Origin of the sequence: Stenotrophomonas sp. CASM101 (genome assembly GCF_049384845.1) — a bacterium.
GTDB classification, from domain to species: Bacteria; Pseudomonadota; Gammaproteobacteria; order Xanthomonadales; family Xanthomonadaceae; genus Stenotrophomonas; species Stenotrophomonas hibiscicola.
Genome location: NZ_JBMRFR010000002.1, coordinates 1 through 56,337, shown reverse-complemented (window position 1 = coordinate 56,337; position 56,337 = coordinate 1). Strand labels below are relative to the sequence as shown.

54 protein-coding genes and 2 pseudogenes (1 of these 56 only partly in view) are annotated in these 56,337 nt (G+C 66.4%); 29 read left to right on the top strand and 27 right to left on the bottom strand.

The genetic code is table 11. The features are described from left to right. The 10 genes from VG543_RS04190 to VG543_RS04145 all read left to right on the top strand — a co-directional run. Positions 1 to 792: the 3' portion of an acyl-CoA desaturase gene (locus tag VG543_RS04190; protein WP_010485789.1), read on the top strand. Its footprint begins 159 nt before the window's first position; 792 of the gene's 951 nt are visible here — the last part of the coding sequence; its start codon lies off the left edge, out of view; the stop codon is at positions 790 to 792. 1 nt (position 793) lies between these two features. Continuing rightward, positions 794 to 2,071 (top strand): NAD(P)/FAD-dependent oxidoreductase, encoded by a 1,278-nt coding sequence (locus VG543_RS04185; protein ID WP_423177841.1) that lies wholly within the window; start codon positions 794 to 796, stop codon positions 2,069 to 2,071. Next, entirely contained in the window at positions 2,068 to 2,835 is a 768-nt protein-coding gene (locus VG543_RS04180; protein ID WP_010485792.1) for a DUF1365 domain-containing protein, read from the top strand. Before VG543_RS04185 ends, VG543_RS04180 begins: the two co-directional genes overlap by 4 nt. Next, entirely contained in the window at positions 2,832 to 4,091 is a 1,260-nt protein-coding gene (locus VG543_RS04175; RefSeq protein ID WP_058981679.1) for an SAM-dependent methyltransferase, read from the top strand. Before VG543_RS04180 ends, VG543_RS04175 begins: the two co-directional genes overlap by 4 nt. 1 nt (position 4,092) lies before the next feature. Next, on the top strand, positions 4,093 to 4,638 hold the full coding sequence (locus tag VG543_RS04170; protein ID WP_019659667.1) for a DUF2878 domain-containing protein: 546 nt from the start codon (positions 4,093 to 4,095) through the stop codon (positions 4,636 to 4,638). Further along, complete coding sequence (locus VG543_RS04165; RefSeq protein ID WP_312544903.1) at positions 4,635 to 5,420, top strand: DUF1295 domain-containing protein; 786 nt, start codon at positions 4,635 to 4,637, stop codon at positions 5,418 to 5,420. Before VG543_RS04170 ends, VG543_RS04165 begins: the two co-directional genes overlap by 4 nt. Further along, entirely contained in the window at positions 5,417 to 6,490 is a 1,074-nt protein-coding gene (locus VG543_RS04160) for an SAM-dependent methyltransferase (protein ID WP_423177839.1), read from the top strand. Before VG543_RS04165 ends, VG543_RS04160 begins: the two co-directional genes overlap by 4 nt. An 8-nt stretch (positions 6,491 to 6,498) precedes the next feature. After that, on the top strand, positions 6,499 to 7,032 hold the full coding sequence (locus VG543_RS04155) for a lipocalin family protein (RefSeq protein ID WP_019659664.1): 534 nt from the start codon (positions 6,499 to 6,501) through the stop codon (positions 7,030 to 7,032). Between the two features lie 180 nt (positions 7,033 to 7,212). After that, entirely contained in the window at positions 7,213 to 7,881 is a 669-nt protein-coding gene (locus tag VG543_RS04150) for a response regulator transcription factor (protein ID WP_227844946.1), read from the top strand. Then, positions 7,878 to 10,202 carry an ATP-binding protein gene (locus VG543_RS04145; protein ID WP_423177837.1) on the top strand — a complete coding sequence of 775 codons (2,325 nt, stop codon included), beginning with the start codon at positions 7,878 to 7,880 and terminating at the stop codon, positions 10,200 to 10,202. Before VG543_RS04150 ends, VG543_RS04145 begins: the two co-directional genes overlap by 4 nt. On the opposite strand, the gene VG543_RS04140 is transcribed toward VG543_RS04145, so the two are convergent. The 12 genes and pseudogenes from VG543_RS04140 to VG543_RS04085 form a co-directional block, all read right to left on the bottom strand. Continuing rightward, positions 10,203 to 10,958, bottom strand: a complete 756-nt coding sequence (locus VG543_RS04140) for a SapC family protein (RefSeq protein ID WP_312544908.1) — start codon at positions 10,956 to 10,958, stop codon at positions 10,203 to 10,205. It abuts the gene before it with no gap. Between the two features lie 110 nt (positions 10,959 to 11,068). After that, positions 11,069 to 11,341: a hypothetical protein gene (locus VG543_RS04135; RefSeq protein WP_005409616.1), complete on the bottom strand. Its 273-nt coding sequence runs from the start codon at positions 11,339 to 11,341 to the stop codon at positions 11,069 to 11,071. Positions 11,342 to 11,591: 250 nt separating this feature from the next. After that, a complete protein-coding gene (gene fusA, locus VG543_RS04130; RefSeq protein ID WP_423177835.1) occupies positions 11,592 to 13,625 on the bottom strand; it encodes an elongation factor G in 2,034 nt (677 codons plus the stop codon). A gap of 457 nt (positions 13,626 to 14,082) precedes the next feature. Continuing rightward, positions 14,083 to 14,832 carry a hypothetical protein gene (locus VG543_RS04125; protein ID WP_329847746.1) on the bottom strand — a complete coding sequence of 250 codons (750 nt, stop codon included), beginning with the start codon at positions 14,830 to 14,832 and terminating at the stop codon, positions 14,083 to 14,085. A gap of 74 nt (positions 14,833 to 14,906) precedes the next feature. Continuing rightward, positions 14,907 to 15,458, bottom strand: a complete 552-nt coding sequence (locus tag VG543_RS04120) for a hypothetical protein (RefSeq protein ID WP_423177833.1) — start codon at positions 15,456 to 15,458, stop codon at positions 14,907 to 14,909. A gap of 196 nt (positions 15,459 to 15,654) precedes the next feature. Next, a pseudogene (locus VG543_RS04115) lies at positions 15,655 to 15,816 on the bottom strand (hemin ABC transporter ATP-binding protein); the annotation flags it as partial. 279 nt (positions 15,817 to 16,095) lie between these two features. Then, positions 16,096 to 16,272, bottom strand: a complete 177-nt coding sequence (locus VG543_RS04110; RefSeq protein WP_312544914.1) for a hypothetical protein — start codon at positions 16,270 to 16,272, stop codon at positions 16,096 to 16,098. Between the two features lie 222 nt (positions 16,273 to 16,494). Beyond that, positions 16,495 to 17,256: a heme ABC transporter ATP-binding protein gene (locus tag VG543_RS04105; RefSeq protein WP_423177830.1), complete on the bottom strand. Its 762-nt coding sequence runs from the start codon at positions 17,254 to 17,256 to the stop codon at positions 16,495 to 16,497. Continuing rightward, complete coding sequence (locus tag VG543_RS04100) at positions 17,253 to 18,296, bottom strand: FecCD family ABC transporter permease (RefSeq protein WP_329847752.1); 1,044 nt, start codon at positions 18,294 to 18,296, stop codon at positions 17,253 to 17,255. Before VG543_RS04100 ends, VG543_RS04105 begins: the two co-directional genes overlap by 4 nt. After that, a complete protein-coding gene (locus VG543_RS04095; RefSeq protein WP_423177828.1) occupies positions 18,293 to 19,342 on the bottom strand; it encodes a heme/hemin ABC transporter substrate-binding protein in 1,050 nt (349 codons plus the stop codon). The genes VG543_RS04100 and VG543_RS04095 overlap by 4 nt, the downstream gene beginning before the upstream one ends. A gap of 51 nt (positions 19,343 to 19,393) precedes the next feature. After that, complete coding sequence (locus VG543_RS04090; protein ID WP_423177826.1) at positions 19,394 to 20,770, bottom strand: YncE family protein; 1,377 nt, start codon at positions 20,768 to 20,770, stop codon at positions 19,394 to 19,396. Positions 20,771 to 20,892: 122 nt separating this feature from the next. Beyond that, positions 20,893 to 21,921 carry an alpha/beta hydrolase gene (locus VG543_RS04085; protein ID WP_423177824.1) on the bottom strand — a complete coding sequence of 343 codons (1,029 nt, stop codon included), beginning with the start codon at positions 21,919 to 21,921 and terminating at the stop codon, positions 20,893 to 20,895. A gap of 321 nt (positions 21,922 to 22,242) precedes the next feature. On the opposite strand from VG543_RS04085, the gene VG543_RS04080 reads away from it, so the two are divergent. Further along, positions 22,243 to 22,617: a hypothetical protein gene (locus VG543_RS04080; RefSeq protein ID WP_180877454.1), complete on the top strand. Its 375-nt coding sequence runs from the start codon at positions 22,243 to 22,245 to the stop codon at positions 22,615 to 22,617. Positions 22,618 to 22,690: 73 nt separating this feature from the next. On the opposite strand, the pseudogene VG543_RS04075 reads toward VG543_RS04080, so the two are convergent. Then, positions 22,691 to 22,838 (bottom strand): annotated as a pseudogene (locus VG543_RS04075) (DUF805 domain-containing protein); the annotation flags it as partial. 125 nt (positions 22,839 to 22,963) lie between these two features. On the opposite strand from VG543_RS04075, the gene VG543_RS04070 reads away from it, so the two are divergent. After that, complete coding sequence (locus tag VG543_RS04070) at positions 22,964 to 23,248, top strand: hypothetical protein (protein ID WP_134968258.1); 285 nt, start codon at positions 22,964 to 22,966, stop codon at positions 23,246 to 23,248. 22 nt (positions 23,249 to 23,270) lie between these two features. Here the strand turns inward: VG543_RS04070 and VG543_RS04065 are convergent, their stop codons facing one another. The 4 genes from VG543_RS04065 to VG543_RS04050 form a co-directional block, all read right to left on the bottom strand. Beyond that, on the bottom strand, positions 23,271 to 24,548 hold the full coding sequence (locus VG543_RS04065) for a replication-associated recombination protein A (RefSeq protein WP_423177822.1): 1,278 nt from the start codon (positions 24,546 to 24,548) through the stop codon (positions 23,271 to 23,273). A 230-nt stretch (positions 24,549 to 24,778) separates the two neighbouring features. Then, a complete protein-coding gene (gene lolA / locus VG543_RS04060) occupies positions 24,779 to 25,417 on the bottom strand; it encodes an outer membrane lipoprotein chaperone LolA (RefSeq protein WP_423177820.1) in 639 nt (212 codons plus the stop codon). A gap of 111 nt (positions 25,418 to 25,528) precedes the next feature. Beyond that, positions 25,529 to 27,472 (bottom strand): DUF3857 domain-containing protein, encoded by a 1,944-nt coding sequence (locus VG543_RS04055; protein ID WP_423177818.1) that lies wholly within the window; start codon positions 27,470 to 27,472, stop codon positions 25,529 to 25,531. 39 nt (positions 27,473 to 27,511) lie between these two features. Beyond that, entirely contained in the window at positions 27,512 to 29,872 is a 2,361-nt protein-coding gene (locus tag VG543_RS04050; protein WP_134731928.1) for a DNA translocase FtsK, read from the bottom strand. A 233-nt stretch (positions 29,873 to 30,105) separates the two neighbouring features. Here VG543_RS04050 and trxB point away from each other — a divergent pair, with 233 nt between their 5' ends. Both trxB and VG543_RS04040 read left to right on the top strand, forming a co-directional pair. Further along, positions 30,106 to 31,077 carry a thioredoxin-disulfide reductase gene (gene trxB / locus VG543_RS04045; protein ID WP_019659647.1) on the top strand — a complete coding sequence of 324 codons (972 nt, stop codon included), beginning with the start codon at positions 30,106 to 30,108 and terminating at the stop codon, positions 31,075 to 31,077. A gap of 102 nt (positions 31,078 to 31,179) precedes the next feature. After that, entirely contained in the window at positions 31,180 to 32,304 is a 1,125-nt protein-coding gene (locus tag VG543_RS04040; protein ID WP_262212177.1) for a GNAT family N-acetyltransferase, read from the top strand. A 123-nt stretch (positions 32,305 to 32,427) separates the two neighbouring features. On the opposite strand, the gene VG543_RS04035 is transcribed toward VG543_RS04040, so the two are convergent. Continuing rightward, positions 32,428 to 33,696 carry a hypothetical protein gene (locus VG543_RS04035; RefSeq protein ID WP_423177815.1) on the bottom strand — a complete coding sequence of 423 codons (1,269 nt, stop codon included), beginning with the start codon at positions 33,694 to 33,696 and terminating at the stop codon, positions 32,428 to 32,430. 72 nt (positions 33,697 to 33,768) lie between these two features. On the opposite strand from VG543_RS04035, the gene aat reads away from it, so the two are divergent. The 4 genes from aat to VG543_RS04015 all read left to right on the top strand — a co-directional run bounded on the left by aat (position 33,769) and on the right by VG543_RS04015 (position 35,764). Further along, a complete protein-coding gene (gene aat, locus VG543_RS04030) occupies positions 33,769 to 34,509 on the top strand; it encodes a leucyl/phenylalanyl-tRNA--protein transferase (protein WP_423178096.1) in 741 nt (246 codons plus the stop codon). An 86-nt stretch (positions 34,510 to 34,595) separates the two neighbouring features. Beyond that, positions 34,596 to 34,814, top strand: coding sequence for a translation initiation factor IF-1 (gene infA / locus VG543_RS04025; RefSeq protein ID WP_005409596.1), 219 nt, complete (start codon positions 34,596 to 34,598; stop codon positions 34,812 to 34,814). A 171-nt stretch (positions 34,815 to 34,985) separates the two neighbouring features. Further along, a complete protein-coding gene (locus VG543_RS04020) occupies positions 34,986 to 35,258 on the top strand; it encodes a hypothetical protein (protein WP_058980068.1) in 273 nt (90 codons plus the stop codon). 128 nt (positions 35,259 to 35,386) lie between these two features. After that, positions 35,387 to 35,764: a hypothetical protein gene (locus VG543_RS04015; RefSeq protein WP_423177813.1), complete on the top strand. Its 378-nt coding sequence runs from the start codon at positions 35,387 to 35,389 to the stop codon at positions 35,762 to 35,764. 48 nt (positions 35,765 to 35,812) lie between these two features. On the opposite strand, the gene VG543_RS04010 is transcribed toward VG543_RS04015, so the two are convergent. From VG543_RS04010 to clpA, 3 genes are all read right to left on the bottom strand, one after another. After that, a complete protein-coding gene (locus tag VG543_RS04010) occupies positions 35,813 to 36,100 on the bottom strand; it encodes a HigA family addiction module antitoxin (RefSeq protein WP_019659640.1) in 288 nt (95 codons plus the stop codon). Positions 36,101 to 36,108: 8 nt separating this feature from the next. Beyond that, positions 36,109 to 36,387, bottom strand: a complete 279-nt coding sequence (locus tag VG543_RS04005) for a type II toxin-antitoxin system RelE/ParE family toxin (protein ID WP_019659639.1) — start codon at positions 36,385 to 36,387, stop codon at positions 36,109 to 36,111. 177 nt (positions 36,388 to 36,564) lie between these two features. Further along, complete coding sequence (clpA, locus tag VG543_RS04000; protein WP_088610783.1) at positions 36,565 to 38,850, bottom strand: ATP-dependent Clp protease ATP-binding subunit ClpA; 2,286 nt, start codon at positions 38,848 to 38,850, stop codon at positions 36,565 to 36,567. A gap of 138 nt (positions 38,851 to 38,988) precedes the next feature. Here clpA and VG543_RS03995 point away from each other — a divergent pair, with 138 nt between their 5' ends. Continuing rightward, entirely contained in the window at positions 38,989 to 39,801 is an 813-nt protein-coding gene (locus VG543_RS03995; protein WP_423177810.1) for an APH(6) family putative aminoglycoside O-phosphotransferase, read from the top strand. Positions 39,802 to 39,901: 100 nt separating this feature from the next. Here the strand turns inward: VG543_RS03995 and clpS are convergent, their stop codons facing one another. After that, positions 39,902 to 40,228, bottom strand: coding sequence for an ATP-dependent Clp protease adapter ClpS (clpS, locus tag VG543_RS03990; RefSeq protein WP_019659637.1), 327 nt, complete (start codon positions 40,226 to 40,228; stop codon positions 39,902 to 39,904). A gap of 112 nt (positions 40,229 to 40,340) precedes the next feature. On the opposite strand from clpS, the gene VG543_RS03985 reads away from it, so the two are divergent. From VG543_RS03985 to VG543_RS03955, 7 genes are all read left to right on the top strand, one after another. Beyond that, the gene (locus tag VG543_RS03985) at positions 40,341 to 40,814 is read left to right on the top strand and encodes a hypothetical protein (RefSeq protein ID WP_021201774.1); all 474 of its coding nucleotides are present in this window, start codon (positions 40,341 to 40,343) and stop codon (positions 40,812 to 40,814) included. A 1-nt stretch (position 40,815) separates the two neighbouring features. Continuing rightward, a complete protein-coding gene (locus tag VG543_RS03980; protein WP_019659635.1) occupies positions 40,816 to 41,277 on the top strand; it encodes an NUDIX hydrolase in 462 nt (153 codons plus the stop codon). Further along, positions 41,274 to 42,416 (top strand): tRNA 2-thiouridine(34) synthase MnmA, encoded by a 1,143-nt coding sequence (gene mnmA, locus VG543_RS03975; protein ID WP_423177809.1) that lies wholly within the window; start codon positions 41,274 to 41,276, stop codon positions 42,414 to 42,416. The genes VG543_RS03980 and mnmA overlap by 4 nt, the downstream gene beginning before the upstream one ends. After that, on the top strand, positions 42,413 to 43,027 hold the full coding sequence (hflD, locus tag VG543_RS03970; RefSeq protein ID WP_021201771.1) for a high frequency lysogenization protein HflD: 615 nt from the start codon (positions 42,413 to 42,415) through the stop codon (positions 43,025 to 43,027). Before mnmA ends, hflD begins: the two co-directional genes overlap by 4 nt. 163 nt (positions 43,028 to 43,190) lie before the next feature. Further along, positions 43,191 to 44,381 carry a methyl-accepting chemotaxis protein gene (locus VG543_RS03965; protein WP_057496336.1) on the top strand — a complete coding sequence of 397 codons (1,191 nt, stop codon included), beginning with the start codon at positions 43,191 to 43,193 and terminating at the stop codon, positions 44,379 to 44,381. A gap of 98 nt (positions 44,382 to 44,479) precedes the next feature. Then, positions 44,480 to 44,695, top strand: a complete 216-nt coding sequence (locus VG543_RS03960; protein ID WP_329847776.1) for a hypothetical protein — start codon at positions 44,480 to 44,482, stop codon at positions 44,693 to 44,695. Positions 44,696 to 44,762: 67 nt separating this feature from the next. Next, complete coding sequence (locus VG543_RS03955) at positions 44,763 to 45,269, top strand: hypothetical protein (RefSeq protein ID WP_423177807.1); 507 nt, start codon at positions 44,763 to 44,765, stop codon at positions 45,267 to 45,269. A 142-nt stretch (positions 45,270 to 45,411) separates the two neighbouring features. On the opposite strand, the gene VG543_RS03950 is transcribed toward VG543_RS03955, so the two are convergent. Continuing rightward, the gene (locus VG543_RS03950; RefSeq protein WP_329847780.1) at positions 45,412 to 48,171 is read right to left on the bottom strand and encodes a bifunctional diguanylate cyclase/phosphodiesterase; all 2,760 of its coding nucleotides are present in this window, start codon (positions 48,169 to 48,171) and stop codon (positions 45,412 to 45,414) included. Between the two features lie 130 nt (positions 48,172 to 48,301). On the opposite strand from VG543_RS03950, the gene VG543_RS03945 reads away from it, so the two are divergent. Together VG543_RS03945 and VG543_RS03940 are read left to right on the top strand one after the other, a co-directional pair. Then, the gene (locus VG543_RS03945) at positions 48,302 to 50,404 is read left to right on the top strand and encodes a PAS domain S-box protein (protein WP_423177805.1); all 2,103 of its coding nucleotides are present in this window, start codon (positions 48,302 to 48,304) and stop codon (positions 50,402 to 50,404) included. Between the two features lie 4 nt (positions 50,405 to 50,408). Further along, positions 50,409 to 52,181 carry an EAL domain-containing protein gene (locus tag VG543_RS03940; protein WP_019659626.1) on the top strand — a complete coding sequence of 591 codons (1,773 nt, stop codon included), beginning with the start codon at positions 50,409 to 50,411 and terminating at the stop codon, positions 52,179 to 52,181. Between the two features lie 195 nt (positions 52,182 to 52,376). Here VG543_RS03940 and VG543_RS03935 read toward each other — a convergent pair whose 3' ends face one another. From VG543_RS03935 to flgA, 4 genes are all read right to left on the bottom strand, one after another. Further along, a complete protein-coding gene (locus VG543_RS03935; protein WP_019659625.1) occupies positions 52,377 to 53,597 on the bottom strand; it encodes an ATP-binding protein in 1,221 nt (406 codons plus the stop codon). Positions 53,598 to 53,686: 89 nt separating this feature from the next. Then, a complete protein-coding gene (locus tag VG543_RS03930; RefSeq protein ID WP_423177803.1) occupies positions 53,687 to 54,025 on the bottom strand; it encodes a flagellar protein FlgN in 339 nt (112 codons plus the stop codon). Further along, positions 54,022 to 54,327: a flagellar biosynthesis anti-sigma factor FlgM gene (gene flgM / locus VG543_RS03925; RefSeq protein ID WP_019337421.1), complete on the bottom strand. Its 306-nt coding sequence runs from the start codon at positions 54,325 to 54,327 to the stop codon at positions 54,022 to 54,024. Before flgM ends, VG543_RS03930 begins: the two co-directional genes overlap by 4 nt. A 75-nt stretch (positions 54,328 to 54,402) precedes the next feature. Beyond that, positions 54,403 to 55,059, bottom strand: coding sequence for a flagellar basal body P-ring formation chaperone FlgA (gene flgA, locus VG543_RS03920; RefSeq protein ID WP_329843018.1), 657 nt, complete (start codon positions 55,057 to 55,059; stop codon positions 54,403 to 54,405). A gap of 260 nt (positions 55,060 to 55,319) precedes the next feature. Between flgA and VG543_RS03915 the strand changes: the two genes are divergently transcribed. Next, positions 55,320 to 56,264, top strand: a complete 945-nt coding sequence (locus tag VG543_RS03915) for a chemotaxis protein (RefSeq protein ID WP_019659622.1) — start codon at positions 55,320 to 55,322, stop codon at positions 56,262 to 56,264. The last annotated feature ends 73 nt before the right edge of the window (positions 56,265 to 56,337 follow it).

Sequence of the window (56,337 nt, the reverse complement as noted above, 5' to 3'; positions counted from 1 at the left end):
ATCGCGGTGATCTGGGTAGGTATCTCGTGGACCGCCGTGATCGTCGCCGCAGCCCTCTACGCAGTGCGCATGTTTGCGATCACCGCCTTTTACCACCGCTACTTCTCGCACCGGACGTTCCAGGCATCGCGAACGGTGCAGTTCGTGTTCGCGGTGATCGGCGCGTCCAGCGTGCAACGTGGGCCGCTGTGGTGGGCGGCCCACCATCGCCATCACCATCGGCATGCCGACCAACCGCTGGACCCGCACTCGCCGCGCGAAGGCGGCTTCTGGCGCAGCCACATGGGCTGGTTCCTGACCCGTGAGGCATTCGCCACGGATCTATCGCGCGTGCCTGACCTGGCGCGCTTCCCCGAGCTGCGCTGGCTGGACCGCTTTGATACGGCGGTACCGGTACTGCTGGCTGCTGCGCTGTACGCACTCGGCGCCGGCCTGGAGCGCTGGGCGCCCGGGCTGCACACCTCTGGCCCGCAGTTGCTGGTGTGGGGCTTCTTCATTTCCACCGTGGTGTTGTTCCACGCCACCGTCACCATCAACTCACTGGCCCATCGTTTTGGCCGGCGGCGCTTCGAGACCCGTGACGACAGCCGCAACAACCTCTGGCTGGCGCTGCTTACCTTCGGCGAAGGCTGGCACAACAACCACCATTTCTTTCCCGGCACCGTCCGCCAGGGGTTCCGCTGGTGGGAGATCGACCTGACCTGGTACGGGCTGCGCGCAATGGCGGCCTTCGGCCTGGTGAGGGGGCTCAAGCCCATCCCCGAGTGGGTACTGGCCAAGGCGAGGTACTGACATGCGCATCGCGATCATCGGCTCCGGCATCGCTGGCCTGGCCAGCGCCTGGTGGCTGGACGGCGAACACGAAGTGACGCTGTTCGAGGCCAACGATTACCTGGGCGGGCATACCCACACCCATGACGTGCAGGTGGACGGCACGCGCATGGCGGTGGATACCGGTTTCATCGTCTTCAACCCCCTGCACTACCCGCTGCTGACGGCACTGTTTGAAGAACTGGGCGTGGCCTCGCAGCCGACCACCATGAGCTTCTCAATGCACAGCGAGCGCAGTGGCGTCGAGTACAACGCCACGTCGCTGGATGGCCTGTTCTGCCAGCGTCGCAACCTGGTTTCGCCACGCTTCTGGGGAATGCTGGCCGACCTGCGCCGGTTCTACCGGGATGCACCGCTGCTGCTTGCCGAAGGCGAAGGCCCGACACTGGGCCAGTACCTGCACAGCCAGCGCTACGGTGCTGCGTTCATCGACGAGCACCTGCTGCCGATGGCTTCAGCGCTGTGGTCGTCACCGACCGACATGGTCATGCAGTTCCCGGCCCGCTACCTGGCCCAGTTCATGGCCAACCACCAGATGCTGCAGATGACCGGGCGCGCACCTTGGCGGGTAGTCAGCGGTGGCTCGGCACGCTATGTCGATGCCCTGCGTGCCCGCTGGCGGGTACGCGAGCGGCTGGAATGTCCGGTCCATTCGGTCGAGCGCATGCCGTGGGGCGCGCGCGTGCACAGCGCGGCCGGCGTGGAGGGCTTTGACGAGGTCATCCTGGCGTGCCACAGCGACCAGGCGCTGGCCCTGCTGCGTGACGCCGATCCGGTCGAACGCGACGTGCTCGGCGCCATCCGCTACCAGGCCAACGAAGCAGTACTGCATACCGACGCATCGCTGCTGCCGCGCAACCGCAAGGCATGGGCCGCATGGAATGCACACGTTCCAAAGGAGCCAGGCGCGCCCTGTACGGTCAGCTATTGCATGAACCTTCTGCAGGGCCTGCCCGGTGACACCCCGCTGGTCGTGACCCTCAACCGCAGCGAGGCGATCGATCCGGCCAAGGTGCTGCGCAGGCTGCACTATGCCCATCCGGTCCACGACCACGCAGCGGTACGCGCGCAACAGCGCTGGGCTGAGCTGCAGGGCCGCCGCCGCACCTGGTTCGCGGGCGCGTACTGGGGCTGGGGTTTCCACGAAGACGGCATCCGCAGCGCCCGCCGCGTGGTGGACGCGATGCGCGAGTGCACCCCGCACCGCGACACCATCGCACCCGGCGAGGTGGCAGCGTGAGTGCCAGCGCACTCTACTTCGGGCAGGTGATGCACCGACGGCATCATCCGCAGCCCCACGCGTTCCGCTATCCGATCGCGCAGCTGCTGCTCGATCTGGACGAGCTGGAGACCGTGTTCGCCGGGCGCTGGCTGTGGTCGGTCAATCGCCGCAACCTGGCCGAGTTCCGCCGCAGTGACTACTTCGGCAACCCTGCGCAACCACTGGCCGATGCGGTGCGCGACCATGCCGCGGCTACCCTGGGTTATCGGCCCACCGGCCCGGTGCGCCTGCTCACCCATCTTCGCTTCGCCGGGCACGTATTCAATCCGGTCAGCTTCTACTACTGCTACCGGGCCGATGGCAACACCTTGGACTGCATCGTCGCCGAGATCACCAATACCCCGTGGAAGGAGCGGCACGCCTATGTGCTGCCGGTAGCTGCGGCCACCGGCGACGGGGCATCACTGCGCTGGACATTCGACAAATCCTTTCACGTCTCACCCTTCATGCCGATGGACTGCCGCTACGACTGGCGGTTTAACGCACCTGGTGATGATCTTCGCGTGCACATGCAGGTCTGGCGCGACGGCGTTCGGCAGTTCGACGCCACCCAGTCCATGCAGCGAAGGGTGCTGGACGGCCCTGGGCTGGCCCGGGTACTGGCCTGCTACCCCCTGATGACCACGCAGGTGGTGGCCGCCATCCACTGGCACGCGCTGCGGCTGTGGCTGAAGCGCAACCCCGTGCACGACCACCCTGCTCTTGCCGAGAAACCACGATGAATTCGATGACTCCCCTGGTCGCCTTGCCACGTCCCGGCGCCCTGGATGCATTCCTGCGCCGCCGCCTGCTGGCCCAGCTTGCCCCCATGCGCGACGGCCGCCTGTGCGTGCGTGATGCACTCGGCGAAGTCTGGCTGGGCGATGCGCATGGCGAACTGCATGTCACCGTCACCATCGATGACCCGGCGTTCTACCGCAAGGTTGCAGCGCAAGGCAGTGTGGGTGCAGGTGAAAGCTACATACAGGGCGAATGGCACTGCGATGACTTGGTGGCGCTGATTCGGCTGCTGGTACGCAATCGCGACCTGCTCGACGGCATGGAGCGTGGCCCGGCCCGCCTGGGCGGCTGGCTGTTGCGCGGCTGGAACCGCCTGCGCCGCAACAGCCGCGAGGGCAGTCGCCGCAACATAGCCGCGCACTATGACCTGGGCAACGACTTCTTTGCCCTGTTCCTGTCGCCGGACCTGATGTATTCCTCAGCCCTGTTCGACAAAGAAGACGAGTCGCTGGAATCCGCCTCCCGGCGCAAGCTGGACCGCATCTGCCAGCAGCTGAAGCTCAAACCGGGCGACCGCGTGGTGGAGATCGGCACCGGCTGGGGTGGTTTTGCGCTGCACGCCGCGCAGCACTACGGCTGCCACGTCACCACCACCACCATCTCCGCAGAACAGCATGCGCTGGCGGCAGAGCGCGTGCGCGCCGCAGGCCTGCAAGGCCAGGTCACGCTGCTGATGCAGGACTACCGCGACCTGCAGGGCCAGTTCGACAAGCTGGTGTCGATCGAGATGATCGAGGCCATCGGCGCCGAATACCTGGACACCTACATGGCGACGTTGCAGCGCCTGTTGAAGCCTGATGGCGTTGCCCTGCTGCAGGCCATCACCATCGAGGACCATCGCTACGAGCAGGCCCGGCGCAGCGTCGACTACATCAAGCGCTACGTGTTCCCCGGCAGCTTCATTCCGTCGATCAACGCGATCATGGCCGCCAAAACGCGGTCCAGCGACCTGCAGCTGATCGCCCAGCAGGACTTCGGCCACTCCTACGCGCTGACCCTGCGCGCCTGGCGCCAGCGCTTCCTCGTCCGGTTGCCCGACGTGCAGGCGCAGGGCTTCGATACGCGCTTCTGCCGCCTGTGGGAGTTCTACCTGGCCTATTGCGAGGGCGGCTTCCTGGAGCGCTCGATCGGGGTCTCCCATCTGCTGATGGCGCGCCCGGGGCATCGCCCGGGCGCCTCATCGGGCCAGGGCAGTTGAGATGCGCCGGTTCTGGGCCAATCTGCTTGGCAACCAGCTGGTCTGGCTGTGCGCCGTGGCCGGCGCCGGGCGCGGCTGGCAGTGGCCGGCGTTGCTGGCAGCCTCTCTGTACATCGGCAGCCAGCTGCTGACGTCGCCGCAACCACGGCTGGACCTTCGGTTGATGGTGCTGGCGCTGGCCTGCGCCTGGCTGGTCGATGCCAGCGCCGCTGCGACCGGCACCGTTCGTTACGCCGCCGCCCCGCTCGCCTGGGCGCCTCCGCCGTGGATCATGGCGCTGTGGGCCGCGTTCGCGATGACGCTGACGACCTCGATGCGCTTCCTGCTGCGCCACCGTGCCCTGCCGGCGCTGTTCGGCCTGCTGCTGGCACCCCTGGCCTATCTGTCCGCGGCACGTGGCTTTGATGCAGTGCGGTTCGCTGTGCCGGCATGGCAGGGCCTGCTGGTACTGGGTGCGGGCTGGTGCATCGCGCTTTCACTGCTGTGCCACTGCGCCCGTCGCGGCTCACGAGCCAGCTCGCCGCCCCTGGCTGGAGTTCCTTCATGAACCATCTCCTGTGGGTCCTGCTGTACACCTTGCTGATGATGAGTTGGGGCTGGGCCTGGCAGCGCCGCCACCAGAACATCGGCGTGGTCGATGTGCTCTGGGCCAAGGGCGTAGGTGCATCGGCCCTGTTGCTGGCGCTGCTCGGCGATGGCGCGACGATGCCGCGGATCGCGCTGGGCGTGCTCGGCGGCCTCTGGGGCAGCCGATTGGCCCTGCACCTCTGGCACCGGGTCCGTAGCGAACCGGAAGACGGGCGCTACCGCTATCTGCGCGAACACTGGCAGGGCCACCAGGGCAAGATCTTTGGCTTCTTCATGGCGCAGGCATTGCTGGTGCTGCTGTTTGCCCTGCCCTTTGTCGCAGTGGCTGCCAACCCGAGCAGCCGCATGACGTGGTGGGCCGTGGCCGCCGCGCTGGTGTGGCTGCTGAGCGTCGGCGGCGAAGCACTGGCCGACCGGCAGCTGGCCCGGTTCCGCGCCGACCGGGCAAACAAGGGCCGCACCTGCCGCGAAGGGCTCTGGCGCTATTCCCGCCACCCCAACTACTTCTTCGAATGGCTGCACTGGTTCACTTATGTGCTGCTCGCGGTCGGTTCGCCACTGTGGTGGCTGGCGTGGGCCGGCCCATTGCTGATGTACGTGTTCCTGCGCTACCTCAGCGGCATCCCATTCACCGAGAAACAGGCGCTGCGCAGCCGCGGCGACGACTATCGCGCCTACCAGCGCAGCACACCGATGTTCTTTCCCTGGTTCCCCCGTTCTTCCAAGGAGCATTCCGCATGAACGCGATCCCGTCACTGAATCCTGCCGAAGACGCGGAAACCGGGCTGATCGCCTGGGCTGAACGCGGGCTGGTCCCCGATGCGGCGCTGCGTGCGGGCATCCGCCGCTTGTGCGCACAACGCCTGCATGAGGAAAGCGAAGGTGGCATCGAAGGCCAGTCGGCGCGCTTCAGCCGGCGCATCGCCGAGCTGGCCGACAGCCCACTCGCATTGCACACCGACGCAGCCAACCGACAGCACTATGAAGTGCCAGCTGCCTTTTTCCAGGCCTGCCTGGGCAAGCGACTGAAGTACAGCAGCTGCTACTACCCCACCGGGCGCGAAACGCTGGACCAGGCCGAGGACGCGATGCTGGAACTGTACGGCCAGCGCGCAGGCCTGGCCGATGGCCAGCAGATTCTCGAACTGGGATGCGGCTGGGGCTCACTGACCCTGTGGATGGCAGAACGCTACCCGCAGGCCAGCATCACCGCCGTTTCCAATTCGCACAGCCAACGCCAGCACATCATGGCGCAGTGTGAAGCCAGGGGGCTGCGCAACGTCGAGGTGATCACCCGCGATGTCAACCAGCTTGAGCTGCCCACGGCACGCTTCGACCGCTGCGTGTCGGTGGAGATGTTCGAACACGTGCGCAACTACGAGCGCCTGCTGGCGGGCATCGCTCGGTGGTTGAAGCCGGACGGCGCGCTGTTCGTGCACATCTTCGCCCATCGCACATTGATGTATCCGTTCGAGACAGACGGCGGCGACAACTGGATGGGGCGGCACTTCTTCACCGGCGGGCTGATGCCGGCAGCTGACACCCTGCTGCATTTCCAGCGCGACCTGCGGCTCGACCAGCGCTGGCTGCTGGACGGCACCCACTACCAGCGCACCGCCGACCACTGGCTGGCCAACCAGGATGCGGCCCGCCAGCAGGTGATGCCGGTGTTGATCGCAACCTATGGCCAGGCTGCAGCGAAGGTCTGGTGGCAGCGCTGGCGGATGTTCTGGATGGCCTGTGCCGAGTTGTTTGGCTATGACGACGGCCAGCAGTGGCTGGTGGCCCACTATCTGTTCCGACCCCGCTGAGGTGCAACATGCGCATGTTCTCGCTGCTTCCCCTGATCGCGGTCGGCCTGTTCGGTTCCGGCTGCAGTTCCAGCGACACCCGCCCGCTGCCGCGCCCGCCATCCGTGGATGTGCCGCGCTTCATGGGCGATTGGTATGTGATCGCGCATATCCCGTCGCGCCCCGAACGCGAGGCCTTCGACGCGGTGGAGAGTTACGCACTTCGTCCCGACGGGCGCATCCAGACCACCTTCACCTACCGCAAGGGCAGCTTCGATGCGCCGCAGAAGTCGATGCATCCCATCGGTCGTGTGGAGAAGGAAGGCAATGGCGCGATCTGGGGCATGCAGTTCATCTGGCCAATCCAGGCCGAGTACGTGATTGCCTGGCTCGACGAGAGCTACCGCCAGACCATCGTGGCGCGCAGCAAGCGCGACTACGTCTGGTACATGGCCCGCACACCACAGGTGTCCGAGCATGACTATGAGCAGGCGGTCGCACGGATTGCGGCCATGGGTTATGACACCCGCAAGCTCAGACGCGTGCCGCAGTCGGTCCGATGACACGCCACGACCCTTTGCGCTGGGCGGCATCGCCCGCCAACTTCTGAAGGGCCTGGATTCGGGCGTGGCGATCCATTACATCAATTAACACCCCTGGATTGATGGTTCGCGCACATTGACTCTTAGGAATAATCGCAAAAATCCAGCAAATTCGGTGCCCGGCGCGGCAGCAGCGCCAGAATGGTCGCCACGCCCTCCCGGGCGCCGATCACCTCCCAGCGCATGAATGGATACCCTGCACCGCGCCGTCTGCGGCTCGCACTGCTAGACGATCACGAAGTCGTCCGCCGCGGCACCGCCTTGCACCTGTGCCGCGACGTCCGCTTCAACATTGTCGCCAGCCACACCCACAGCGACGCGTTCATCGGCTGCCTGCGCAAGCTGGCAGTGGATGTCGCCATCATCGATCTCACCCTGGCGCCTGGCGACCGCAGCAGTGATGAGCTGGTTCCCCTGCTGCGGGAGCGCTTTCCTCATGTGCCCCTGCTGGCCTTCGCCACGCTGACGCCAACAACCCGCGTGGACCACCTTCTGGCGGCCGGCATCAGCGGCATTGTCAGCAAATCCGAGCCGCTGGAGATGCTGTCCGAGGCCATCGTGCGTGTATCGCAGGGATTGTGCCGCCTGCCGGCCGATTGCCTGGTCCCGGCCTGCCGCGACGAACTCAGTCGCAATGAACGCGAAGTGCTGGACCTGCTCCTGTCCGGCCTGACCGTGTCGGAGATCGCATTGCGCCGCCACCGCAGCGTCAAGACGGTCAGCACCCAGAAGGTGGCCGCCCTGCGCAAGCTCGGGCTGCGCAATGACGTGGAGATCTATGCACTGCGAGAGCAGCGGAACCTCCGATGAGGCGCCGTGTTCGCCTCCGGTTGCATACCTTTGTCACCTCGTTGATGGTCCTGATCCTGCTGCCAGCAGCCTCGGCCGAGGATGCACATCTGCAGGCGTGGCCGGCGGGTCGCGAAGTGCGGGTCGCCACCGCGCCATCATTGCGCCCGCTGCCTGCACCACTGGCGGACTCGATCCCGCTCCCGACCCTCGCCCACGGCTATGCGCAGCTCGCGGCTGACCATTCCGGACTGCGCTTCCGTGACATCGCCTACACCAGCACGAGGGCAGCGGTCACTGCCGTCTGCCGGCACGAGGCCGATCTGGTGCTGGTGATGGGCGGCCCGGCGCATCGCCCACGGCCCTGCCCCGGCCTGATGGCATCCGGCGCCTTCGATGGCGGCAAGACGGTCCTGGCCGTGCGTAAAGGCGAGCACGCGCCACGTGACGTCGGCAGCGTGAAGGCGCAGGTGCTGGCCGTGATTCGCGGCGGCCCTTATGCCAGCTGGCTGGCAACCCACCATCCGCAGGTCCGCCTGCTGCACTTGCCCGATCGGCATGCAGCCCTGGCCGCCGTGGACAACGGCATCGCCGATGCTGCGATCGGCCTGGAAGCTACACTGCACGCGATGATCCGGCGGCACTTCGCGGGCAAACTGCAGCTTCATCCGTTCGAGAGCGACTTCTCCACCGATCTGCACCTGCTCGTGCGCCGCGAGGACCAGCAGCTGCTGACGCGCATCGACCAGGCACTGCACGACATCACGCTCGAAGAGCACGCGGGCCTGCTGGCATTGTGGGCGCAGCAGATGCTGCCCGCCCCCGTCGAGAACGCGCTTGACCGGGTGCGCGCCCTGCACCCGCCCTGGCTGCTGTATGTGGCCGCAATACTCATCGGCCTGACCATGTTCTGGCAGGCACTACGTTGGCGAATCGGTCGCAAGGAACAACGCCTTGGGCGCGCGGCAGGAATGATCAGCCACGAAGTGCGCAATTCCGCGCAGACGATACTGGCTTCGATCGACCTGCTGAGCCAGTCGCGCCTGTCCAGGAGAGAGCACGACCTGCTCGCGGCCGCGCGTGCCGCCGGCCACGCGCTGCGCAGGCTGCTCGACCGCTCGCTCGCGTTCTCGCGTCTGGCCAGCGGCAGCTTCAGGCCCCACGTCGTACCTTGCGACGTCGGCCAGCTCTGTGCCCATGCACTGGACGCGATCCGGCCGGAAGCACTGCGCAGGGGATTGTCCCTCAAGCTTGATTGCACGCCCGACCCCGCACCGACGGTCGCACTCGATGCTGACGGGCTGCGCCAGATTGTCGACAACCTGCTGGGCAACGCGTTGAAGTTCACTGATGCCGGTGGCATCGAAGTGCGCCTGCAGCTGTCACCCATCCCGTCTGCCAGGGAGCTGTTGCTGGATGTGATCGACAGCGGCATCGGTATCGCCCCCGCGCAACTGCCGCTACTGTTCCGCCCGTTCCAGCAGGGAGAGGATGGCCAGAAGCGCGGCGGCACTGGCCTGGGCCTGACGATTGCGCGCGAGCTGGCCATTGCCATGGGCGGCAACCTGGCCGCGTACAGCGTACATGGGCGCGGCAGTCGCTTCACCCTGCGACTGCCGGTCCGCGCTGTCCCTCGCGATCCGCCCACCATCGAGCGCCCGCAGCAGGCGCCGTTGACGGGCACAGAGCTGCTCCTGGTCGAGGACCATGCACTCAGCCGGCGCGTCGTGGCAGAGCAACTGCGTCGGCTGGGTGCCGATGTGTGCGCGGTTGCCGATGCGGAAACCGCGTTGGCCGAACAGGCGCTGCGACCGCGCTGCACGGTGGTGCTGGATATCGGGCTCCACGGCCGGGACGGCTACGGCTTGGCACAGCAGCTGCGCGCGCGGGCAAAGGCGCCCCTGCGAGTGATTGCCCTGTCCGCCCGCATGGGGCGCCGGCACGTGGCGCGCTGTCGCCGGGCCGGATTCGACGCCGTCCTGGTCAAGCCGCTGCAGGTGGCAGACTTGCTGCAGGCGCTGGGCCTTCCGCCTTCGGCGCACGCTGCCGCGCCTTGTAGCGCGCGGGGCGCCGACCCGGATTTCGCTGCGGATATCGCCCATGAGCTGGCCGGGATCGAACAGTCCCTGCAGGACGCCGATGCCGCGACATTGCGCCATCATGCGCACCGCCTGCAGGGCACGTTGCAGATGTTCCGGGCAATCGACCAGGCCGGCACCGCGGCCGCCCTGTGGGAGTTGGGGCAGCAGGCCGCGCCCGACTGGGTCGAGGCATGGCGACTGCTGCAGGGATTGCAGCAGTGGCACGGCTCCCGCAAGGCGGAAGCCGTGCCTTCAAGCTGATCAGGCCGCCAGGCGCTCGACCTGGCGACGGGTCAGGTCGTTGAATCGCCCCAGCGACATCAGGTGCTGATGGATCAGCGCCAACCAGCCGCTGCGGTGCCACTCGATCACGGTCGCTTCCGGCAACGCCACGAACTTCTCAACGTCCACCACCAGGAAGCCATTGAGGTTGAACTCGCGGCCATCCGGAGTGCGCACGGTGGCGTTGCGCTCGACCAGCAGGCCGTTGTCGATCAGGGCCTTGGAGAAGGCCTGGGTCTGTTCGTGCTCGCGGGTGTACTGGCCGCAGAACTCCAGCGCCTGCTGCACCATGTCGGTGGCCTTGCCGTCCACGAACAGCGGCTGGCCTTCGTCACCCCCCTTGACCACGCGCGAGCTCTCTTCGTCGATGCCCAGCAGGAAGTCGTTGTCCGCACCGGTGTCGATGAAAATGAAGGGGTGGCGACGCAGGTAGGCCGGAATGTAGGCCTCGTCTTCCCACAGGCCGTCCTTGATGAACAGGTTCTGGTCGGACACACCGACGGCCGCCATCGGCACGGCGGTCGGGCCAGCGAACAGAATCGGGAAGTGGTGCAGGGCCAGCGAGAACTCGCCCAGCACCAGCGGAATGGCGTTGTTGCCGGCCGCAAACTCGAGCCTGCCCGGCAGGATGCGCAGATCGGCGTGCACATCGGCCTGCAGCGGCACCGGACGGGTATAGAACAGGGGAGCGCCGCTCGGCGCCGCTTCGGTGGTGGTGTCGCTGGTGGTGGTCATCTTGGGAACCGTTCAATCATGGGCGCCTGCCATCCCGGGCGCGCCAGCGGGAACAACCTGAATCCCGCATTATCAACAAGCTCGATGACAACGGCCACCCCACCGACGGCCTATTTCAGCTGCAAGGGGTAGCGCTGCCAGAGCACGTGCACCAGGAACCCGGCCAGCTCGGTGTCGCGCGCGCTCACCGCGGCACGGATCTTGTCCAGCAGCACCATATCGCTGCAGGAACGCACGTCGGCATGGTTGGCCTGCCCTGCCCGGCGCGCGCGATAACGCGCGGCGCGCTGCGCATCGCTCATCGCGTACCCGAACTTGGGCGGACGGCCGCGCTTGCGCGGCAGGGTCAGCTCCAGGGTTCCGGGGTCTTTGTCATCACGCATGAGAGGGGTGCGGGCGGCGGCGAGCAACGGGGGGCGCAATTTATCGTGAGGCATCACTTTAATCCAGCTTTTTCTGCACTTTTGTTGCGATGCAGCGCCAATGTTGCCGTGTCGGTGCGGATCCATCCACGCATGGCGTGGATCTACTGCAGAGCTCGCGACCCGGTAACCCGCTAGATCCACGCCATGCGTGGATGCGGAAACCCGAACAAAAAAGTGGGAGCCCGCGAACGGGCTCCCCTCGCCTTCCTCATGCAGCGCGTACCGGTTCATAGCCGTGCAGGTGCGCTTCGCTGCTGGCCCGTCCCTGGCTGAGCGACCGCAGCGCAGTGGTGTACCCCACCAGCTGCGCGAGCGGCGCAAAGCCACTGACCTCGGCCCGACCGTCCTGGTCGTCGATGCGGGCGATGCGGCCATGGCGCCGGTTGAGGTCGCCCACCACGTCACCCACCGATGTCGACGGCGAATGCACCGTCACCGCCATCACCGGCTCCAGCAGCTGCGTGCCACCCTCGGCCAGCGCCGCCTTGATCGCCTCGGCGCCTGCGCGATGGAACGCCATCTCCGACGAGTCCTTGGCATGGGTCTGGCCATCGACAAGACTGACCTCGATACCGACCACCGGATGACCCTGCGGCCCTTCCGACAGTGCGGCACGCACGCCCTTCTCCACCGCCGCGATGAAGCTGCGCGGCACCACGCCACCGACGATGCGGTCGTTGAACACCACCTGGTCGTCCTCACGCGGCTCCACGTCCAGCACCACGTGCGCGAACTGGCCCTGGCCACCGGTCTGCTTGACCAGCCGCCCAACGACACCCGTCATCGCGCGCATCGGCGTCTCCTGGTAGGCCACGCGCGGCGCACCTACGCCCACGTCGACGTTCCACTCGCTGCGCAGGCGCTCGACCATCACTTCCAGGTGCAGCTCGCCCATACCCCAGACCAGGGTCTCCGCCGTATCGCGATCGGTTTCAACGCGGAACGACGGATCCTCCTGGGCCAGGCTCGCCAGTCCCTGCGCCATCCGGATCAGGTCGGCCGCACGCGCCGGTTCCAACCGCCAGGCCAGCACCGGCGCCTGTGCCTGTATGTTCTCCAGGCGCAACGGCAGCGCACGGCCGCTCAGCGTTTCACCGCTGACCGCATCCTTCCAGCCCAGCACCGCGACGATGTCACCGGCCACGGCCTGTTCAATGTCGTGGGTCTGGTCGGACTGCACCCGCACCAGCCGACTGACCCGCCGTCCCTGCGGATGCTGCGAACTGGCCACCGCGTCGCCCACCTTCAAGGTGCCCGAGTACAGCCGTACGAAGCTGAGTGCACCGTGCTGCTGGTGGGTAATCTTGAACAGCAGCCCCGCCAGCGGGCCATCAGGATCCGGCGGCAAGACCACCTCGCCCTCATCGCTTTCGGCGCTGACGGCAGGGCGATCCAGCGGCGACGGCAGGTAATCGACCACGGCATCCAGCAGCGTCTCGATACCCTTGTCCTTGAACGCAGCACCGGCCAGCACGGGCACGCCCGCACCCGCCAGCGTCGCCCGGCGGATCGCCGCGCGCAGCGCCCCGGCATCGATCACCCGACCTTCCAGCCAGGCATCGGCCAGTTCTTCGTCATGATCGGCCACGGCTTCGACCAGAGCATCGCGCTGGGCTCGCCACTGGATACGTGCCGCGTCGTCCCACGGGCTGATGGTCGTCGCACCGTCGCGCCACTGCAGCACGCGCTCATCGACCAGGTCGACCCAGCCGTTGAAGTCGCTCTCGCTGCCCAACGGCACGCCCAGCGCCCACGGCCGCGCCTGAAGCTTGTCCTGAAGCTGCTCCAGTACGCGCTCGAACGACGCGCCGACGCGGTCCATCTTGTTGACGAAGGCGATCAGCGGCACGCGATGACGGCGCGCCTGGCGCCACACCGTCTCGGACTGCGGCTGCACGCCATCCACGGCCGAGAACACGGCCACGGCGCCGTCGAGCACGCGCAGCGAACGTTCGACTTCGATGGCGAAGTCGATGTGGCCAGGGGTATCGATCAGGGTCAGCCGATGCGGCGGCAGGTCACGCGGTGCCCACTGCGCCTGCACGGCGGCCGCGCCGATGGTGATGCCCCGTTCGCGCTCGATTGCAGAGAAATCGGTGGTCGCATTGCCGTCGTGCACTTCGCCGACGCGATGGATTTCGCCGCTTTTCCACAGCAGGCGTTCGGTCAACGTGGTTTTGCCGGCGTCGATGTGGGCAATGATGCCAAGGTTGCGACGGCGGGAAAGGACTTGGGTGTTCATGGGAAAGGTTCCTGCAAAGCCAACTTCGTGGGCCGCGCACCCCGGTTGGCGACAGGGTGCGCGGCTAGCGTTCGGTCTCGGCGATCTGGTGCATGGCACGTTCTCCTTTGCAGTACTGGGTAGCGTCGAGTACGTAGAGTCGACTGGGTAGAGTCGACTGTTAGTCGACTCACAAAAAACAAAAAACGAAAAGAGCGCCCCGAAGGGCGCTCTGTCGAAGGTCCAGCGATGGCCGTCTCAACGGCCTCGTGGGGCTCCAGGCAGACACGCCCGTTCCGCGCTTGCGCGGGTCAGGGTGAAAAACTTCAGGAGCGGCATCCGGTTCATGGGGCGCATTCTAGACCTGCCAATCTGGCGCGCAAGTGAATATTGAGCACATAAATGGAACGATGAGGCCGGCAACGATAGGGGTCAGATCCCTTTGCCCCTGGCAAAGGAATCTGACCCCTGGCGGCATTTACTTGCAGCCGTGCAGCTTACGCGCCTCGGCCACCGTCGCAGCCCGGTCATCGCCCATCGAGATCCAGCCCTGCAGCGACATCGCCGGATCCACATGCGGCTGCCGTGCGCCACCGTGGACCACCACTTCGGTCCAGCTGCCCACCGGCGCCAGTTCGGACAAGCGCGCCGCCTGGTCGTCCTCGGTGCTGAACATGTCGTCCGGACCCGCCGGAGGCGTGGCATTCACGGTTTCCGTCTTGCGGGTCCGGACCCGAAGTGCACCGTCCGGCAGCCGCTGGGTGATCACTTCGTATCGCTCAACACCATATGCCCAGCTATTTTCGCCAACGCTGCGGGTCTCGCTGCCGTCATCCGCCACGGTCACCACCTCGCCTGCCGGCCCGACAACGCCCGCGACAGCCCCCAAGCCGGACATCAGTGCCTGATAGACGATCATCTGCCGCTGCTCGGTAGTCAGCGCTCCGGCCTTGAGCTTGGCGGCAGGAATCTGCAGGTACGCCGCTTCACTGCACAGCACCAGCACCTGCTGGTCGTCCCAGCTCACGGACATTTCCTCGTTGGCGAAGTACTGCGTCCGGATGGTCGCAACAGGGGAACCCGCGCCAGCGGAATGCCGGATCTCGATCAGCGAGGCATTCTCCGCTGCATCGGTCAGCGAAACCGGCGAGGTGGAAGCCGCAGTCGCAGCGCCTGCGAAGCCAACCAACACGGCCAGCAGAGTGCCGCGCGAAATGCTACAGATCATTGCATCAGTCCATTGAGAAATTCAGATGCACCATGATATGTCGAGCGAGGCACGATGCGCCCGTGCGGCCCTGATCAACTCATTTCCCCGTAGGTGCAGCCTACCGTCACCCATCCCGGTGAATAGGAAAGATCAACAATCATCCGCACATGTCGATCACCAGGAAGCGTTTTGTACAGATTGAGTCCTTTCCAGCCATACACTCTTTCCATAGCCTCGGCATCCCAGCGCGATGACATACCCCCGATATGGTTTGCAATGGATCTCCCTCGCACCATCTCTTCTCCGACGGGCACCGGAATGGCAAGAAGCATCTCCTGAACACCCGAAACATGCACAAGTGTCGAGGATTCCCCCCACGCCATGACAGGAGTCCGAGCCTCCCAGAGCATCAGTGACGCGCCATTACGCTCCTTGCTCTGACTGAAATCCGTCAGGTCGCCCGCTGCAATCCGATCAGTGAAGTTGTCCAACTCCTGGTGAGTCAGCTGGCACTGTAATAAGCGGGACAGGGTCGGCGATACGTCCTGTTGCGCTTGAGCCGGACATGAGAGCCCCATTGCCACGCAGAGTACCGCCGCCTGCGCGCCCCACACTTCGTTAAACATCACAGCCACACTCAGCACCCCTCTCGAACCTTCGGCGAAGGCCAATCAATGAGGCGGGGCATCCAAGAAGTAAAGCCGATGTGCGGCCCGCCGGAGCATCGCCCATCGGGCGCAATCTAGCTGCCAAAGCAGCAAGCCACTAACGCCGGTCCATATGCGTCAAAAATGAGAGGCGCGACTACCTGCGCCCTCCACCTTCGCAGGCGGACCCGGGCTAGGTCACCACCACCAGCGGCATCCCACGCCTTGGGTGCTCCGGCACCACCACGTCCCGCTGGTAGACGCGCTGCAGGTCGTCTTCGGTCAGCACCTGCAATGGCGTGCCATCGGCCGCCCCCCTACCCTGCTCCAGCACCACGATGCGGTCGGCATAGCCTCAGCCACATAGGGGCTATGAATTCCCTCCGTACTTTTCCGGGTGCTGCAGGTAGTCCCAGTTTCCCTGCGCCTGCTCCCTGACGCGGCGGCTCCTATCCTTTGCGAGTGTCGGATACAACTTCGTGGCAAGCCCCTCTGAGATCCAAAGCATGTGGCACGCCACTCGGAATCTGACTTTGGCCATCGGGTGGGATGCCAGTTCAAACCAGACACTCTCTGTAGCTGCATACGCATCATTCAGCTTGCAAAGCCAACTGCCAGATGTCTCCCATGTTCCCTAGGCGCCGTCCACAAGACCCTTGCGAATCGCATTCAGTGCGCTCTCGATAGGAACGATGCCATCCTTGAAATCGTGAATGGCATTGATGATGGCAAGCACTATCTGGAGTTCATCTTCCTTGCGGTGTCTGCGAATCGCGCATTTGATTTCATGCTCGCGGCCGAAGGTGAACATATGGGCTTCCTCCCTCTGGAACGCCCAATGGTCAGTCAGCCCGAAACATCAAAGCAATAATCAACTTCCACCGCACATACCTGAAGGAGGGGCTCAGCCAGCGCAACTCCTGCGACCTCAAGGCCCAACATCCCAGCTTCGCCTGTGGCAGGGGCGGAGAATCACCCGAAAGCCGCTCAGGACGACGTGAAAGACGCGGCTATTTACGACACCACCCTGGAATCAGGTGACCACCACCAGCGGCACCCCGCGCCGCGGATGCTCCAGCACCACCACATCCTGCTGGTAGACACGCTGCAGGTTGTCTTCGGTGAGCACCTGCAGCGGCGTACCATCGGCCGCCACGCTGCCCTGTTCCAGCAGCACGACGCGATCGGCGTAGCCAGCCGCCAGGTTCAGATCGTGCAGCACCACGATCACGCACGCACCGGCCTCGGCGCAGGCACGCACGCTACGCAATGTGCGCTCCTGGTGACGCAGGTCCAGCGCGGCGGTCGGCTCATCGAGCAGCAGCAGCGGCGTATCCTGCGCCAGCACGCGCGCGAACGTGGTCCGGGCGGACTCGCCACCGGAGAGCTGCTGCACCTCGCGCAGGCGCAGCGCCTGCAGTTCGGCGGCATCGATGGCCGCTTCCACCCGGGCATCGTCCGTGACCGGGTCCGGCGGATGCGGCAACCGTCCCATCGCCACCACTTCTTCCACGCTGAAGGCAAAGCGCACGCCATGCTCCTGCGGCATTACCGCGCGCTCGCGCGCCAGCGGCCCGGCCTTGTAGCTGGCCAGCGGTTTGCCCAACAGGCTCACCTCGCCCGCATCGGCGCGCAGGTCGCCGGCCGCTACCGCCAGCAACGTGGACTTGCCTGCGCCGTTCGGGCCAACCAGCGCGGTCACCGTACCCGGCTCGAACGCCAGCGAGATGCCATGCAGGATCTCGCGCTGCTGGCGACGCACCACCACCTCGTGCAGCTTCAGCAACGCGCTCATGGGGCCGCCTTGCGGCGCTGCTGCAGCACCAGCCAGAGGAAGAACGGCGCGCCCAGCGCGGCCGAGAACAAGCCCAGCGGAATCTCCGCCGGCGGATCGAGCGTGCGGGCCGCGGTGTCGGCCACCACGATCAGCAGCGCACCGAGCAGGCCGGACAACGGCAGCAGCCAGCGATGCCCGGGACCGACCAACAGGCGCGCCACGTGCGGCACTACCAGGCCAACGAAGCTGATCGAGCCGGCAAAGGCCACCGCCGCGCCCACCAGCAGCGCACTGAACGCCACCAGGCGACGTCGCGTGCGGGTGACATCCAGCCCGAGGTGCTGTGCCTGGCGTTCGCCCAGCGCCAGCATGTCCAGCGGCGTGGCCAACCGCTGCAACGCGAACGCGCCGATGGCAAACAGGGGCACCACCGCCGCCACATCGGCCCAGTTGGCACGCGCCAGCGAGCCCATCTGCCAGAACACCAGCGACTGCAGTTCGCTTTCGCTGGCGATGTACGTGAGGAAACCGATCAGCGCGGAGCAGAACGCGGCCATCGCGATGCCGACCAGCAGCAGCGTGGCGTTGCCACTGCCTTTACCGGGTCGCGCCAGCGCATACGTCAGGCCGATCGCCAGCGCACCGCCGACGAACGCGGCCACAGGCACCAGCCAGCCCGCCGCACCGGCGGCGCCCAGCACGATGGCGGCCACCGCACCCAGTGCAGCACCCTGGCTGACACCGACGATGCCGGGGTCGGCCAGCGGATTGCCGAACAGGCCCTGCAGGCTGGCACCGGCCATCGCCAGCGATGCACCCACCATCGCGCCCAGCAAGGCACGCGGAATGCGCAGCTGCCAGACCACGGCGAGGTCGCGGCTACTGACCGCCTGCGGATCGAGCAGACCCAGCTTCACCGCCAACGCCTGCATCACCTCCAGCGGTGGCAGCCGCAGCGGGCCCACAGCGAACGAGGCCAGCACCGCACCCAGCAGTGCCAGCAACGCCACCAGCAACATCGTCCGCCCGCGACGGCGGCGCCGATCCGCCGGACTCATGCCTTCGGCAACGCCGCCAGGGCCTTGGCCAGCGCCAGCGCGCCAGCACCGGAACCGACACTGGTGTACTTCAGCTGCACGTCCGGCATCACCCAGACCCGATTGGCCTGCCCGGCCGGGGTCTGCTTCAGCGTCGGGTACGCCTTCCACAGGCCCTCGGCACCACCGAACAGCTGCAGGTCATGCTCGGTCACCAGGATCACCTCGGGCGCTGCGGCGACCACGCCTTCATTGCTCAGCTGCGAGTAGTTCTTCACTCCCGCCTCGGTGCCGATGTTGACGCCGCCAGCCAGCGCGATCAGCTGCGCCGAGGCGCTGTCGGCACCGGCAACAGTCGGTGAGCCGCCAGCGCCGGTGGCCGAGACGTGGATCAGTCGTGGCGCATGGCCCAGGCCCTTGCCAATCGCTGCAGCCTCGTCGAGCTGACGCTGCACCTGCGTGGCCAGTGCTTGCCCTGCCTCGGCCAGCCCTAGTGCCGCGGCGACCTTGCGCACCTTGTCCGGCGCTGGCTGCAGGTCATCGATGACCACCGCCGGCTCGCCCACTTCGCGCAGTTTCCTGGCCAGCTCGGTATGACGGCGCAGGCTGTTGCCGAGGAACAGCGAGCCCTGCAGGCTCAGCACGCCCTCCACGCCAGTGGTCCGGTTGAACAGGAACTGGTGCGGCGCGGCCCGGCCGGCCTGGGTGGTGGTGTTGGTCGGCGCGGCAAATACCTGCTTGCCCAGCCCCAGTGCTTCGATCACCGCGATGACGTCGTCGCCACCGGCGATGATCCGGCTGGTATCGGCCACTTCGATATCGGCGCCATCATCGGAATGCACCTTGGCCGGCAGCACCGCCTTCTGGCCGTGCACGGCCGGCATTTCGGCTCCTGCCACGCGCTGCCAGCCTGCCGGCAGCGCGGTTTCCGCAGCGGCCGCCGTTGCTGCGGGCGACTCGGCAGGCGTATTGGCATCAGAGGGAGCCGACGAGCCACCACAGGCAGCCAGCGCCAGCGAAACAGCCAACGGAAGCGCACACAGGCGCAGACGGGACGCGATGTTCATGCACAATCTCCTTGCTGGCAGGGCGACGCGCACGCCGCCCCACCGTGTGACTTACTGCTTCGGGGTGATGCGGGTGATGCGGTCACCCTTCGGGTCTTCGCCGCCGCGCGACTTGTTCACCGCGAACACGTTGCCCTTGCCATCGGCGCGGACGTGGTTCGGCAGCGTGCCGCCATCAAGATTGGCGACCACCTTGCCGTCACCGTTCACCACGGTGACCGTGCCAGCGCCACGGTTGCTGACATAGGCCAGGCCGGAGGCATCATCGAAGGCGACGTTCAGCGCACCGGCGCCGACCGGCACGTCATGCAGCACCTTGCCGGCAGCCACGTCGACGATCAGCAGGTTGTCGGTGCCCTGCGAGGCCACGTACAGGCGGTTGCGCGCCGCGTCGAAGGCCACGCCCGAGGCACTGATCGAATTGCCCAGATCGATGACCTTCTCGACCTTGCCGCTGGCCACATCGATCACTGCCGCCTCCGGGGTGCCGATGCTGACGGTGAACAGCTTGCCGCCCTTCTCGTCCAGCACCAGGCTCATCGGGGTGAACGTGCCGTCGTCCACGCCGGATTCCAGCGTCACTGCCGGCAGCTCCTTGAAGGTCCTGGCGTCGAACACCGACAGGTGGTCCTCGCCCGTCGCCGAGGCGAACACCTTGCCGCGGGTGCCATCGACCACCACGTCGCGCGCGTGCGGCACAGTGTCGGCCGGGAACTGGTGGACCAGCGACAGGTCCTTCTGGCGGTAGACCGCGATCGAGTTCTGGCGGGTATTGGTCACCCACACATTGCCGTTGGTGTCATCCACGCCCACGCCGTAGACCGCATACACCGCACCATTGGTGCTGCCCGGCACCTGCGCCGGGGTGATCGCCTTGGTCACCTTCAGCGACTTCGGGTCCAGCTTCAGCAGCTGCGACTGGGTCACCGGCGGGCGACCCACCGCCGAGGTCACGAACACCGCGTTGCTGGCGGCGCTGTAGGCGGACTGGTACAGGCCCGGCACCAGCTTGTTGGACTGGGTGGCGAACTGCGCCTGGCCGGACAGCGGCAGCTGCGGCGAGACGCGCAGCTTCAGCACGGTGGCCGCAGCCGGTTGGCTGGCGCGCACCACCACCGGATGAGTGCCCGGCACCGCGTCGGCCGGAATGCTCAACTGGGTCTTGAAGTTGCCATCAGCATCGACCACCAGCGGCTGCGCGTTGAGCACGCTGTCACCGCGCAGCAGGCTGACCTTCTGGCCCGGCAAGAACCCACGGCCGACCACGTCGGCAGTGCTGCCGGGAACCACGTTCTCACCGCGTGAGACGACTTCACCCTTGAAGGTGGCGTTGGCCGGCTGGTCGAACACCGGCTGCGCGGTGGCGGTCACCGCCAGCAGCAGGCCGGCAGCAAGAGTGGTAAGACGGAAAGACGGACGGAACGACATGGCAGGCTCCTTGCACACGTAGGCCGCGCCACGCGGCGCGGGAGTCATCGGTTGCCTGGGCCGCTGCACGCCGGCAGCCTCGCCTGGGTAGTGGGGTCGCACGGCATCGCGTGCGAAGGCATTCATTCGGCGGCGTTGTCCCCGCCACTGGGCGCGCCATCGCCGGCGCTGCGGTCGGTCACGCCGTACAGTTCATGCAGCGCGGCATGGAACGAGGCCGGCAGCATCGGGCCGTGTCCCAGCCCCGGGAACTCGCGGTACTGCACGCTCAGGCCCGGCACCTTGGCCAGCCGCTCGGACAGCTGCATCGCCGCATCCGGCGTGGCACCGCCAATGCGGCGCAGGTGCGCGACCACCCGTGGGTTGCTCAGGTCGCGCTTGCCACGATCGCCAACACGCTCGGCACCGCCCAGCATCAGCCAGAGCTTTGCCGGTTGGCCATGCACGTTCTGCACGAACTGCTGTTCCGGATCACCCAGCGCCGCGCCCTGGCTCCACCACAGCGAGGGACTGGCCGCCAGATAGGACTGGAAGGCGGCGGGGCGGGTGTAGAGCGCATTGAGCACGAACAGCCCGCCCAACGAGTGCCCCCACAGTGCTTGCTGCTGCGTATCGATGCGTGCGCGTCGCTCGACTTCCGGCTTGATGCGGCGTTCGATCACATCCAGGAAAACCGCAGCACCACCGCCAACTGCCTGGGTCGTACCGCTCTCGTCATCGGCACGGTCGATCCACGCGGTGTAGTCGCGGGTGCGCGCCCTGGAATCGATGCGCAGGTCGTTGTCGTAGCCGATCAGCACCAGCACCGGCGGCACATTGCGCGCCGCCAGTTCGGCCAGCAGCGGCTGGTCCAGGACCATGGCGACGGCGTTGCCGTCCAGCGCGTACAGCACCGGAGAGGGCACCTTGCTGGCCTTGACCGGGATCGCCAGGTTCACCCGCCAACGGCGCTGCTGGTCCGGGCTGTCCAACACGAAATGCTCGAAGCGATAGCTGGCCGCCGGCTCGTCGAGCACGGTGTGGCCGATCTTCTGCAGCGGATTGCGCTGCTGCGCATGGGCGTACGGGATAGCCAGGAGCAGACCCATCATCAAGGCGGCCATGCCGCGGGCCAGTGGACCACGGCGCAAAGGCGGGACGAAATGCTTCATCAGCGGCGGCACGAGCGGCCGATGGCCGCCGGTTCACAGGGGGCCGCAGTCTACCTTAAACGCGAATGCTTATCACATCCATCAAATGTCACACTGTGTATCACGCGCGCGATGCGTTCATTTTCCCGGTTGCGCCGGAAACACCGAATCCACTATTTTGCCGGGCAGCGGGGCGCAGGAGCGCCCTTCCCTCGCAGGGCTGCGGATGGATGGGCAATCGAGCCATCGGCCGCGCCCTGTCCCTTGCCAAACCCATCCACGCATGGCGTGGATCTGCTCACCACCACCCACGGGAATGGATCCCGTGACTGCGAGAACATCTTGAAGCGCACCGCCCTGATCGCCCTTTCCCTCGGCCTGCTTGCACCGCTGGCCGCCCATGCCGCACAGGACCTGCCAACGCTCTACCAGGCCTTTGAAGAAGCCGGCAATTCGTCACTGGGCATGGACGAACTCAACCAGACGGTGACATTCACTGCCGTGGCACTGAGCGTTTCCAGCAACCTGGCGGGCGAACCGCTGATCGAGGCCGGCGATGACCAGGGCAATGTCCTGGCCCGGCTGACCAGCGACGATGAGCAGCAGGCGGCCAAGCTGGGCGCGCTGGAAGAAGGCGCGACCTTCACCGCCAGCTGCACACTGCAGTTCAGCTCGGGCACCGATTACCTGTCCTTCGGCGATTGCACCATCAAGTAAAGATGAAGCCGGCAAAATGCCGGCTTCATTTCTTTGCCTCTGTAGCGTCGAGCCATGCTCGACTCATGCATCATCACGGCCCCGCAGGCACCGGACCATAAACGTTCTCCTGCGGCGTGCCCGGCAGCAGCGAGAAGATCATGATCACGATCCCGCCCCCCCGGCACCAGCGCCAGCGCCAGCGCCAGCAGGAACAGCCAGCCCGACTGGTTGCAGTCATGTCAACGCCATTTGACCAGCTCAGCAACATCACTACGCTAGGCAAATGAAGAGCATCTTTATCGCGTTACTCCTGACGTCCACACCGCCCTCAGCAGAACCCGGACACATAGAGCCCGGCTACATAATGGGCAGCCTCAAGGCAAACCCGTCTCCGATGCCTGCCGCACTCAAAGCAATGGATGCGAAATGGGAAATGGACTACAAAACGCTGCGCCGTTTCCTGTTAAAGGCTGGATGGGTCGCGACGCCACGCGAGTACTCTCACCCTACCGTCTACGGATTTCCCGAGGTCAATTGTGGCCAAGGTTGGCAGGCGGTGTGCTCGTCCGGCTTTCACAAAGGCAAGCAGGAAGTCTTTCTCTGGCTTCATCCAACAGACACCAACCTGATCCTAATCGGCGCAGATTGACGTATCCGCCACATGCACGGGCTCAGCGACCCTTCGCGGCCCGCGCCGCCTCACGCTCGGCGCGCAGCCGATCCAGCTTTTCCTTCAACTTGATTTCCAGCCCGCGCGGCACCGGGTTGTAATACACGCGCTCACCCATCGCATCCGGGAAACCCGTCTGGTCCAGCGCGATGCCTCCTTCGGCATCGTGGTCGTACTGGTATTCGGCGCCGTAGCCCAGCTCCTTCATCAGCTTGGTCGGCGCATTGCGCAGGTGCAGCGGCACCTCTTCGGTACCGCTCTGACGCACGTCGGCCTTGGCCTGGTTGAAGGCCGCATAGCCGGCGTTCGACTTGGCAGTGCTGGCCAGGTACAGCACCAGCTGCGCGAAGGCGAGTTCGCCTTCCGGGCTGCCGAGCCGCTCGTAGATGTCCCAGGCTTCCAGCGCCATGCTCTGCGCGCGCGGATCGGCCAGGCCGATGTCCTCGATGGCCATGCGGGTCAGTCGGCGCGCCAGATAGGACGGATCGCAGCCGCCATCGAGCATGCGGGTCAGCCAGTACAGTGCGGCGTCCGGGTTGGAACTGCGTACCGACTTGTGCAGTGCCGAGATCTGGTCGTAGAACTGCTCGCCGCCCTTGTCGAAGCGACGGGTGCGATCGGCCAGCACCTGGGTCAGGGTCTGCGGCGTAATGCGCCCCCCCTCCCCGCCCGCCAGTTCGGCGGCGATCTCCAGCAGGGTCAACGCACGGCGCACGTCACCATCGGCGGCGGTGGCGATCTCCAGCAGCAGTTCGGGTGCGACCTCGATGCGCTCTTCGCCCAAGCCGCGCTCGCGATCCCCCAGCGCACGTTCCAGCGCTTCGACGATATCGGTCGGCGAAACACCTTCCAGCACATGCACGCGGCAACGCGACAGCAGCGCCGAGTTCAGCTCGAACGATGGATTCTCGGTGGTGGCACCGACGAACAGGATGGTGCCGCGCTCGATATGCGGCAGGAACGCATCCTGCTGCGCCTTGTTGAAGCGATGTACCTCATCCACGAACAGCACGGTGCGGCGGCCTTCGGCGAAGCGTTGCGCGGCCTCGGCGAGCACCTGGCGCACCTCCGGCAGCCCGGACAGCACGGCGGAGATGGCACGGAACTCGGCATCGGAGTACTCGGCCAGCAGCAGTGACAGTGTGGTCTTGCCGCAGCCCGGCGGCCCCCACAGGATCATCGAGTGCACACGCCCGGATTCGACCGCACGGCGCAATGCGCTGTCCGGCGCCAGCAGGCGCTTCTGCCCGACCATTTCGTCCAGGGTGCGCGGGCGCATGCGCTCGGCCAGCGGGCGCAGATGTTCCCGATCAACACTCAGCAGATCGGGGCCGGGGAAGGAAGTTGAACGATGTCTTGCCACCCGCTCATTGTACCGCGCCGCCCAACGGTAGCGCCGGGCCGTGCCCGGCGGGCGGGACGCGATGTCCGGTCGTGCCGGCCGCTGGCCGGCAGATCAAAAGCGTGTCAACCAAGGTTGACACCCACCACGGCGTTTCCGCCCAGCGATCAATTACCGATAACGTCGGTGCCCTTCGGCGGGGTGAAGCTGAAGGTGCCGGCAGCAAAGCCTGGATTGCGCTTCCAGCCACTGAAGGTGATCACGGTACGCTGGCCAACCGCATCGGTGATTTCCATCTTGGCCAGGCCCTGGGCGTTGAAGCCCAGCGCGGCGTACTGGAAGCTGGCTTCGGTCTCGCGCTTCGGCGACAGCGACAGCCACTGCAGGCCATCGCGCTGCGCAGCCTCTTCGCTGACGTCGTACTGCTGTTCCAGCAGCGCCGGGTTGATCAGCGCGGTCAGCGGGCTGTTCTGCTCTTCCTTGCCCTGCTCGCGCACGGTGGCCTGCTCCAAGTCCGGCTCGTACATCCAGACTTTCTTGCCGTCAGCCACGATCAACTGCTCGTGCGGGCGCACGTATTCCCAGCGGAACAGGCGCGGCGCCGACAGGGCCACGCGGCCGCTGGTCGATTCCTTAACCCTGCCACGGCTGTCAAACACCTGCTGGCTGAACTGGCCATCCAAGCCCTTCAGGCCGCTGGTGAAGGTCTTCAGGTCGTCGCGGGCACCGGCCCAGGCGCTGCCGGCGGCGGCGCAGGCTACGGCCAGGGCGGTGGTGGCAAGAAAACGGCGGAAGCGGAAGTTCATGCGGAAATCCTGTGGGCGCGGGCGCCAGGAAAGGTGGTTGCAAGTGTGCCCGGGAAAAGATGAATGGGCGATCAGGGCGACATTATGCCGCCCTGAACGTGCATCGGCGATTCAGCCGCCCGAGCCGGGCAGCTTGCCGTACAGCACCTGCCCACGGAAGCCGCGCCGCACTTCGCGATACAGCGCGCGGAACGCCGGATAATCCTGCGGCTGGCACAATGCCTCCGGGCCGCGCACCGCATTCTGCTGCAACCGGTGGTGCACGATCACCTCCTGCCCTTCGCGGCTCCAGTCCACGCGGTACTCGCCGGCGGCGTTGGCGAATCGCTGGCTGGCCGGGATGGCGATGATCGGCGCGTTGGCCGGGAACTGCAGGCGATAGGTTTCCTCGCGCAGGCTGGCATTGCAGTAGAACGGCGTCTCGTTGGCCGGCGCAGAAGCGGTGGCGTACAGGCCACGCACCGACTCGCCACCCGGCGGGTCCGGCACGGCCATGCCGCCGGCCACGCTGAAGTCGGCGTAGTCCTCGGCCTGGAACGCCATGCGATAGCCGAAGGGCCGGGTCAGGTCGACCGGCACGCCCTGGATCTGCAGCTGCCCTCGCCCATCGAAACCAGACGAGGCCATGATCTGCTCTTCAGCGCGCGCACGGTTCTGCGCGTTGAGCTGGGAGAACTGGGCGCGCATGCCGATCTCGGCGTTCTCGCCCAGCTTCGGAATGGTCTCGCCGCGCAGGTTACCGTTGGCGTCGAAGGTAAAACGCACTTCCATCGAGGTGGCGTTGCGCTCCGGCGTGTTGGCCGGAGTACGCGCCAGCGTGGCGTCGCGGGTACGCATCACCGGGGCGCCCAGGTCACCCTCCGGCAGCTGGCCGAAGCGCGCCCACGCGGTGGTCGAATCGAGGTACAGATCGAATTCGGGGATGTAGGTGATAGCGTGGTTGAAGCGGCCCAGCACCGGAATCTTCGGCAGCGTCGGGCCGCCGCCCGCACCGATCAGCACCGGCGAGCTGGCGATGCCCTTGGCCGCCAGCAGCGCCTCGAGGATCGTCACGTGATCTTTGCAGTCGCCGTAGTGGTTGTCGAGGATGCTCTGCGCGCTGTTCGGTTCCAGGCCACCATTGCCCAGGTACACCGCCACATAGCGGATGTTCTGCGCGACCCAGCGATACAGCGCATCAGCCTGCTCGCGGCGGTCACTGATGCCGGCGGTGATCTCATCAGCCAGCGCCTGCAGCGCCGGGGTCACCTCGGCCGCCGGGCCCGCCTTGAGCTGGTAGGCGCGCCCCATCTGCGACCAGTCACGATACGTGCTGGCCATGATGTTCGGGCCGAACTCCCAGCCCGCCGCCGACCAGTTCTGCGCCGGCATCGCCTCACGACGCTGGTAACGCCAACGCCATTGCGCCTGGCCATTCTTCACTGTCGGCTGGTCACTGCCCTGCACGCCGCGGCTGTCGACGAACATCGGCAGGTTGGCTGGCGCACTCAGGGTGACCTCGGCGTCCTCGTACTCGGTGAAGACGTTGAAGGTCTCCCACAGGCCGAAATAGCCCGGGAAGTACGGCGTAGCCTGGGTGCGGCGCACCTGGTAGTACAGGCGCGTGCCCGGGGCCAGGTTCGGGAACACGATCACCCGCACCTTGCGGTCGGCATACATCGCCGCCGAGGCGCTGGAGTAGCTCTCCTGCGTGTAGATGCGGTCGGCCGGCACGTCGCGGCGCTGGCCATCGGCGGTGATGGTGTAGGCACCGAGCACTTCCAGCGTCTCCATCTTTTCGCTGTAGCTCAGCCGCACCTGGCTGAACTGCTCGACGGAGGCCTTGGTCTTGAGAAGGACTTCGTAGGTTTCGGTCTGCACATTGCCCGCGTCCGGCCGGACCTGGTAGTCGGCGCGGTAACGGACAATGCTGAAATTATTGCTGGCTTCGGTATCGCCGCTGGTGGAAGGCGGCGCCGTGGCGGGCGCGGAGGTGGCGGTTTCTGCCAGTGCCGGGCCGGCAGCCAGGAAGGCTGCCAGCGCCAGCGCCAGCGCGCTTGGTACGGGGTGAAGCATGCGTCGGTTCCTTGGACGTCGTGGGGGATACGTCGGGTCTTACTTCGGCGGCGGCGGTGCCAGCACCGTGCGGTCGCCGTTGTGCTCGGGCGGGCTGACCACGCCGGCCGCTTCCATGGCCTCGATCAGTCGCGCTGCACGGTTGTAGCCGATCTTCAGCCGGCGCTGCACGCCGGAAATCGAGGCACGGCGGGTCTCGGTGACCACCCGCAGTGCTTCGTCATACAACGGGTCGGACTCGTCGCCGGCTGCACTGGTCTCGGGCAGGCCGGTGGCACCGACGACCACGCCGTCGCCCATCGTCTGCACCTCATCCAGCACGCCGTCGACATAGTCGGCCGGGCCCATCGCCTTGAGGTGCTCGACCACGCGATGCACTTCATCGTCGGACACGAACGCACCATGCACGCGCTCGGGCAGCGCGGTGCCCGGCGGCAGGTACAGCATGTCGCCGTGGCCCAGCAGTGTTTCCGCGCCGGACTGGTCGAGGATGGTGCGCGAGTCGATCTTGGAGCTGACCTGGAAGGCGATACGGGTCGGGATGTTGGCCTTGATCAGGCCGGTGATCACGTCCACCGACGGGCGCTGCGTGGCCAGGATCAGGTGGATGCCGGCCGCACGCGCCTTCTGCGCCAGGCGCGCGATCAGCTCTTCCACCTTCTTGCCGACGATCATCATCATGTCGGCGAATTCGTCGATGAAGATGACGATGAACGGCAGCGTTTCCAGCGGACGCGGTGCCTCGCCGAGCTCCGGGTTCGGCTTGAACAGCGGATCCATCAGCGGCTGGCCCGCGTCCTGCGCTTCCTTCACCTTCTTGTTGAAGCCGGCCAGGTTGCGCACGCCCACCGCGCTCATCAGCTTGTAGCGGCGCTCCATCTCGGCCACGCACCAGCGCAGGCCGTTGGCGGCCTCCTTCATGTCGGTGACCACCGGCGCCAGCAGGTGCGGGATGCCCTGGTAAACGCTCAGTTCGAGCATCTTCGGGTCGATCATCAGCATCCGCAGGTCTTTCGGCGAGGCCTTGAACAACAGGCTCAGCACCATCGCGTTGACCGCCACCGACTTGCCCGAACCGGTGGTACCGGCCACCAGCAGATGCGGCATGCGTGCCAGGTCGGCCACGGTCGGGCGACCGGCGATGTCCTTGCCCAGCGCCAGGGTCAGCACACTCGCCGACTTGTCATATTCCTTCGAGCGCAGCAGTTCGGACAGGAAGATCATCTCGCGGGTGACATTGGGGATTTCCAGGCCGATCACCGACTTGCCCGGAATGACATCGACCACGCGCACCGACTTCACCGACAGGCCACGCGCGATGTCCTTGTCCAGCGAACTGATCTGGCTGACCTTGATACCCGGTGCTGGCTCGATCTCGAAGCGGGTGATGACCGGGCCGGGATTGGCGCCGACCACCTGCGCATCGATGCGGAAGTCCTTCAGCTTGAACTCGATCTGCCGCGACAGGGTCTCCAGCGTCTCTTCGTCGTAGCCCTTGGGCTGCGGCTTGGGATCATCCAGCAGCGCCAGCGGCGGCAGGTCCGAGCCATCACCGTTGACGCCGCGGAACATCGGAATCTGGGTATCGCGCTTGGCCCGATCACTCTTCTCGATCACCGGCTCCGGACGCGGCTCGATCTTCACCGGCTCGCGCTTGGCGCGCACCTCGGCGTCGGCCTTGCGTACTTCCTGGCGTTCCTCGCGCATCACCCGGGTCTGCTTCCACTCGGTGACTTCTTCCTTCTTGCGTTGCAGCAACGGCGCCAGCGACATCACGCCGCGGCCGATCTTCTCCATCACCGTGAACCAGGACAGCCCGGTGGCCAGGGTGATCGAGGCCAGCAGCAGCACCAGCACGAACAGGTTCGCCCCCAGCGCGCCGAAGCCCACCGTGAGCGAATTGCCGACCAGCTTGCCGAGGATGCCGCCGGCACTGGCGACATCGCCACTGAACAGGCGCACATGCAGGAAGCCGGTGCCGGCGATCAGGAAACCGACCAGACCGACCAGGCGCAGTGCCGGATCCAGGTCGTTCTCGCCCTTGCTCTCGCGCTTGAGGCCGAACATGGCGATCCACGCCAGCGCGCCGAGCACCACCGGCAGCAGGAAGGCGATGTAGCCGAACAGCTGCAGCAGCACGTCGGCGATCCAGGCGCCGGCGCGGCCGCCCAGGTTGTGCACCGGCGCAACCACGCTGCCGGTGTGCGACCAGCCCGGATCAGTCGCTGAATAGGTGAAAAGACTGGCCGCCAGATACAGCAGGGCCGGCGCGATGGCGATCAGGCCCAGGTCGCGCCAGAGGCGCTGGCGGCGTGGATTGTCGGTCGTCGCCGCCGCAGCCGTGCGACGTGACGCCTTGCTGTCGTCGGACTTGGAGCGTTCGGGGACCTGCTTCGCCACCTTAGACCATACCTTTGGAATGCGCTGTTAGTGATTGATAATAAATGAGACGGCGTCAGTTTTCAGTTATGCGACGTCCGACAGGGCAATCCGAGGGCCGAAACCACTGCTGGATGACGGCGTTCCGTTCATCGGCTTGAATCGCCCTGCCCCAGCCGCCACTCTATGACCAGCCACGGATGCTGCGCAAACATCGCCAGCGCCTTGTCCCATCTACCTTTTCGCGAGTCTACATGAGCACCAGCCTGCCCTCCCGCCACCAGCGCCTCGTCATCCTCGGTTCCGGACCGGCCGGTTGGACCGCCGCCGTCTACGCCGCCCGTGCCAACCTGAAGCCGGTCGTCATCACCGGCCTGCAGCAGGGTGGCCAGCTGATGACCACCACCGAGGTGGACAACTGGCCGGGTGACGCCCACGGCCTGATGGGCCCGGACCTGATGGCGCGCATGCAGGCGCACGCCGAGCGCTTCGAGACCGAGGTCATCTTCGACCACATCCACACCGCCGACCTGTCGCAGCGCCCGTTCAAGCTGATCGGCGACAGCCACGAGTACACCTGCGATGCGCTGATCATCGCCACCGGCGCGACCGCCAAATACCTGGGCATCCCGACCGAAGAGACCTTCAAGGGCCGCGGTGTGTCCGCCTGCGCCACCTGTGACGGCTTCTTCTACCGCGACCAGGACGTGGTCGTGGTCGGCGGTGGCAACACCGCCGTGGAAGAGGCCCTTTACCTGTCCAACATCGCCCGCAAGGTCTATCTGGTCCACCGCCGCGACACCCTGAAGGCGGAAAAGATCATGCAGGACAAGCTGTTTGCCAAGGTTGCTGCCGGCAAGATCGAGACCGTCTGGCACCACCAGGTGGAGGAAGTGCTGGGCAACGACGCCGGCGTGACCGGCGTGCGCGTGAAGTCGACGCTGGACGGCAGTACCCGTGACATCGACGCCCACGGCTTCTTCGTGGCCATCGGCCACCATCCGAATACACAGCTGTTCGACGGCCAGCTGGCGATGAACAACGGCTACCTGGAGATCCGCTCGGGCCTAGGCGGCAACGCCACCCAGACCTCGGTGGAAGGCGTATTTGCTGCCGGCGACGTGGCCGACCAGCACTACCGCCAGGCGATCACTTCGGCCGGCTTCGGCTGCATGGCCGCATTGGACGCCGAGCGCTACCTGGACGCCCAGGGCAAGGCCAGCTGAGAGGCTGACCCGCTCCTGCAGGGTCGAGCCACACCCGACTCCGGATGATAGGCCGACGCCAGTGCGTCGGCCTTTCTGTTTCATCTGCCCTATCCTTCCCCCATGCCTTCCCCCCGCTTTCTCGACTCCCTGCAGTCCATCGCCGCGACCGACTGGGATGCCCTGCACGACGGCCGCAACCCCTTCGTCAGCCACGCCTTCCTTTCCGGGCTTGAACAGCACGGTTGCCTGCGCGAGGACTGGGGCTGGCAGGCCCGGCACTTCACGCTCTGGGAAGGCAACACCCTGGTCGGCGCCATTCCGGGCTACCTGAAGACCAACTCTCACGGCGAGTTCGTGTTCGACCATGCGTGGGCCAACGCGTATGCGCGGCATGGCCGCGACTACTATCCGAAGTGGCTGGGCGCAGTACCTTACTCGCCGGTCACTGGCCCGCGGTTGTTGGCACGTCACGATTCAGGGCGCGCCGCCCTGCTTTCGGCATTGCGCGAGGCCCTGCCCGCGCTGGAGGTATCCTCGGCCCATATCAACTTCCACACCGCAGTGGACGAGGCCCTGTTCGGCGATGACTGGCTGCTGCGCGAGGACGTGCAGTTCCAGTGGCAGAACCCGGGCGACTGGGCGACATTCGAGCAGTTCCTCGGTGCGATGAACCACAAGCATCGGAAGAACATCCGCCAGGAACGGGCCAAGGTCACCCGCCAGGGCATCAGCTTCCGCGTGGTACACGGCGATGAAGCCGGCCGCGCCGACCTGCAGGCGATGTACCGCTTCTACCTGCAGACCTTCCTCGAGTACGGCAACGCCCCGGCACTGACCGAGGCCTTCCTGCGCCATCTGGCCATTTCATTGGGGCGCGGACTGGTACTGTTCCTGGCCGAACAGGACGGCGAGCCGATTGCCGGCGCGCTGTGCCTGCGCGGTGGCGACACGCTGTACGGCCGCTACTGGGGTGGCGCTACCCTGCCCGGCCTGCATTTCGAGGCCTGTTACTACCAGGGCATCGAGTACTGCCTGCGCGAAGGGCTGAGCCGTTTCGAGCCCGGCGCTCAGGGCGAGCACAAGCTGGCGCGTGGCTTCCTGCCGACGCTGGTACGCAGCCGGCACTGGGTGGCCGACGCGGATTTCGCAGAAGCACTGCAGGACTGGTGCCGGCAGGAGCGGCGGGATGTGCGGCGGTACCAGCAGGAGCTGCAGGGGCATGGGCCGTTCCGCGCAGAGCCGTAGCGTCGAGCTTGCTCGACTTGCGCGGTGCGGAAAAGCGTGCCAACCAAGGTTGGCACCTACCGGGGCAATGAGGCGTGCCAACCGACGTTGGCATCTATCAGAGCAATAGCGATGGCGCCGTGCTCATGTGCACTGCCAGAAGTGCCCGCTCACCCTGCACTTCGCACACCAGAACGTGTAGAGCATGCCGCCACTGCCCCATAGCAGCGCGCCTCCACCGGTGGTCGGCAGCGTCGAATCCAGCTGCATCACGAAGGGCATCTCCTCACCGCAATCGATGCACGCCGGATACCAGGCACTCTGCACCCAGCTCGGTGCGCCGCCCACGCGCGACAGGTTCTGCCGATGATTGGACTGTCCCCAGTCCTGCTGCCGCCAGCGCGAGGTATCCATGGCGGCCAGGCCGACCTCGGCCTGCATCAGGTCACCGCTGTCGGTCGGCGTCGCCGGCACCTCCAGACGCTGGCTGGGGTGGCAGCTGGGCAGGCCGCTGGCATCGTGGCGATAGAAACGCACGGGCGGATCTTCCCAGCCGCTGCAGTCCAGGCACAGGCCCAGCGTGATCTCACCCGCCGCGCCCGGCTGCAGCGCGGCAGCGTCGGTTCGCAGCAGGCGCTGCAGCGGTGCATGGCAGCTGCCACACAACGATTCCAGCGGCCCTCCCATCTGCCCGGCGTACTGTACCTGCCCGCCATTCCAGGTCGGGTGCAGGCGCCAGATGCGCTTGCGCCAGCTCGGTTCGTCCGCCTGCTGCGCGCGATGCTGCTCGCGGCCGAAGCGGATGTGCAGCGGCCGCTCCCCATGCAGGCGCCGCGGCTGCGGTCCGTCCGCGACGCCGGCCCAGTGCGCCCAGACCTCAGCATCCAGCGCGCCCCAGTCAGCGAGGTAGCCGCGGGCAACGGCATAGCGCTCGGGCTGCGCCGCCAGCAGCAGCGCCCTGGCCCGCGCCATCTCGCGATCGTCGTCGGCCTCAACCAGAATCTGCGCCCACTGCACGGCAATGACGGAGGGCAGGCCCTGCCATACCTGCGAAGCCAGCTGCAGCTCGTCTTCGGTGGCCAGCGCCAGCAAGGCCTCCCAGTCGTCCTGCAGCACCTGCGGCGCCTGGTAGCTGGTGAATTCGATCACGCTGGCCAGCAGTTCGCCGCGCTCGCCATCCCGATAGCGGCGCCAGGCCTCGGCACAGACCGGCACAATCGCTTCATCGCGCAGCAGATCCAGCGCCATGTCGAGAAAGGCCGAGCTGGGTGAACGCCGGGCAAGGGCCAGCAGCATCAGCGCACCGAGCTGGCCGGGCTGTTCAGTGGCCAGCGCCAGCAGCATGCCCTGGCTGTCGTTGCGCGTGCGCGGGATATCGTGCACATCGAGGATGGCGGTGATCGCGTCACTCATGCGTGGGCTCCTTGCCGTTGGACGCTGATGGTGCCAGACATCAGCGATCGCCACGACGAATACAATGACGGCATGACCCGCCAGCTGCCCTGGCGCCTGGCCGATGCGCCGGACGCTCCCTTCCCTCCGGCCGAGACCGCACTGCGCCAGCCCGATGGCCTGCTCGCGGTGGGCGGCGACCTGCATCCGGTGCGACTGCTCAACGCCTATGCCGGCGGCATCTTCCCGTGGTTCAGCGAGGGCGAGCCAATCCTGTGGTGGTCGCCAGACCCGCGCATGGTGTTCCGCACCGAGGGCGTGCACCTGTCCAGCCGCTTCCGCCGCCAGTTGCGCGGCAGCACGTGGGAGATCACCGCCGACACCGCTTTCAGTCGTGTGATGCGTGCCTGCGCCGCAGCACCGCGACCGGGCCAGGACGGTACGTGGATCAGCCCGGCGATGGTCGAGGCTTATGGCCAGCTGCACGACCTCGGCTTTGCCCATTCCTTCGAGGTCTGGGACCGGCAGACGCTGGTCGGCGGCATCTATGGGGTGGCGATCGGATCGATGTTTTTCGGCGAAAGCATGTTCAGTGGCGCCAGCGGGGGCTCCAAGGTCGCGCTGGCCGCGTTAGCGGCCACGCTTGGCGGCTGGGGCTGGCCGCTGATCGATGCCCAGGTGGAGAATCCACACCTGCTGCGGATGGGCGCCACGCATCTGCCGCGCGCGGCGTTTCTGGATCACGTGCGCCTGGCGGTGCGCGACAAGGGCCGTGAAGGCCCGTGGACGCAGGCGGTGGGACGACTGCCGGCTCGGCGTTTCGCCCGGGGTTAACACAAACTTTGCAAGCTGGGCCGGTCACGCGTAAAATACCGCGCCTTAGGCCCAGCGTGGCCGTTTTCTGAACCGCACAGGACTACATGTCGAAAGACGATTCCATCGAGTTCGAGGGCACCGTCAGCGAGACGCTGCCGAACACCACTTTCCGCGTTCGCCTGGAGAATGGGCACGAGATCATCGCCCATATCTCCGGCCGCATGCGCAAGAACTACATCCGCATCCTTACCGGTGACCGGGTCAAGGTTGAAATGACCCCGTACGACCTGACCAAGGGTCGTATCACCTACCGCATGAAGTAAGCGGTCGGCGCAGTGCGCCACTCCGACAGGGCCGGCCTCGCTGCTGGCCCTTTGTCGTGCACGGAATAAAGTCAAAGTCTCCGGGGTCGTTCGATTTTCGTCCTTGTCTGAAATCCAGCAGCGCGCGGGAACCCTAGACTCTACGCGTTCTTCACACGAGGCCTTGCGTGCATGACTTACCTGATCGTACTTGACCCGCAGTCCGTCACCAGCCGCTGCTACGCCAGCAAGGGCCCGGACGGCACCTGGTTCGGTCAGCCCTGCCTGGTCTGCACCAGCATGGACGCCTCGCATCCCTTGTACCTGGCCGTGCAGCGCGAGATATCGCACATGGGCAGTACGCTCAAGCAGCGCCTGCACATTCCGCACGAGGCGGTCGCCTTTGTCATCGAAGACGGCGGCGACCAGGGCCGGCAACAGGGGTTCCGCTCGATCGCGGCCTGATGCGCCAAAGGTCATCGTGACCGATCTCACCGTGGCGTCGGTCAGCCCTGCTTGCGGCAGATTCGCATTTGCAGCGGCGGCAGCATCCTGGGATCCGATCCAGTCCGGATCGCCGCCCCTGCCCCGCCATGAACCTGTCTTCCCTGCTGGTCCCCCTGGCTTTGTCTGCCATCACCCTGGTGGCTCCGCCCGCCCATGCCGCTGGCACCCCGCCGGCGCAATGCGTATCACTGACCGGCGAACAGCAGATCGTTCGCGCCGGCGCTGACAGGAACGTCCTGCTTCGCTCCGGTGAAGACCACTATGTGGTGCATTTCCGCAACAGCTGCCCCTCTGCCGTGCTGGCCACCCGCCTCGGCTTCAAGACCGACGGCAAGGAGGCTGACGAGCTGTGCAGCGAGGGTCGAAGCGCTCTGGACACCGGTCGCGGCAGCTGCGAGGTTGCGCGCATCGAGCCGATCGATGCCGGGCGGTTCAAGCGCGAAGCACGCCGCCGCAGCCGCTGACCCCATACTGGACAAGGGCGGCCGAAGCCGCCCTTGTCGCGAGATACGTCAACGCGTCGCGGCAACCAGCGACAACACTCTCGGTTGCGCGCGCTGCCGCGCCAACCAAAGATCGTAGCTGGATTGCAGCCCCATCCAGAAAACCGCGGTACTCACTCCCGCCATCTCCAGGCGGATAGCCAGGTCGGGACTGATGCCCGCCTTGCCGTTCAGGACCCGCGAAAGGGCCACCCGTGACATTGCCAGGCGCTCGGCCGCCTCGGTCACAGACAGATCCATTGGATCAAAGACCATTGCCTTGATCGTCTGCCCCGGATGCGGATGGTGATGAATCATGCGCGACCTCAGTGATAGTCCAGGTAATCCAGCAGCTCCACGTCGCTGCCGGTGAAACGGAAGGTAATCCGCCAGTTTCCGTTGACCCATACAGACCAATGTCCTTTCAGACCGCCCCGGAGCTTATGCAGGCGCAGTCCAGGCATGGCCAGATCCTCAGGACCCGAAGCCACATCCAGGATCGTCAGGATCATCAACACCTTGCTGGCATGACTGTGGCGGATTCCACTACTGCTGCCGGAACGGTAGAACCGCTCAAGGCCCTTGTGACGAAAACCGATGATCATTACTGTATCCTGTATCGTTCCGCGATACAAACAGGGCAGCAGCCCATCGCGACCAGAAGACAGCATTGGCACCTGCATTCCGTTCAAGCAAGGCCGCAGACGACAGGCCCACTGGAAACAACAAGGGCGGCCGAAGCCGCCCTTGTCATTCCCAGTCTTTCACGCCAAGCCTTCAGCTCACTCCACCGTAACCGGCAGCAGCCGCTCCGGTTCGGCCTGGGTCTCGACCACGAGCTCGTCGTCGCGAACATCGATGCTCACCTTGCCACCGTTGACCAGCTTGCCGAACAGCAGCTCGTCGGCCAGCGGACGCTTGATCTTGTCCTGGATCACGCGGGCCATCGGGCGCGCACCCATCAGCGGGTCGAAGCCGTGGTGGGCCAGCCAGTCGCGGGCGGTCGGGGTGGCCGACAGGCTCACGTGCTTGTCCTGCAGCAACATCTCCAGCTCGATCAGGAACTTGTCGACCACGCGCAGGATGTGCTCGAAGCCCAGCGCCTGGAACTGCACCACCGCATCGAGGCGGTTGCGGAACTCCGGGGTGAAGCTGCGGCGGATGGTCTCCATCGCATCGGTGGCATGGTCCTGCTTGGTGAAGCCGATCGAGCGCCGCGAGGCCTGTGCCGCGCCGGCATTGGTGGTCATCACCAGCACCACGTTCTTGAAGTTGGCTTCACGACCGTTGGTATCGGTCAGCACGCCGCGGTCCATCACCTGCAGCAGGATGTTGAAGATGTCCGGGTGCGCCTTCTCGATCTCGTCCAGCAGCAGCACGCAGTGCGGTGTCTTGACGATCTTCTCGGTCAGCAGGCCGCCCTGGTCGAAGCCGACATAGCCCGGAGGGGCGCCGATCAGGCGGCTGATCGAATGCGGCTCCATGTACTCGGACATGTCGAAGCGGACCAGCTCGATGCCCAGCTGCAGCGCCAGCTGCTTGGTCACCTCGGTCTTGCCGACGCCGGTCGGGCCGGCGAACAGGAAGTTGCCGATCGGCTTCTCCGGGTTGCCCAGGCCCGAGCGGGCCAGCTTGATCGCCGAGGACAGCGTCTCGATCGCCGGATCCTGCCCGAAGATCACCATCTTCAGGTTGCGCTCCAGATGCTGCAGCACGTCCTTGTCGGTGGCGCTGACCTGCTTGGTCGGGATACGCGCCATCTTGGCCACGATCGCTTCCACTTCCTCGACGTCGATCAGCTCCTTGCGCTGGCCTTCCGGCAGCAGGCGCTGGCGGGCACCGGCCTCGTCGATCACGTCGATGGCCTTGTCCGGCAGCAGGCGGTCGCCGATGTGCTTCACCGACAGGTCCACCGCCGCCTGCAGCGCTTCGTCCGAATAGGTCACGCTGTGGTGCAGCTCGTATTTGGACTTCAGGCCCTGCAGGATCTCGTAGGCCTCGCCCACGGTCGGCTCTACGATATCAATCTTCTGGAAGCGGCGGGCCAGCGCCCGGTCCTTCTCGAAGATGCCGCGATATTCCTGGAAGGTGGTCGAGCCGATGCAGCGCAGCTCGCCGGAGGCCAGCGCCGGCTTGATCAGGTTGGACGCATCCATGGTGCCACCCGACGCCGAGCCGGCGCCGATGATGGTGTGGATCTCGTCGATGAACAGCACCGCGTTGGGCACCTTCTTCAGCGCGGTCAACACACCCTTCAGCCGCTTCTCGAAGTCGCCGCGGTACTTGGTGCCGGCCACCAGCGCGCCCAGGTCGAGCGAGTAGATCACCGCGTCGGCCAGCACGTCGGGTACCGAGCCCTCGACGATGCGGCGGGCCAGGCCCTCGGCGATGGCGGTCTTGCCCACGCCAGCCTCGCCCACGTACAGCGGATTGTTCTTGCGGCGCCGGCACAGGACCTGGATGGTGCGCTCGATCTCATCGCCACGACCGACCAGCGGATCGATGCGGCCGGACCGGGCCTGTTCGTTGAGGTTGCTGGCGAATTCGGTCAGGGCATCGCCCTTCGGCTCGCCCTCCCCGCCTTCCATGCGGCCCTCACCCTCGGAGGAAGAGGACGGCTGCTCGCCTTCCTCGCCCAGCTTGGCGATGCCGTGGGACAGGTAATTGACCACATCCAGCCGGGTGACATCCTGCTGGTTGAGGTAGTAGACGGCGTGGGAGTCCTTTTCGCCGAAGATGGCGACCAGCACGTTGGCGCCGGTGACCTCCTTCTTGCCCGAGGACTGCACGTGGTACACGGCCCGCTGCAGCACCCGCTGGAAGCCCAGGGTCGGCTGGGTGTCACGGCCGTCATCTTCGGCCAGGCGGGACACCGAGGCCTCGATGGCCTGCTCCAGCTCCTGGCGCAGGCGTTCGGCGTCCGCACCGCAGGCCTTCAGTACGGCCTGGGCGGACGGGTTGTCGAGCAGTGCCAACAGCAGGTGTTCGACCGTCATGAACTCATGCCGGGCCTCACGGGCGCGCTTGTAGCACTGGCCGATGGTGTGTTCGAGGTCTTTGCTGAACATGGATTACTCCGGCGGCAGATGGGAACAATATGCGGCCTGACTACGCGATTTCCATCACCCTAGCGGATTGCTGCGTTCAGATGGCGTTAGCACTGCAGAACGCTTGATCTTCATTCACTCCAGAAGACCTCAACCGGCATGAGCGAACCCTACCTGAGCCGCTGGCGATTGCGGCGTGATGGCCCGGCCATCTGCACGCCCCACGCCCGGCTCTGGCCGGTGCTGACCGCTGCCGGCGCGCCGGCGATGCTGAAGATCAGCAGCGAAACCGAAGAGCAGAACAGCCATCGCCTGCTGCGTTGGTGGGAGGGCGATGGCGCCGCCCGCCTGCTGGCCCACGAGGGGCCGGCAATCCTGATCGAGCGCGCCGAAGGCGATTCGCTGCGGCAACGTTCAATCGCGGGCGGCGATGACGCCTGCACCACGGTCCTGTGCCAGGTCCTGCAGCGGCTGCACCGGCCACGGAGCGCGCGCCCAGCGGAACTGGTCTGCCTGCGTAGATGGTTCGCCGACCTGCTGCAGCCAAGGGCTGCGCTGCCGCCACTGCTGGAACAGTGCAGATCACTGGCGGAGGGGGTGCTGCGTGACGAACAGGAGATCCGGCCGCTGCATGGCGACCTGCACCACGACAACGTGCTCGACTTCGGCGCGCGCGGCTGGCTGGCGATCGACCCGAAGCGGCTGCTGGGCGATCGCGCGTTCGATTACACGACGCTGTTCAGCAACCCGGATCTCTGCGGTCCGGGCATCCATGTGGCCACCCGGCCCGAGCGGTTTGCCGCGCGCGTAGAACAGGTGACCGCGCTGGCCGGCCTCGAGCGCACCCGCCTGCTGCGTTGGGTCGCTGCCAGCGCAGGGCTGTCGGCGGTGTGGTTCCGCGATGATGGCGACCCAGCGGTTGTGGACGAATCGGTCGCGAGGATGGCGTTGCAGGCGCTGGCGGAAGCGTGATCCGGCTGTAGAGCCGAGCCTGCGCTCGGCTGCTCTGCCAGCGATCTGGATACCTGCACGAACAGCAGCCGAGCATGGGCTCGGCTCTACAAAAGGCCGGTCAGGCCTTTTCCATCGTGCACAGCAGCGGATGCTGGTTCATCCGCGAATACTCGTTGACCTGGGCCACCTTGGTCTCGGCCACTTCGCGGGTGAACACCCCGCACACGCCGCGGCCGCGGGTATGGACGTGGAGCATCACCTGCGTGGCCTTGTCCAGGTCCATGTTGAAGAACTGCTGGAGCACGTCCACCACGAAATCCATCGGGGTGTAGTCATCATTGAGCAGCATCACCTGGTAGAACGGCGGCGGCGCTACTTCCGGGCGCGCAGGTTCTACGGCAACGCCGTGCTCGTGCTGGGAATCGGGGGAGGACTCATGGGGCATCCGTCCATTATAGAGGCTCGGAGAAGCCTGCGTCGGCCCGCCGCAGATTGGACGGCACGCACGGCCGCCGTCACAATTGCATCTTCTCTCAACACTGTTTCACAGGATCTTCATGAAAAGGACCCTTCTTACCGCCCTGTTGATCGCCCTGGCTCCTGCCGGCGCCGCCACCGCCGCAACCACCGCCGACAAGTCCGTGGGCCGCCACCTGGACAAGCTGGGCTATACCTATGAAGTCGACGAGGACGGCGACTACCGCATGGTCTTCGACGTCGAGGGTGACCGCACCCAGATGGTCTACGTGCGCTCGGCGGTGGAAGATTTCGGCAGCCACAACATCCGCGAGATCTGGTCGCCGGCGTACAACGCCAAGACCAAGCAGTTCCCGGTGGCCGTGGCCAACCGCCTGCTGGAAGATTCGCAGGACGCCAAGATGGGCGGCTGGGTCAAGCAGGACACCACCGCCATGTTCGTGGTGAAGATCGATGCCGATGCCACCCCGGACCAGCTCAGTGACGCCATCGATGCGGCCATCCGCACCGCCGACGCGATGGAGCTGGAGCTGACCAAGAAGGACGAGTTCTGAGTTGAACGCCACGCCGGACCCGCGCTGGGCACCGCACGCCACCGTCGCCACGGTGGTGGTCGACGGCGGCCGCGTGCTGCTGGTTGAAGAGACCATCGACGGCCGCCAGGTGCTGAACCAGCCTGCCGGCCACCTCGAGCCGGGCGAAAGCCTGGCCGAGGCAGCCCTGCGCGAGACCCGCGAGGAAACCGGCTGGACGGTGCAGCTGACCCATTTCATCGGCTGCTACCAGTGGACTGCCGGCGACGGCACCGCGTTCCTGCGCTTCTGCTACGCCGCGCGCCCGCTCTCGCACGACCCGGCGCAGCCGCTGGACACCGGCATCGACCGCGCGCTGTGGCTGACCCCGGCCGAGCTGCAGGCCGCCGGCGAGCGCCAGCGCAGCCCGCTGGTCTGGCAGGTGGTGGCTGATTACCTGGGTGGCCAGCGCCATCCGCTTTCGCTGGTCCGGGAGGTCGCATGAGCACGCCGCGCGTGATGGTGGGCGTCTCCGGTGGCGTAGACTCTTCCGTCGCGGCCTGGCGCCTGGTACAGCAGGGCGAGGCCGTGGCAGGCCTGTTCATGCAGAACTGGGCCGACGACGGCAGCGGTGACTGCCGCGCTGAGGATGACCGCCGCGATGCGGTTGCCGTATGCGGCCTGCTCGGTATCCCGTTCCACTTCCGGGACTTCTCCAGCGAGTACTGGCAGGGCGTGTTCGAGCACTTCCTGGCCGAGTACGCCGCTGGCCGCACGCCGAACCCGGACGTGCTGTGCAATCGCGAAGTGAAGTTCAAGCATTTCCTGGATGCCGCCCGCGAGCTGGGCGCCGAGCGCATCGCCACCGGCCATTACGCGCGCGTAGCCCAGCGCGGTGGCCAATGGCTGCTGCTGCGTGGCGCCGACCGCTCCAAGGACCAGAGCTACTTCCTGCACCAGCTGGGCCAGGCGCAGCTGGCAGCGACCCTGTTCCCGATCGGCGACCTGGAAAAGACCGACCTGCGCAGGATCGCGCGCGACGTCGGCCTGCCGACCCACGCCAAGAAGGATTCCACCGGCATCTGCTTCATCGGCGAGCGGGATTTCCGCGAATTCCTCGGCCGCTACCTGCCGGCCAGGCCCGGCCAGATCCTTGACCCGGCCGATGGCACCGTGATCGCCGAACACCCGGGCGTATTCTATTTCACCCTGGGCCAGCGCGAGGGCCTGAACATCGGCGGCGTGCGCGGCCGCCCGGCCGCTCCGTGGTACGTGGTCGGCAAGGATGTGGCCAGCAACGTGCTGTACGTGGACCAGGACCGCGACAGCAAGTGGATGCTTTCCAACCGGCTGCGTTCGGAAACCGCGCACTGGATTGCCGGCTCGCCGCCGTCGCGGCGCTTCGAATGCACCGCCCAGACCCGCTACCGACAGCCCGATGAGCCGTGTACGGTCAACGTGCTGGACGATGGCAGCGTGCTGGTCACCTTCGCGCGCCCGCAGCGCGCCGTTACCCCCGGTCAATCGCTGGTGCTGTATGACGGTGATGTATGCCTGGGTGGCGCGGTGATCGCCGCCACCGATGCGCCGCTGGAACAGCGTCTGCGCACCACTCCTTCCCCTTTTGAGGTATCCGCTGCATGAGTTTCACTGTCGACGACCGCGTCCTGGCCCTGGCCGGCATTGCCCAGGCCCTGCAGCAGGTACGCCGCATCGCCGATACCGGCCATTCCGACGCCGCCGCCGTGCGCACCGCCGTGGACAGCGTGTTCCGTGTCGATGCGTCCTCGCCGCAGGCGGTATTCGGTGACCGCCATGCACTGAAGGCCGGGCTGCGCCTGCTGCACAACTACTTCCGCAACCAAGGCCAGGATCCGATCCTGCCCAAGCTGGCCCTGTCGGTGCTGCAGCTGGAGCGCCGCTTCGTTCAGGATGGCGCCACGGTGAACAAGGTCGCCTCGGGCATCGAGCGCGCCCAGCGCCAGGCCGCCGAGCTGGGCGACAGCGGCCACCCGGATGTGCTGGCCAGCCTGGGCAGCCTGTACGCGGACACCATCAGCCACCTCAAGCCGCGGGTGATGGTGCAGGGCAACCCGCACTACCTGGGCCAGGCTGGCGTGGTGGCCGAGATCCGCGCCCTGCTGCTGGCAGCGGTGCGCTCGGCGGTGCTATGGCGGCAGCTGGGCGGCAGCTACTGGGACTTCCTGTTCGGCCGCAAGGCGATGATCGAGGCGGTGGACCGCCAGCTGGCGTAAGCGCATGGGGTCCGGGCGCTTTTCCATGGAAAAGGGAATCGGACACCGAATCACCGCCAGCGCCGGAAAACCGGCGCATTCAGAATGCACTTCGGGGCACATCGACGTTAAAGAGAAAGGGGGTACGGCCGATACATCCTCCGTGCACCTCCCGAGAACGTCCATGTACTCACGCATTTTCATCCGTCTGGCCGCCCCCCTGGCTCTGACCCTGCTGCTCCCCTTCGCCATCGGTTTCGAATGGCCGGCCGCCCTGCGCTGGGCGATCCTGACCACGATGACGCTGAGCTGGCTCGGCTTTGCGTGGTGGACCACCCGCGCCCAGGCGCATCGTTCCCCGGAACATGCCCGTGTCCTGCGTGAGCAGGACCAGCTGCTGACCGAACTGCGCAACTTCGTCGGCAACGAAATCGACGGTTCGCGTGGTGAAGTGGAACGCGCCCGTGACCTGATCCGCCAGGCCGTCTCCAGCCTCGGTGGCAGCTTCGATGCGATGAACCGCAAGTCGCGCCAGCAGAGCCAAGCCCTGTCGCGCATCGTCGACCGCGCCGGTGATGAAGGCAATGCCGGCCTCGACGTTGCCCGTTTCGCCCAGCACGCCAGCCACCGCATGGAGCAGCTGGTGGAAGCACTGGAACAGGTCAGCGGCCAGAGCAGCACCACCGTGCAGCACATCGACCAGATGGCGCAGCACCTGGATGGCATCTTCGCGCTGCTGGAAGACGTCAAGTCGATCGCCGACCAGACCAACCTGCTGGCGCTGAACGCCGCCATCGAAGCCGCGCGTGCCGGTGAAGCCGGCCGAGGCTTCGCGGTGGTCGCCGACGAAGTGCGCAACCTGTCCGAGCGCTCGACCACCTTCAACGAGCAGATCCGCAAGCTGGCGCACAGCTCCAAGGACGCCATCGCCAAGGTGCGCGAGACGGTTTCGCACATGGCCTCGCGCGACATGGACCGCTCCCGTGAAGCGCGCCAGGAAGCGGCCGCGATGCTCGACAACGTGGCCCAGATCAATGCCTCGCTGGGCGACGGCATGCGTGAAGTGTCCGAGTGCGCCCGTGCGATCGATGGCAGCGTGGCCGAGGCCGTGCGCGCCCTGCAGTTCGAAGACATCGCCACCCAGGCCCTGGGCGGCGTGCACACCCACCTGGACCGCCTGACCGCGATCAACCGTGAAGCGGTGGCGCTGCAGGAACTGCTGCACCGCAATGGCGGCGTGTTCGACGAAGAGATCGCCACCGCCCTGCAGCGCACCGGCAGCCGCCTGCGCGAACTGCGCAGCGAATGGGAACGCCCGCCGCACAAGCCGGTTGCCCAGCAGAGCATGGGCGCCGGCACCGTCGAGCTGTTCTGATCCTGATGTCCGCTGCCCTCGCCGGCAGCCCGCAAGGCCCCGGTTCGTCCGGGGCCTTTGCCTGTAACCCGCCATTGGATGCATCCTGTACGCGCACCATGACCCTGATCCGCGCCCTGCCCGCCCTCACCGACACCGAGCGCCCGCGCAACGCGAGCGTGCGTGAGCAGCTGCAACAGCTGGAGGATGTGGCACGCGAGGAGATCCGCGAGCTGCAGCAGCTGGCGGACGCGCGCCCGGCCCGGTCGCGGGTGGACGAGGCGCTGCTGGGCCTGGCCTGGGATCTCGGGCTGGATGGGGATGCGCTTAAGTAGATCCACGCCATGCGTGGATGGGCCGTCGCGCATGGCATGATCCACCGGTACCCTTCATGGAAGACCGATGGCCATCGCCCTGATCGCACTTCTGCTGATCGAGACCGTCCTTATGATGGCCTGGGTGGCCGGCTATTTCAGCTGGGGCATCACCCTGTTCAACGAACGCATTGCGGCGTCACCGGCCATGCAGGCCCGCCTCTCGCTGGGCAGCCTGGAACGTGACCTGCCGCAGGACAAATGGCTGGACCTGGCATTCCATGCGCTGCCTGACGGCAGCATGGCGTTCCGTGAGAGCTTTGCGCCGAGCTTCGGCCTGCGCTACTTCCCGGTGATGCGCGGTCGCATCGTACTCAACGCGCGACGGCACGAGGTGCGGGTGATCGGACTGTGCAGCTGGTTCGTGGCCATCCTGTCGCTGTTGCTGTTGCCGCTGGTGGCGATGCGCCCGATGGTGGCGCCCATGCTGCTGGTGCTGCCGCTGTTCCTGGCCAGCTATCTGGTCCAGAAGCGGCGCTATGCGGCCATTGTCGAGGCATTGCGCATGCAGTTGAAGGCGGATTTTCCGAGGTAGATCCACGCCATGCGTGGATGATCGAGAGGCACAGGCATCCATGCCGACCAACGGTCGGCACCCACCAAAGCGGGTTGCGGTAGATCCACGCCATGCGTGGATGGACACAGCAGCCAAGGTCAGTTCCAACCAGTGCAGTTGATCACCGCACCAGCATCACTTCCCCACTGGCATCGGTGCGCAGCGAAACCGGCTGCGGCTGGCGCAGCCACTGCGCCAGGTCGCGCGGGCTGAGCGGGCGCGAGTACAGGTAACCCTGGATCTCGTCGCAGCCCTGGCGGCGCAGCATGTCTTCTTCCTGGTGCGTTTCCACGCCCTCCGCCACCACCTTCATGCCCAGCGCATGGCCCAGGTGCACGATGGCCTGGGTCACTTCGGCCGTACCGGAGTCGTGCAGCATGCCCTGCACGAAGCTGCGGTCGATCTTCAGGCGCCCCACCGGGAAGCGGTTGAGATAGTTGAGGTTGGAGAAGCCGGTACCGAAGTCGTCCACCGCCAGCGGCACGCCGTGCCGTTCGAGCACGTCGAAGCAATGGCGCAGGATGTCGGTGTCACGGATCAGCGCCGACTCGGTCAGCTCCAGTTCCAGCCGTTGCGGCGGCCAGCCATGGGCATGGCAGATCTCGATCACGCGTTCGGCGAAGCCACGATCACGCAGCTGCACCGCCGACACATTGACCGCGATGCGATCAAACTGCAGTCCGGCGCGGTCCCAAGCGGTTGCCTGGCGGCAGGCCTCGTTCAGCACCCAGTCGCCGATGCGCACGATCTCGCCGCACTTTTCAGCAATGGGAATGAACTCGGCCGGGCTGCAGTAGCCGATGCCGGGCCGGTGCCACCGCAACAGTGCCTCGATCGCCGGTGGCTCGCCGTGGTGAGCGTGCAGCAACGGCTGGTAGGCCAGGCTGAACTCGTCGCGCTCGATGGCCCCATGCAGGGCATGCTCGACGTCCAGCCGGCGCTGGATGCGGGCCAATGCGTCCTGGCTGTAGTACTGGTAGGTATTGCGCCCGGCTTCCTTGGCCGCGTACATCGCGGCGTCGGCAGCACGCAGCAGGGAATCAAAGTCGGTCTGCGCATCGCCCAGCATCGCGATGCCGACGCTGGCGCCGACCTTCAACGTGGTCTCGCCACGGCGCAGCGGCTCGGCCAACGAGGCGATCAGCTTGCGCGCCACGTGGCCGGCGTCTTCCGGCTCGGCCAGATCGCGCAGCACCACAATGAACTCGTCGCCACTGAAGCGGCCGAACAGGTCGTTGTTGCGCAGGTTCTGGTGCAGGCGGGTGGCCGCCGCCTTCAGCAGCGCATCGCCGGTGGCGTGGCCGAAGCTGTCGTTGATGGTCTTGAAGCCGTCCAGGTCGATGAACAGCATCGCCAGCGAGGTTCCGCGATCGCGTGCTTCCTCGATGGCCTCGGCGGTCTGCTCGCCGAGCAGCACGCGATTGGGCAGGCCAGTCAGCAGATCGTAGTGCGCCAGCAGCTCGATGCGCTCATTGGCCTCGCGCTCGCGGGTGATGTCACGGAACAGCACCACGAAGCGCGGCGGCAGGCCATCACGGCGGTCCAGTTCAATCAGCACCTGCACCCACACGCGCAGGCCGGACTGGCGGTAGAAGCACAGGTCCAACTGCTCGGGCAGGCCGCCGTTGGCGATACGGGCGAGTGCCGCCTCGAACGCGTTGCGCGAGTCCTCCGTGTACAGCGCCAACGCCTGGTCGAGGGTGATCGGTTCCTTGCGCAGGCCATGGATGCGGTAGCACTCCTCGGTCCACTGCATGCTGCGAGTCTGCACTTCGATCTCGCAGCCGCCGATGCGGCCCAGCGCGGAAACCCGGTTCAGCAGTTCGGTGCGCCAGCGGATCAGCGCATCGGTCTGGTGCTGCTCGGTGATGTTCTGCACCTGGCCGAGCAGGCGCTTGGGCTGGCCGTCCATGTCGAGCAGCGGCTGCATCCACAGGCGCAGGTGCTGCGAAGGCTCATGGCCGCGGGTCAGCTCCAGCTCGAGGTTGGCAGCGCGGCCATCGCGCCATAACCGCCGCCATGCCGCGCGCAGCGCGCCGCGGGAGCGTGGATGCAGCTGCTTCAGCCAACGCCGCTGGCCCGGAACGGCGCCCTGCTCCAGGGCCAGCAGCGAACGCAGTTCCGGCGACCACCAGAAATGCCCGCTGTTGGGATCAAACGACCAGCTGCCCATGCTGGCGATGCGCTGGGCCTCGCTCAGGTGCAGCTGCTGTTCCTGCAGCAGCGATTCGAGCTGCTTCTGCTGCTCGATATCGGTATGCGTGCCGACCATGCGCAGGGGCTGGCCATCGGCGGTGCGCGCGACCACGCGGCCGCGATCCAGCACCCAACGCCACTGGCCATCGGCCTGGCGAAAGCGGAACTGTGCACTGTACTGCTCGCTGCGCCCATGCAGGTGCTCGTCGAGCGCTGCGCGCACCAGGGCGATGTCCTCGCTGTGCACCCGAGCCAGCAGCTCGGTGGCGGTCTCGTCGCCCAGCGCCGGCGTCCGCATCACGCGGTCACTGGGGATGTCCCAGTCCCACAGGCTGTGGCCGGCACTGTCCAGCGCCAGTTCCCAGCGCCCGCCACCGTCCACCGGCACCGGCTCGGGGATGCTGAGGGTGAAGGCCAGCAGGTTGCCTGCGCCGTCGTGCACCGCACGCAGATGGCCGTCGTAGTGTCCGCGCGGGCCGCCCGGCAGCGTGCAGGCCACGATGCCGCCATCGGCGGCCATCAGGCGCAGATCTTCCAGCATCGGCGCATAGGCCGCCACGGTGGCTGGCAGGCCATGCTCGCGCGCGGCCGGATTGGCCGCCAACGGACGCCCGGTACGGTCGACGATGACCAGCGCCGACGCAAGCGGGTGCTGCAGCAGGCTGGCGATGATCCCTTGGTCCACGCGATCTTGCTCCGGATGACACGCCCGTCAGCGGGGCACGCAGTGGTTAACGGCGCCTGCGGCGGATAATTGAGTGGTCACGGCGTGCTGCGGGGTAAGATGACCAGCGCCCCTGTCACCCGCCTCGTCCATGCCTGCAGAACCGACCGGCAACGCCCCTGTTCCCGACCCGCGGATGGCGCAGGCGCTGAGCCGTGACCGCCGCCGGGTGGTGTTGAGCTACCTGGTGATGGCGCTGGCCTGGATGATCTCTACCGACAGCGTGGTGCAGGCGCTGGTGCCCGATCCGCAGCAGGCGGCACTGTGGCAGGGCCTGAAGGGCTCGTTCTTCGCCCTGGCCAGCGCAGGCCTGCTGTATCTGCTGCTGCGCCCGCTGGCCGAGCACGTGCTGCACACCCACGCGCGCCAACAGGCCTCCGAGCTGCGCCTGCGGCAGATGTTCGAGGGCAATCCCGGCCCGATCCTGGTCTACGACCTGGACACGCTGGCGATCCTCGACGCGAATCCGGCTGCCTGCAGCGCGTTCGGCTGGGAGCGCGGTGACCTTCTGGAGAAGACCATCGACGTGCTGTGGCCGCCCGGCCAGGACCAGGCACTGCAGACCAAGCTGGAGGCGATCCGCGAGGCGCCGCAGGAGCTCTGCATCCTGCGTGCCCAGCTGCAACTGCGTGATGGCTCGCTACGGCAGATGGAGCTGCGGTCCAACGCCATCAGCTATGACGGCCACAACGCCCGCTTGCTGATTGCCATCGACCGCACCGCCGAAGACCTGGCCCAGCTGCGCCGCGACCAGGCGCTGGCCCGGGTCGAGGAAGCCCACGAGCTGGCCCGTATCGGCGCCTGGGAGCTGGACCCGTCCACCGGGCTGGGTCGCTACTCCAACCAGGTCTACCGGCTGCTTGGCCGCCTCCCGCCCGAGGCCCGCCGCTGGCACCGCTTCGACGAACTGCTGGTGCCGGCCGATCCGGCCACTGCCACCCAGACCGAACAGCTGCTGGCCGAACTATGCTCCGGCGAGCCGGTGCAGGTGGACGTGCTGCTGCCCGTCCTGTCGATGGACGGGCGCGCGTTGATGGTGCACCTGCGCGCCGCCAGCGGTATCGATGAAGCTGGCCGCAGCCGCGTGCTGGGCACCCTGCAGGACGTGACCGAGCGCGAGCAGTCGCGTCGCCTGCTGCGCGAGCGCGAGGAACAGTTCCGCGAGCTGGTGCGGGTGCTGCCCGATGGTGTGGTGATCCTCGCCGACGAACACGTGTTGTACGCCAACGCCTGGGCCGCCAGCCTGTTCGGCTATGGCAGCCACACCTTGCTGGGCGAACCGCTTTCGGCACTGGTGGACAGCGCCGATCTGGCCCGCGTGCGCAGCCAGCTGCGTGCGGGCCAGCTGCACCTGGGGCCGGGCCACAGCAGCGTGGTGGCGATGCAGCGCGCAGATGGCCGCAGCTTCCATGCCGGCCTGGCAGTGGGCGAGGTGCGCTATGGCGGCCGCGACTGCAAGCTGCTGATCGTGCGCGATCTCAGTGATTCCGAACGCATCCGCAGCGCACTGGAAACCAGCAACCGCGAACTGCAGGCCATGGCCGGCCGCCTGTTCTCGCTGCAGGAGGATGAGCGCCGCGCGATCTCGCGCGACCTGCACGACGATATCGGCCAGGCGATCACGGCGATCAAGCTGTCTGCCTATGCCGCGCAGGACGAGGACGATCCGCAACGCCGCGGTGAGGACCTGGCACAGATCGTCAGCCTGGCCGATACCACGGTGGCCAAGCTGCGCGACATCTCTACCCTGCTGCGGCCGCCGCAGCTGGACGCACTGGGCCTGGAAGCGGCGCTGAGCTGGCAGGCACGGGTACTGTTCCGTTCCTCGCCGGTGGAGCTGCTGGCCGAGATCGAGCCGCTGCCGCACCGTCCCGACAACAGCATCGAGCAGGCCTGCTTCCGTATTGCCCAGGAAAGCCTGACCAACGTGCTGCGCCACGCCCGTGCCAGCCAGGTACAGCTGCAGCTGCGCGACGTCGGCCAGCGCGGCCTGCACCTGCAGATCCGCGACGACGGCGAGGGTTTCGACCCCGACGGCCCGCGCGGACTGGGCCTGATCGTGATGCGCGAGCGTGCGCAGAGCGTCGGTGGCCATGTACGGATCGAATCCGCGCACGGTGAAGGCACCCTGATCGACGTTCATCTCCCCTACCAGGCAGCCAGCATGGCCGCCGCCGAGTCACCGGACTACTGAGCCTATGTGGAATCCCAACCAGCCCCCGGTCAGCATCGATGATGCGCCTGATCGCCTCGGTGCCGGCAACCCCGAGTTGCAGGTGATGGTCGCCGAGGCGGCCTCGGGCGGTACCGCACTCATGCTGATGCATGTGGACATCGACCACTTCGCCTCTGTCAACGAAAACATGAGCGCCGAGGTAGGTGACCAGGCCCTGGTGCTGGTTGCGCAGCGGTTGCAGTCCTACCTGCGAGGGCGCGGCAAACTGTGGCGCCACGGCAGCGACGAGTTCCTGATCGCGGTGCCACGCACAGCCGAGGTGCCACTGCCGGAGGATTTCGCCGAGGAAATCCGGCAGCAGATGGAACTGCCGCTGTCGGTCCTGCCGTACACGCTGTTCATGACCGGCAAGCTGGGCGTGAGCCTGTGCCCGGAGCATGCCAGCAACGTTTCACGCCTGCTGGACCACGCCGAAGATGCGCTGTATCAGGCCGCCCGCGAGGGCGGCAACGCGGTGCGCATCCACGCCGTGGACACGCCGCCGAGCGCGCACAGCGAGAGCATCATCGCGCGGCAGATCGTCGATGCCATTCCCAACGGCGAACTGAAACTGCGCTACCAGCCGTTGGTCAGCGCCCGCGATGGCCACGTGGTCGGCATGGAAGCGCTGCTGCGCTGGCAGTCACCGACGCTGGGCATGCTGGTGCCGGAGCGCTTCATGCGCACCGCCGAGCGGCTGGGCATCATCGTGCAGATCGGCACCTGGGTGCTGGAAGGTGCACTCAAGCAGGCCCGCCTGTGGCGCGACCAAGGCTTCGACGATTTCACCATCGCGGTGAACGTCTCCACCCTGCAGCTGCTGCGGCCGAACTTCTTCGCCGAAGTGATGGGCCTGATCCAGGCCGCGGGCATACCGGCACAGATGCTGACGCTGGAGATCAACGAAAGCGCGCTGACCAACAACGTCAACTTCGTGCATGAGACGCTGGCCAACCTGCGCAACGAGGGCATCAGCCTGAGCCTGGACAACTTCGGCACCGGTGACTCCAGTCTCAGTGCGCTGGTGCGCTACCCGGTGGACAAGCTGAAGATCGACCGCAGCTTCATCAAGAGCGCGCCGGCCGGCAACCGCGAGGCGGCCATCGCCCGCGCGATCATCGCCATGGGCCATCAGCTGGGCATGACGGTGATCGCCAACGGCGTTGAATCGCAGGCGCAGCTTGGCTTCCTGCGTCGCAACGACTGTGATGTGTTCCAGGGCTACCTGTTCGGCGAACCGATGTCGGCCGATGCCGCAGGCATGACCCTGCGCCGCCGCTACCTGCGCCCGGAAGCTTTCGCCGAGACCCGTCCCGACCGCACGCTGCTCTTGCTGGACGACGAAGAGAACGTGTTGCGATCGCTGGTGCGGCTGTTCCGTCGCGACGGCTACCGCATCCTGGCGGCCGGCAACGTGCGTGATGCGTTCGACCTGCTGGCGATCAACGACGTGCAGGTGATCCTGTCCGACCAGCGCATGAGCGACATGAGCGGCACCGAGTTCCTCGGCCGGGTGAAGATGCTGTACCCGGACACGATCCGGTTGGTGCTGTCCGGCTATACCGATCTGAACACGGTGACCGATGCGATCAACCGCGGCGCGATCTACCGCTTCCTGACCAAGCCATGGAACGACGACGAGCTGCGCAAGCATATCCACCAGGCGTTCCGCACGTACGAGGAACAGCGCCGCAGCAACGCCGGGCCGGCGCCGGTGGAGAGCGGAGACGGCGGCGAGGACCGCCCGCTGCGGTAACGATCCAGCCTGGTAGAGCCGGCCGCTGGCCGGCTGCTCTGCATGCCGGGTGCAATGAGGTTGCCGGCCAGCGGCCGGCACTACCCGAGGCGCGACCCAGGCCGGGACAGGCCCTGGTAGAGCCGGCCGCTGGCCGGCTGCTACGCGACGGGGTTAATGAGGTTGCCGGCCAGTGGCCGGCATTACCCGAAGCGGTCAGCGCGGCTGCTTCACCGGCAGCACCACGCGGAAGCGCGAGCCCACGCCCGGGGTGCTGTCCAGGTCGATCCGGCCATGGTGCTTGTTGATGATGCTGTAGGAGATCGACAGGCCCAGGCCCGTGCCACTGCCCACCGGCTTGGTGGTGAAGAACGGATCGAAGATGCGTTGGCGCAGTTCCGGCGAGATGCCACCGCCGGTGTCCTCGAACTCGACCCACACCTGGTCGCCATCGACGCCGGTGCGCACGGTGATCGTGCCGCGCTCGGCGATGGCATGGCCCGCGTTGAGCAGCAGGTTCATGTAGACCTGGTTCAACTCCGATGGCAGGCATTCCACCAGCGGCAGTTGGCCGAACTCGCGTACCAGGGTGACCTTGTACTTGAGCTCGTTCCAGATGATGTTGATGGTCGATTCCAGGCCCGCGTGCAGGTCGACCAGCTTCCACGACTCGTCACGCCCGGAATACGAGAAGTCTTTCAGATCACGCACGATGCGCGTCACCCGTTCGATGCCTTCGCGCGATTCGGCCATCAGCTGCGGCAGGTCGCGGCTGATGAAATCGATGTCCAGGCGGTCACGGATGTCATCGATCTCCGGGATCAGCGCCTTCGGGTCCGGCGCACGCAACGCGCGTTCGTAGGCTTCGATCACGGTGAACAGGCTGCGCAGGTACTCCTGCAGGCTGCCCAGGTTTGAGTGCACGTAGCCGATCGGATTATTGATCTCGTGCGCGACGCCGGCAGCAAGCTGGCCGATCGAGGCCATCTTCTCCGATTGCAGCAGTTTCTCCTGGGTGCCGTTGAGCCGCAGGTAGGCCTGGCGCAGCTCGGCGTGGCGCTGCTGCAGTTCTCGCTCGTAGTCTTCCTGTCCTTCGATATGACGGAACAAGGCCAGGAAGTGCCCCTGTCCCACCGGGCCGTGGTGATACAGGTGGGCGATGACCACGCCCTCGCCCAGCGGCAGGCTGCCGTTCCAGTGACCATGCTGGCGCGCGTGTTCCAGCGCATCGGGGGGCAGCAGCTCGCGAAGCCGCTGAGGGGGCGGCAATGCACCATCCTCACCGCTCGCCAACAGGTTCTGCGCGGCTGGATTGGCCAGCGCAACCTGCCCGTCTTCGGTGAACAGCAGCAGCCCTTCGCGCAGGCGCTCAAGCAGGGCCTGCAGTACCGGCTGTGGCGGAAGGGGGGCGGTAACCAGGGCGTTGGCAGCGGACACGGCGACTCGGGGGCATTCGAACAGACGCCCAATATACGCGCTCGTGCAGCGGGCTTCAGCCCGCGTGATGGGGTTGTTCGACCGCCGCCTCAGGCGACGGCGAGTGGGCGGCGCGCTGTGACGGTGTGCGCCTGCCCCTTGGCATCGTAGGCCGAGGCATCTTCGGTGCGCCCGAGCTGGCGCAGGGCCCAGTTGACCTCGCGGCGCCGGCGCGACAGAAGAACGCCGTTGGCGCGGTTGCGTTCGGCCAGTTCCTGCAGCTGCTCGCCTTCCCCGAGCGGCGGCGCGCCTTCCAGCGCACGCAGCGCTTCCAGCTTGGCGCCGGTGGCCCGGATCAGGGCGTGCACGTCGTGCTCGACCAGGGCCTGGCGTTCAACGTCCAGGGCTTGGGCAAGACGCTGCAGCGGCTCGCTCATCGCCGCAGTCATCCGTGCAGCTGCTGGTCCAGCTCGAGCATGCGCGATGCGATCGCGTCCGGATTGATCTTGTAGGTGCCGTTCTGCAGCGACTCGCGCACGGCGGCCACGCGCTGGGCGTCGATTGCCGGGGCGGTGGTCAGCTCACGCTCGATGGCCTGCAGATTGGTGGCCTCGCCGGTCAGGCGCAGGCTGTCGGCCGCCTCGACCGGGCGGGCCGCCGCATCGGTGCTTACACCGGGCTTGTTGGCCGGGGTCGTCACGCTGCGCAGGGCCTGGGGGACCTGCAGGTTGCCGTCGATTTTCTGGCTCATGGGGTGTCCTGGAGTTGCCGTTCACATGGGATAACGGCCGAAGGGCCGTGATCTTTAGGGATATTCTGCGGTAATTCAACGCGCCACGATTACGTCACCGGCGGCGTCGACCGTGCCCTGCACGATCCGCCGCGAGGACAGGTTCTCGACCGAGACCCGCTCGTTCTCACCCGCGTCACCCATCGCACGGCCTGCAATACGGACCTCGACCGAGCCGCGACGCGAGACCAGCGCCACATTGTCTCCTCGCTTGATGAGACGCTGCACCACCAGATCGTTGCTCGACAGCAGGGCCCCGGCCTGCAACGGACGGCGGGCGATGCGGCCGATCGCTGCGTTGGGATCGGCCAGCACCGCACCGGCAATCCGGGCGGCATCACGCTGGGCAGTGGTGATATCGGCAGCGGTAAGGGTTTCTCCAGTACCGATTCCGCGGTTGAGCACCAGCACGGTCTGGTTGCGCCGCACTTTCACTGGCACGAACAGGCGCCAGCCACCGGCGTCGGGACAGCTGACTTCCACCGTGGTGTTGGCGGTGGGCTGCACCTGCAGCGCGCCGCCACACTTGGGCAGGCGCAGCGCATCGGCCACCTGCGCCTCCCCCTCGCTCCCGGCAGGCAGCGTCGACAACGCCGCCGCGCGGATGCTGGCAACCGGCTGCCACTCTGCAGCGGCTGCCCATGGCGCGGCTGCGGCGAGCACGATGGCGAATAGATGTGTGACCCGGCGCATGGCGCCTCCTGTCGATGGAATCTGGCCCTGGTGCGTGCAAGGGGTGTGCCAGAGCGCCGGGACCCGTTGATCGGATCCGGGATGGGGACGCGACCGGATGGGTAGAGTCGACTGTTAGTCGACTTTCGCGCGAAGCGCGGGGTTTCCCGTGATCGCATCGAAGAGCGGTCGACTGGCAGTCGACTCTACAAACGCGGTGCGGACCGCGCAGGCGGCAGAGCGCCCTCAAGTTTGGCGCCCACCCCGCCGATACAGCAGCCATGTCCCATGACCTGCTCAACCGGATCGACCAGCGAACCCGACTGGCCGGCCACAACCGCCTGGCGCTGCTGCTGTTCCGTCTCGGCGGACGTCAGCTTTTTGGCGTCAATGTCTTCAAGGTGCAGGAAGTCCTGCGGCGCCCGGAGCTGTTCCAGGTGCCCGGGTTGCCCAGCCAGTTTGCCGGCGTGGCCGACGTACGCGGCCGCTCGGTGCCGGTGCTGGACCTGGGCCTGGCCATCGGCCACCCCGAGCGTGAGCCTGACGCGGACACCTCGCCTGGCTACCTGGTCGTCACCGAATTCAACCGTTCGATCCAGGGCTTCCTGGTCAGCGGCGTGGAGCGCATCGTCAACATCGCGGTGGAAGACATCCACCCGCCGCCGGAACTGGGTGCCGAATCGAGCTACCTGACGGCGGTGACCCGCTTCCAGGGTGAGCTGATCCAGGTGATCGACGTTGAAAGCGTGCTGGCCGATATCGCCCAGGTACGCGGTGATGCCGTACTCGATCCAGCAATGGCAATGCCTGCCGATGGCCCGCAGCTGCAGGTGCTGGTGGTGGACGATTCGCGCGTGGCCCGCCAGCAGATCCGCAGCGTGCTGGACCAGCTGGGCGTTGGCGCCACCCTGCTTTCCGATGGCAAGCAGGCGCTGGACCATCTGCTGCAGATCCACGCCTCGGGCGAGAACCCGGCCGAGCGCTATGCCATGGTCATCTCGGACATCGAAATGCCGGCCATGGACGGCTATACGCTGACGACGGAAATCCGGCGCCACCCTGGCCTTGCCGGCCTGTACGTGCTGCTGCATACCTCGCTGTCGGGCGTATTCAACAACGCGATGGTCGAGCGCGTCGGCGCCAATGCCTTCGTCGCCAAGTACTCGCCGCACGAACTGGCTGACTTCGTGCTCGACCGCCTGCGCAAGGTCGCGATGGCGGCCTGACAGCCACCGATCCGGTAGTGGCGGCCGCTGGCAGACGCCGATGGCTACAGCTACCAGCCCGACGTCGACCCGG

Bases quoted from the DNA above. Each gene is read 5' to 3' on its own strand.
- VG543_RS03985 (WP_021201774.1), top strand. From the start codon at position 40,341: ATGAAAAGGACCCTTCTTACCGCCCTGTTGATCGCCCTGGCTCCTGCC.
- VG543_RS03940 (WP_019659626.1), top strand. From the start codon at position 50,409: ATGTGGAATCCCAACCAGCCCCCGGTCAGCATCGATGATGCGCCTGAT.
- VG543_RS04070 (WP_134968258.1), top strand. From the start codon at position 22,964: ATGGGCAGCCTCAAGGCAAACCCGTCTCCGATGCCTGCCGCACTCAAA.
- infA (WP_005409596.1), top strand. From the start codon at position 34,596: ATGTCGAAAGACGATTCCATCGAGTTCGAGGGCACCGTCAGCGAGACG.
- VG543_RS04005 (WP_019659639.1), bottom strand. From the start codon at position 36,387: ATGATCATCGGTTTTCGTCACAAGGGCCTTGAGCGGTTCTACCGTTCC.
- VG543_RS03995 (WP_423177810.1), top strand. From the start codon at position 38,989: ATGAGCGAACCCTACCTGAGCCGCTGGCGATTGCGGCGTGATGGCCCG.
- lolA (WP_423177820.1), bottom strand. From the start codon at position 25,417: ATGAACTTCCGCTTCCGCCGTTTTCTTGCCACCACCGCCCTGGCCGTA.
- VG543_RS04145 (WP_423177837.1), top strand. From the start codon at position 7,878: ATGAGGCGCCGTGTTCGCCTCCGGTTGCATACCTTTGTCACCTCGTTG.
- aat (WP_423178096.1), top strand. From the start codon at position 33,769: ATGACCCGCCAGCTGCCCTGGCGCCTGGCCGATGCGCCGGACGCTCCC.
- flgA (WP_329843018.1), bottom strand. From the start codon at position 55,059: ATGCGCCGGGTCACACATCTATTCGCCATCGTGCTCGCCGCAGCCGCG.
- VG543_RS04090 (WP_423177826.1), bottom strand. From the start codon at position 20,770: ATGTCGTTCCGTCCGTCTTTCCGTCTTACCACTCTTGCTGCCGGCCTG.
- VG543_RS04140 (WP_312544908.1), bottom strand. From the start codon at position 10,958: ATGACCACCACCAGCGACACCACCACCGAAGCGGCGCCGAGCGGCGCT.
- VG543_RS04065 (WP_423177822.1), bottom strand. From the start codon at position 24,548: ATGCGCCCGCGCACCCTGGACGAAATGGTCGGGCAGAAGCGCCTGCTG.
- VG543_RS04105 (WP_423177830.1), bottom strand. From the start codon at position 17,256: ATGAGCGCGTTGCTGAAGCTGCACGAGGTGGTGGTGCGTCGCCAGCAG.
- VG543_RS03930 (WP_423177803.1), bottom strand. From the start codon at position 54,025: ATGACTGCGGCGATGAGCGAGCCGCTGCAGCGTCTTGCCCAAGCCCTG.
- VG543_RS04100 (WP_329847752.1), bottom strand. From the start codon at position 18,296: ATGAGTCCGGCGGATCGGCGCCGCCGTCGCGGGCGGACGATGTTGCTG.
- clpS (WP_019659637.1), bottom strand. From the start codon at position 40,228: ATGCCCCATGAGTCCTCCCCCGATTCCCAGCACGAGCACGGCGTTGCC.
- VG543_RS04165 (WP_312544903.1), top strand. From the start codon at position 4,635: ATGAACCATCTCCTGTGGGTCCTGCTGTACACCTTGCTGATGATGAGT.
- VG543_RS04110 (WP_312544914.1), bottom strand. From the start codon at position 16,272: ATGTTCACCTTCGGCCGCGAGCATGAAATCAAATGCGCGATTCGCAGA.
- VG543_RS04175 (WP_058981679.1), top strand. From the start codon at position 2,832: ATGAATTCGATGACTCCCCTGGTCGCCTTGCCACGTCCCGGCGCCCTG.
- mnmA (WP_423177809.1), top strand. From the start codon at position 41,274: ATGAGCACGCCGCGCGTGATGGTGGGCGTCTCCGGTGGCGTAGACTCT.
- VG543_RS04160 (WP_423177839.1), top strand. From the start codon at position 5,417: ATGAACGCGATCCCGTCACTGAATCCTGCCGAAGACGCGGAAACCGGG.
- fusA (WP_423177835.1), bottom strand. From the start codon at position 13,625: ATGAACACCCAAGTCCTTTCCCGCCGTCGCAACCTTGGCATCATTGCC.
- VG543_RS03960 (WP_329847776.1), top strand. From the start codon at position 44,480: ATGACCCTGATCCGCGCCCTGCCCGCCCTCACCGACACCGAGCGCCCG.
- VG543_RS04035 (WP_423177815.1), bottom strand. From the start codon at position 33,696: ATGAGTGACGCGATCACCGCCATCCTCGATGTGCACGATATCCCGCGC.
- VG543_RS04020 (WP_058980068.1), top strand. From the start codon at position 34,986: ATGACTTACCTGATCGTACTTGACCCGCAGTCCGTCACCAGCCGCTGC.
- VG543_RS03945 (WP_423177805.1), top strand. From the start codon at position 48,302: ATGCCTGCAGAACCGACCGGCAACGCCCCTGTTCCCGACCCGCGGATG.
- VG543_RS04095 (WP_423177828.1), bottom strand. From the start codon at position 19,342: ATGAACATCGCGTCCCGTCTGCGCCTGTGTGCGCTTCCGTTGGCTGTT.
- flgM (WP_019337421.1), bottom strand. From the start codon at position 54,327: ATGAGCCAGAAAATCGACGGCAACCTGCAGGTCCCCCAGGCCCTGCGC.
- trxB (WP_019659647.1), top strand. From the start codon at position 30,106: ATGAGCACCAGCCTGCCCTCCCGCCACCAGCGCCTCGTCATCCTCGGT.
- VG543_RS03915 (WP_019659622.1), top strand. From the start codon at position 55,320: ATGTCCCATGACCTGCTCAACCGGATCGACCAGCGAACCCGACTGGCC.
- hflD (WP_021201771.1), top strand. From the start codon at position 42,413: ATGAGTTTCACTGTCGACGACCGCGTCCTGGCCCTGGCCGGCATTGCC.
- VG543_RS04015 (WP_423177813.1), top strand. From the start codon at position 35,387: ATGAACCTGTCTTCCCTGCTGGTCCCCCTGGCTTTGTCTGCCATCACC.
- VG543_RS04185 (WP_423177841.1), top strand. From the start codon at position 794: ATGCGCATCGCGATCATCGGCTCCGGCATCGCTGGCCTGGCCAGCGCC.
- VG543_RS04055 (WP_423177818.1), bottom strand. From the start codon at position 27,472: ATGCTTCACCCCGTACCAAGCGCGCTGGCGCTGGCGCTGGCAGCCTTC.
- VG543_RS04135 (WP_005409616.1), bottom strand. From the start codon at position 11,341: ATGCGTGATGACAAAGACCCCGGAACCCTGGAGCTGACCCTGCCGCGC.
- VG543_RS03965 (WP_057496336.1), top strand. From the start codon at position 43,191: ATGTACTCACGCATTTTCATCCGTCTGGCCGCCCCCCTGGCTCTGACC.
- VG543_RS04150 (WP_227844946.1), top strand. From the start codon at position 7,213: ATGGTCGCCACGCCCTCCCGGGCGCCGATCACCTCCCAGCGCATGAAT.
- VG543_RS04125 (WP_329847746.1), bottom strand. From the start codon at position 14,832: ATGATCTGTAGCATTTCGCGCGGCACTCTGCTGGCCGTGTTGGTTGGC.
- VG543_RS04155 (WP_019659664.1), top strand. From the start codon at position 6,499: ATGCGCATGTTCTCGCTGCTTCCCCTGATCGCGGTCGGCCTGTTCGGT.
- VG543_RS04170 (WP_019659667.1), top strand. From the start codon at position 4,093: ATGCGCCGGTTCTGGGCCAATCTGCTTGGCAACCAGCTGGTCTGGCTG.
- VG543_RS03955 (WP_423177807.1), top strand. From the start codon at position 44,763: ATGGCCATCGCCCTGATCGCACTTCTGCTGATCGAGACCGTCCTTATG.
- VG543_RS04040 (WP_262212177.1), top strand. From the start codon at position 31,180: ATGCCTTCCCCCCGCTTTCTCGACTCCCTGCAGTCCATCGCCGCGACC.
- VG543_RS04085 (WP_423177824.1), bottom strand. From the start codon at position 21,921: ATGAAGCATTTCGTCCCGCCTTTGCGCCGTGGTCCACTGGCCCGCGGC.
- VG543_RS04010 (WP_019659640.1), bottom strand. From the start codon at position 36,100: ATGATTCATCACCATCCGCATCCGGGGCAGACGATCAAGGCAATGGTC.
- clpA (WP_088610783.1), bottom strand. From the start codon at position 38,850: ATGTTCAGCAAAGACCTCGAACACACCATCGGCCAGTGCTACAAGCGC.